Source organism: Cryobacterium lactosi (genome assembly GCF_004403945.1).
GTDB classification, from domain to species: Bacteria; Actinomycetota; Actinomycetes; order Actinomycetales; family Microbacteriaceae; genus Cryobacterium; species Cryobacterium lactosi.
Genome location: NZ_SOHM01000047.1, coordinates 1 through 57,671, shown reverse-complemented (window position 1 = coordinate 57,671; position 57,671 = coordinate 1). Strand labels below are relative to the sequence as shown.

The window sequence follows — 57,671 nt, the reverse complement described above, 5'->3', positions numbered from 1 at the left end:
CCCGGTCAGCGCGGCGACACCAAGGGCCAGCCCTTCCACCCCAACCTGCGCCTGCGCTGGCTCGAGAACTTCTCCATGATCGTCAACGTGCTCACCCGGGTGATGTTCTTCATCCTGCTGTTCGCGTCGCTGTCGATCGGCGCGTTCGTGTTCAGTCCGATCTGGCTGGTCCCGCCCGTCGTGGCGCTGCTGCTGAACCTGCGCACGGCGCTGTCGATGAAGAATCGCAACGGTAAGGACATCTTCTTCGCCATCGGGTTCTTCCCCGCCGAGATCTACATGTGGGTGCGCATCGGCCACTTCGTGCGGGCCTGGACCAAATTCGCCAGCAACAAGCAGGTCGACAACTGGGCGGAGCAGGCCAAGGCGGAGCGCGGCTCAGGCAACGCCTACCTGGTGCCCCTCCTAGTGGGACTCGCCGCCGCGGCGGCAATGGTGTTCATCTGGATGCAGCTGCCCATCGTGATCCAGTCCACCATCCTGTGGATCGGATGGCCGATCCTTGGAGTGACCACAGTGCTGCAGACCCTGACCATGTTCTTCACCCTGATCAAGCGCCACCGCGGCTACAAGGTTTGAGCGCCCACATCGAAGCCACTGCTCTGCGCGCGCTACTGACCCAGGTAGGCGGCGATCGTGACTTGCAGCGCCGTTTTGTGCACGACTTCGTGCATCTCTGGCACAGCCGGTCCCAGCGCCTGGCCGCGGCTTTGGGCGCGCAGTATCCGGATGCCGAAGAAGCTCACGTGGTATTGCTGAGCATCCGCTCGAGCAGCACCATGGTGGGGGCGATCACGGTGGAGGCCACCGCCGCCATGATGCACGACGCCCTGCGCGACGGCGACATCCCCGGCTCGATGCGTCACATCACCCGCCTCAACGAGGTCGGCGAGCAGGCCTGCGCCGACCTCGCCACCATGTTCGCGCTGCAGCGCTGACGCACCCGCTCATCAAGCGGATGGCCCGAGCTAGAACGTGTCGCGCCCAGCCTCATCCGACGCCGCGAGCCGGTAGCCCACGCCGCGCACGGTCTCGAGCCAGCGCGGCGAGGTGAGGCTGTCACCGAGCTTGCGGCGCAGGTTGCTCAGGTGCGCCTCGACAGCTCGCTTGTCGGCCTCGTTCACGTAGTACGACGTCACGTAGCTCTCGCCGCGCAGCAGCAGCGCGAGGTCGGCCTTGCTGCGCACCCGCCGTTTCGATTCGAGCAGCGCGGCCAGCAGGTCGAACTCGGTGCGGGTGAGGTCCAGCTCCACGGTGCCGAGCATGGCCAGGCGCATGTCGTTGCTGAGCCGCAGGCCGTTGTGCTCCAGCCAGTCGTCCGCCCGCTCGTCGCTGCTGGCGGATGCGGGGGAGGTCGCCTGCGCCACCGGTGCTGCCTGCGCGCCCGTGTACGTGCCCGGAACCGGGGCCAGGCTCGGCGGCAGGTCAGCTGCCGGGGGAGTGGGCGCCGTGACCGGCGGTTCGTAGGCGGGGGTGAACGCGGGCTCGGCGGCCACCGGCGCGGGCTGGGTGTACGCGACGGGCACAGCCGGAGCGACAGGGGCGACGGGCGCGGCCGGCTGCGGCTCGACGCCGTCCGGCGGCAGCGTCAGGCGGGGCCGGCGCAGCATGGCGTCGATGCGGGCGCGCAGTTCACGCGGCCGGAACGGCTTGGTCAGGTAGTCGTCGGCGCCGGCCTCGAGGCCCTGCAGCGTGTCGATCTCTTCGTCGCGGGCGGTGAGCATCACAAGATAGGTGGTGCTGAACGCGCGAATCCGCTTGGCGGTCTCGAAGCCGTCCATGCCGGGCATGCTCACGTCGAGTGTGGTGACGATCGGGTCGTAGGCGCGAACCGCGCGTACCCCGTCGAGGCCGTTGCTCGTGGCGATGGCGTCGAATCCGGCCTGCGTGAGTACGGCTTCAAGCAGATGGCGGATATCGGCGTCGTCCTCGATAATCACCGCTACCCTGCGAATTTCCCCGGCTGACGACATACCTGAGTATATTACGTGGTCTGAGCATCCATCACCTCGACTCAGGTGACCCGTGGGGCCCGCTACCAGCCGGCAGCGGCCGCGAGTTCGAGGGCCCGCTCGTTCCACCATTCGCCAGCGGCCGGCCCGTTGTTGCAGGTGCCGTCGCTCTCGCCGGGCTCCTTCACCCACAGGTTCGCGTCGCGCAGGCCACCGTCAGTGGTCGCCTCCGGGGTGGTGCCCAGCGCCCGGCCGGTGGGGTTGCACCACTCGCCGTTGCCGCCGCGGCCGTTGCGCGAGGTGTCGACGATGAAGTGGGCGCCATTCGTCAGGGCGGACACCGCTTCGCCGAAGGCCTGCTCCGCGGCCGAGTCGTTGTAGTTGGAGACGTTCGTCGCGAACCCGCGTACGTTCTGCACGCCGGCCCGGTTGAGCAAGTCCGCGGCGGTGGCCGGGTCGAGCCAGTCGGAGTGGCCCGCGTCGAGGTAGACCGTGGCGAGCGTGGGCGCGAAGGTGGTGATGCCCTGCTGGATCTGCTGCACCCGCTGGTCGACGTTGCCGCACTCGGTGGCCAGTGACAGGGCATCCGGTTCGAGAATCACCACGGATGGTGTGAGCGTGAGCGCCGTCGCAATCGAGGCAACCCAGGTCGGGTAGTCGGTCTCCGAGAGCCCGCCGGCCGAGAAGTTGCCGCAGTCGCGGTCGGGGATGCCGTAGATGACGAAGACCGGCGTCTGCCCGGCGGCGACGGCGGCATCCGCGATGGCGGCGACATCGGCCTGCACGGTGTCCATCGGGTACTTCTCCGGCAGCAGCCAGATCGCGGAGGGCTGCTCCGCCATCCGGGCCAGGGTGGCGGCCTCGGCGGAGTCCGGGTCGGCGGTCGCGGCGTCGGCGGCGGCCAGATTCGCGGTCGAATCAGGGTTGTTATAAAAGGAGAGCCCGGCGAGCGGGTTGCTGTGGGCGGCGCTGGTGACCGGGGCGGCAAAGGTCCCGATGAACAGGCCCAGGGCCACGATGGGCGCGGCGAGGGCGATGATGCCCAGGGAGATGCCCAGACGGCTACCGGTGGAGTCCATTCGGCAATCCTACGGGCCACCCCGATGGGTCACCCCTGTGGGTCACCCCGACACGGCGCCGCGGATGCTCGTCCGCGGCACCCCGGTCGGCCGCCGCGCCCGCGATGGCGCCCCGCCGGAGCCGCCCGCGCGCCGGGTTAGAGTAAGAAGGTGAATTCAGAAAAGGTCGATGTCGCCCTGATTGGCGGGGGAATCATGAGCGCCACCCTGGCCACCCTGCTCGCCGAACTGCAGCCCGACTGGAACATCCAGGTCTACGAGCGCCTTGGCGAGCTTGCCCAGGAGAGCTCGAACCCGTGGAACAACGCCGGCACCGGGCACGCGGCGCTCTGCGAGCTCAACTACATGCCCCAGGCCGCCGACGGCTCCGTCACCGCCGAGAAGGCCGTGGCTATCAACGAGCAGTTCCAGATCAGCCGCCAGCTCTGGGCGCACCTGGTTGAAACCGGCGTGCTGCCCGAGCCCGAGAAGTTCATCAACTCCACGCCGCACATGACGTTCGTGCACGGCGCCGACAACGTGGACTACCTGCGCAAGCGCCGCGACGTGCTCGCCGACCAGCCGCTGTTCGCCGGCCTCGAGTACAGCGAAGATCCCGCCGTCATCGGCGAGTGGACCCCGCTGCTCACCAAGAAGCGCGACGCGAAGCAGAAGATCGCCGCGACCCGCATCGAGTCCGGCACCGACGTGGACTTCGGCGCCGTCACCCGCTACCTCTTCGACTCGCTCAAGGAGCGCGGCGTGAAGGTGCACCTCAACCAGCAGGTCACGAGCCTCAAGCAGCAGGACGACGGCTCCTGGAAGCTCAAACTGCTCAGCCTGGTGGGCCGGTACACGAACACCGTCGAGGCCAAGTTCGTCTTCGTCGGCGCCGGCGGCGGCGCCCTCGCGCTGCTGCAGAAGAGCGGCATCCCCGAGATCAAGGGTTTCGGCGGCTTCCCCATCAGCGGCCAGTTCCTGCGCACCTCCAACCCGGCCATCGTGGCTCAGCACCAGGCCAAGGTCTACGGCAAGGCCGCCGTGGGGGCCCCGCCGATGTCGGTGCCGCACCTCGACACCCGGGTGGTGGATGGCGAGACCTCGCTGCTCTTCGGCCCGTTCGCCGGCTTCAGCCCCAAGTTCCTCAAGACCAGCACCTGGTTCGACCTGCCGTTCTCGGTGCGCGCGCACAACCTCGTGCCGATGCTCGCCGTGGCCAAGAACAACTTCGGCCTGATGAAGTACCTGGTCGGTGAGGTCTTCGCCTCCCGCAAGGCGAAGCTGGGCGCGTTGCAGGAGTTCATGCCCACGGCCAAGGCCGAGGACTGGGAGCTGATCACCGCTGGTCAGCGCGTGCAGGTGATGAAGAAGGACGCCAAGCTGGGCGGCATCCTGCAGTTCGGCACCGAGGTCATCACCTCCGCCGACGGCAGCATCGCGGGTCTGCTCGGCGCCTCGCCCGGAGCCTCCACCGCGGCCCCGATCATGGTCGACCTGCTCAAGCGTTGCTTCCCCGGCGAGTACTCCCGTTGGGAGCCGCAGCTGCGCGAAATGGTCCCGAGCCTGGGCACCAAGCTCTCCGACGACCCCGCCGCCGCGGCCGCCAGTCTGGCCGCCACCGCGGCAACCCTGCACCTCACTGCGTAGGAGCCGGCCGCGCCGGCCTGCATCTCCCCGAGTAATCCCCCCTGCTTCGGCCTTGGCGGGCCCCGCTCGGCACTAAAGGCGGAGAAATTCGCGACACGCCGCATCCGCCGCCCGACCCGCCGGCGTGTCCCGAACATCTCCGCCTTTACTCACCCGGATGCGCCCCATCCCGCTGGTCGAGCCTGTCGATCAACGGATGACCCCACCACCTTGCATCGCACTCGAACATGTGTTCGACTGGATGCATGCGCTGGAGTGGACAGGAACTGACGACCGAGCAGGCCGGCGCGCTGCCCGGCCTCGCCCGGCTGAACAACCTGGTGCGCAGCGTCCGCACCCCCGAATTCGACGGCATCACCTTCCACGAGGTGCTCGCCAAGTCCGCGCTCAACCGCGTGCCCGGCCAAAGCGCCATGCCGTTCGGCTGGACCATCAACCCCTACCGGGGCTGCTCTCATGCGTGCTCCTACTGCTTTGCCCGCCCCACCCACAATTACCTCGACCTCGACGCCGGCAAGGACTTCGACAACGAGATCATCGTGAAGGTCAACGTGGCCGAGGTGCTCCGCAAAGAACTCACCAAACCCACCTGGGGCAAGCATCCGGTGGCCCTGGGCACCAACACCGACCCCTACCAGCGCGCCGAGGGCCGCTATCGGCTGATGCCCGGCATCATCGCCGCGCTCGCCGACTCCGGCACCCCGTTCTCGATCCTCACCAAGGGCACCCTGCTGCGCCGCGACCTCGACCTGCTGCAGGAGGCCAGCCAGCGGGTACCGGTAGACCTCGCCCTGTCGATCGCGATCTACGACGACGCCCTGCAGCAGTCGGTCGAACCGGGCACCCCCAGCACCAAGGCTCGGCTGGCCACGGTCAGCGCCATCCGCGACAAGGGCATGGATTGCTCGGTGTTCATGATGCCGATCCTGCCGTTCCTCACCGACACCAAGGCGCACCTCGACGAGGCGATGCGCCAGGCCAAGGCCGCCGGCGCCACCGGCGTGCTCTACAGCGCCCTGTATCTCAAGCCGGGCGTCAAGGAGTGGTACTTCCACTGGCTCGAGCAGGACCATCCCGAGCTGATGCCCCAGTACCGGGAGCTCTACAAGCGCGGCGCCTACGCACCCAAGGAGTACCGCCAGTGGCTGGCCGAGCGCATCCACCCTTTGCTGCGCGCGCACGGCCTCGAGCGGCGCCGCGAAGACCCCGCCACCGGCGGCATCCTCTCCAAAGCGCTCACCGGCCCGGCCGCCGCCGGCCCGGCAACGGATGCGGGGCCCGTCGGCTCGCTGATCTCAGCCGAGCTTCCGCCCGACCTCTCGCCCACCCTCTTCTGAGCACCTAATATGCGTTATCTGCGGCGCTGGCGGCCCCTGAACCTCGCCGCCGCTGTGGATCCAGCGTGGGGACCTTGCGTCGGGAATCGCCACACTGATCGGCGGTCTTGCCCCCCAAAAGGGACACTCTTCATCACTGCCATACTCAAGGCATGACAACATCTGAACCGCTGGGGGACGGCTCACGCGAGCCCCGACCTGACGCATCGCATCCCCCTACCGCGCCCGCCTACGGACCTTCCACAGTCACAATGCCTCCGCAGCGGCCGCCCGGTCCGGCGAGGGGCCTCGCACTGGCAGCCCTGATCGTTGGTATCGGTGCGTTCCTCTTCGGGCTCATTCCAGTCTTCGGTGCGCTCGTGGGAATTGTCGCGGTCGTGCTCGGCATTCTCGCGCTTCGCAAGCACCAGTCCAAGGGGATGGCACTGACCGGAGTTATTCTCGGTGGTATTGCCGTTGTGTCTTCGATCGTGGTGACGATCGGCGCTTTTGCGCTCGTCGGCACAACCGGCGACGCTGTTGCAGAGATCGTCGCGTCGGCCACGGCGCAGCCTCTTGAGCAGTCTGAACCGGTCGAGCCGGCTGAAGCGGCGGAGGAGACCGTAGCCCCCGAACCCGAGGCGGCAGCTGTCCCGGCGGAATACAAGTCAGCGCTGACCTCAGCCGGCACGTACGCAAGCATGATGGACATGAGCAAGGCCGGCATCTTCGCTCAGCTCACGTCGGAATACGGCGGCCAATTCACGGTCGAAGCAGCGCAGTATGCCGTCGACAACGTGGACGCGGACTGGTCGGCGAACGCGCTGGCCAGCGCGAAGACCTACCAAGAGCAGATGGCCATGTCCCCCGCAGCGATCCACGATCAACTGGTCAGCGAGTACGGGGCACAGTTCACCGTGGAAGAAGCTGACTACGCCATTCTGCACCTGAACGACTGACCCGCAGCAGCACGGCAGCTGCGGTCAGGCCCGTCGGCCCGCTCATCGCGGCGTGCGTGCGTGCGGCCTCGGCCGTCGCTGCGCCTCTTCTGGCTGGATGAGCCCCCTATAGCGGGCGCATCCAGCCACACGGGGTGCAGCGGATGCGGCAGGACCGGCCGCGTCCGAGCCCCCCCCCCGCCCACGCCAAAGGGGCGCGGCCACAGTGTGACCGCGCCTCTCCCTGGCAAAAGCCGCTTAGCCCGCGGCGACCGCCAGCTCGTTGGGCGTGATGTCGAGCGTGCCGGTGGACACGACCTCGCCGGTGGTCAGGTCGACCGCGTGGATGCTGTTCGCGGCCGGCTCGGTGACGTAGGCGATGGTGCCGGAGACGACGATCGCGGGATGGGCATCCTGCCACTCAACCGGGCTCTCCCACGCCTCGATCACGGGGAACGAGTCGGTGATCGACCCGGTCTCGGGGTCGAGCACGTGGATCGCGCCGTCCGAGCCGATGATGTACGCCAGGTCGTCCGGGCCGCGGGCGACGCCGCGGAAGGTGTACCCGACGCCCTCGGGAAGGTCCACGACCTCCGAGGTCATGGCCGCGGTGTCGATGAGGTTCACGGCCTGCAGGAAGTAGCCCTCAGCATCCGGGTCGCTCTTGTAATCGCCCACGATGATCGGGCTGGTCTCGCTCACATAGGCGTTGCCCATGCGTCCGTAGGGCTGGTCGCGGGCGTCGAGCTTGGTGATCACGCCGTCCTTGTAGACCAACGCACCGTTCTCGCAGCCGAACACCACGGCCTCATCGGATGCCGTGCCCTCACCGTGCACACCGGGGCACTGGTCGCTCGTGGCGACGACCGTGCCGTCGGCGTCGCGCACCTCGATGCCGTTGCGGCCGTCGGCGTTGCCGACGGTGGTGAGGAAGGTGCCGTCTTCGAGCAGGACCGACACCCCGTGGTGCGCCTCGACGCCGGGGATGGTCTCGACCTCGGGCAGACCGTCGATCGCGGCGAGGTCCGCCGTGTCGAACACCGTGGTGTCGCTGGTGCCGTCGGCGTAGAGGATCGTCTTGCCCGCGTGCCGCACCACGTGGCCGGCGGTGTCGGCGGAGAAGATGCGGTCGGTGAGCTCGGCGTCATCGGCCGTGCCGGCCGCGGTGTCGAGCACTTGGAAGCCCTCGCTCATCGTGACCATGACGTGCCGGCCGTCGCCGGCGGGATTGAGCCGGGTGAATTCCTCGGCGTCGAAGTCCGCGACGGGCTCGAGGGTGTCGCCGTCGAGCACGAGGATGCCGCCGGGGTAGGAGACGGCGACCCGGGCGCCGGCATCCGCGGCGGGCGAGGAGGTGGTGTCGCCCGGTGTTGTGCCGGTCGAGCAGGCGGCGAGGGATGCGGCCAGTCCGAGGGTGAGCGCCGTGGCGCCGACTCGGCGGAGATAAGGGGTACGCATGGGTGGTTCCTTTTCTATGGGGTGGTTGGTGCTGTGATCTGTGAAGCGGATGGCGGCGCTCACGAGGAGAGCCCGGTGGTGATGCGCTCGGTGTTGACGCGCATCATGGTGAGGTAATCGGGTGCGCCGCCCGCCGGATCGGTCAGGGACTCGGTGAACAGCTCGACCACCCGCACGTGCACGTCGGCCTCGCTGGCGAGGGCCTGCACGAGGCGATCGGGCGAGGAGGACTCCGCGAAGATCGTGGGCACCCCCGTCTCCTCCACGGCGGTGACGAGGTCGGCCAGGTCGGAGGCGGAGGGCGCGGCGAGGGTCGTGCCACCGGGAATGACGGCCCCGACAACGTCGAAGTCGAAGCGTTGGGCGAGGTAGCCGAACACGTGGTGGTTGGTCACGAGCGCGCGCCGCTCCGCCGGGATGCCGGCGAAGGCGTCCGTCATCTCGTCGTCGAGTCGTTCCAGCTCGGCGCGATACTCGCCGGTATGTGTGGTCACCTCGGCCGGGTCGACACCGGGCAGGGCGCCGAGGACCGGTTCGAGAGCGTCGACGACATCGAGCATCCGGCCAGGATCGGTCCAGAAATGCGAGTCGGGCATGCCGGCGGCGTCGCCCGCCCGGTAATCCAACACGTCGATGGCGTCCCCGGCGACGAACAGGCGCACACCGGCAGCCGAGGCCGCGTCCAGGTGCTGCTGGAGTCCCTCCTCCAGGCCCAGCCCGTTGGAGACGACGAGGTCGGCCGAACGCAGGCGGGCCGCCGCCTGGGCGGAGATCTCGAACGAGTGCGGATCGGCATTGGGCTTCATCAGCGTCACCACCTCCGCCTGGTCGCCGACAAGCTCGCCCACCACGTCGCCGAGGATGTTGGTGGAGACGATGACAACAGGGCGATCGTCGGCGGCGGGGCTGCACCCGGTCAGCATGCAGACCGCGGTCAGGGCGAGCGCTGCGAGCGCCGCACGGGTTCGTCTCACGGTCAGCGTCCCGTCTCTGCCACGAAGGCGGGTTCGGTTGTCGAGTCGAAGGTGCGGGCCAGCCGGGCGCCGTCGGCGAAGTCGATCTCGTAGAGCAGTCGCTCGGTCGGGGCGCTGAGGTAGGCGCGTTGCTGGTCGGCGATCAGAACGGGGGTCTCGCCGGCAGCCAGGGAATCCGCCACGAGCGGTGCCGTCTCGGCGATCGTCGACCCATCCGCGCCGTTCAGCACAAGCAGGCGGCCGTCAGCGGTGAGGGCCAGGAGGTGCTGGTCGGCGTCGTCGACGGCGGTCACCTGCACGAGCGGGGCGGGAGCGGCCAGGAGTGTCCATGCTCGTGCGCGGGTGTCGAGCAGCCAGATGCCCTCGGTGCCGGCCAGGGCGGCAACGGTTGGCCGGCCCTCCCGGTTGTGGAACGACGTCGCCGCCGGCGCGTCGACCGGGTAGGGGATCCTTTCGACGGTGAGCTCGTCGTCCTGCACCGAGGCGAGCAGCGCGCCGTCCGCGCATCCGATCACCGCGCCCACCCGGGTGGTGACGGTCCCGGCCGGCTGCACGCAGGGTTCGTCCAGCCCGGTCGGCTCGCCGTCCGCGGTGTAGCCCAGAACGGATGCCGCGGCGCCGTCGGCGACGAGCGCGAAGGAGCCCACGGGCACAACCAGGCCGGCGCCCGGGGCGGTGCTCAGCCGGAACCTCTCGGTGATCTCGCCCTTGGACAGCGCCTCGGTGTCAACCAGAACGGCCTCGCCGGACTCGGCAAAGAACATCCCGGTGCTGCCCGTGGTGGACAGATTCGTCGTGGCGATCGTGGCCACGCCCGCCCCCGCGACGGTGCCCAGTATGCGGGGGTCGGCCTGGTAGTAGTGGAAGTGGTCGACGTGGTCCCAGGTCCAGACACCGCTGTCGACGATCTCCACGCCGGCGGGCGTCTGGGCGAACAGGTACCGTCCGTCGGTGCTCAGCGCGGTCGGCTCGCCCACGGTGCCGAGATCACTGACACTCTCATCGAGCAGGTCCAGGTGTGAGATCGCGCCGCTCTGGTCGATCGTCGTGAGGCCGAGCCGCGGCTCGGCTAGCTCTACGGCGCCCGCCACGCTGCCGTGGCCGTCGGCGGTCGAGTCGGTGTCGGCAGCCGGTGCCGGAGCGCCGGAGCAGGCCGTGAGGGTGAGTACGCCGGCGAGGGCGAACGGGGTGAGGCGAGAGCGCACGGAGTCCTTTCGGGACACGGGTCGGGGTGATAGGCGAGTTGGCGGATGTGACGGGCGGGCTTAGTGCCGGGCGACGCGGGGGTCATCGGGCTGTGGTGAGCCTCGTCCTGGTCGATCGGGCCGTGGTGTCTCTCGACGTGGTCGCTCGGGCGCAGGCCATCCTCGACGGGGTCGATCGCCACCCGATGACGGCCGTGTGCAGCATCCACGACAGACAGGCGATCCCGATCGCGGTCACGGCGACCGAGGCGCCCGCCGCGGTGGCGGCGAACCACGACACGAGCAGGCCGATGAGCACCGCGGCGATGCCCAGCACCGCGGCGAGCGCCATCCGGGTGGGGATGCGGGTGGTCCAGTGGGCCGCGGCCACCGCGGGGGCGAGCAGCAACCCGACAACGAGGAGGGAGCCGACGGCCTGGTAGGAGGCGACGACGGCAAGCGAGACCAACCCCACCAGGGCGGCCTGCGCCGATCTGGGACCCAGTCCGAGGGTGGCGGCGACCCGGGCATCCAGCGCCAGAGCGACCAGCGGGCGGTGCGCGGCGGCGGCGACGACCAGACCGACCCCGGCGGCGATCGCCAGGAAGACCAGATCGGCGGGTGCGATGGCGAGGATGTCGCCGAACAGGATCGAGGTGGCATCGGTGGCGAAGCTGCCGGAGTGGGAGATGATGACCACGCCGAGTGCGAGCATCGAGACGAACAGCATCCCGATGCTCGTGTCGTACGACAATCTGCCGCGGCGTTGCAGCATCCCGATGCCCAGGCTCATGGCCACGGCGCTCGCCGCGCCACCCACCAGCACGGGGATGCCGAGGAGGGTGGCCAGGGCCACGCCGGGCAGCATCCCGTGGGCCAGTGCCTCGCCGAGAAAGGCCATGCCGCGGATGACAACCCACGTGCCGACCACCCCGCACAGGATCGCGACGAGACCGCCGCCGACGAGGGCGCGCTGAAAGAAGTCGAGCGTGAACGGCTCGAGAAGTGCAGCGGTGGGGGAGGGCATGGTGGTTGACCGTACTCTAAATGAGAACGCTTCTCAACTGTGTAGACTGTGCGGGTGAGCCAGACCCGTGACACCGCCCCCGCGGCCAGCCTCCGTGGGGTGACGGTCGACTTCGCCGGTCGCGACGCCCTCCGGGGTATCGACCTCGATGTGCTGCCGGGATGCCTCACCGTGCTGGCCGGCCCAAATGGCGCGGGCAAGACCACCCTGCTGGAGGTTCTCGCCGGCACCCGTCCGCCGACGGAGGGAACCCGCTCCGTGACGGGCGCCGTGGCCCTCGTGCCGCAACGCACCGCCGAGACGGACCGCCTGCCGGTGACGGTGCGCGACGTGGTGACGGTGGGCGTGTGGGGCCGGCTCGGCCGCTGGCGCCGGCTCGACGCTGCCGCCCGCACCGCCATCGACGACGCCCTCGAACGGCTGCAGATCCAGGATCTCGCCAGGCTGCCCTTCGCCACCCTCTCCGGCGGACAACGCCAGCGCACCCTGCTGGCGCAGGGACTCGCCCGCGCCGCCGCAGTCCTCCTCCTCGACGAGCCCACGACCGGCCTGGACAGCGACAGTGCCCAGCGGATCCGCCAGATCATGCGCGCAGAAGCCGAGAGCGGCGTGGCCGTGGTCTGCGTGTCCCACGACCCCGAGGTGCTCTCCTCCGCCGATCGAACAGTGCACCTGGCCGACGGCGCGATCGCCCGCTGATGCGCCGGCCACCCGAGCGGCACCCCGCCCCGCCAGCCACGGTCCCGCCCGAGCTGCGCGGGTCAGGCGCCGTTATGCGGGTGGCACGCCTGGCGCGTAGCGGCGCCTACCCCGCATAACTCCCCAACGCGGATGCGTACCCGAACGCTGCCATCTGCCGCGCACTCTCTCCGTGGCCCGTGCTTCCCGGCCGAGGTGCATGGCATCCGCGGCTCCACTCGAGGTATGCGGGTCAGGCGCCGCTACGCGGGTGGCGCGCCTGGCGCATAGCGGCGCCTACCCCGCGTAGTGCCCAGACAGGCTCAACCGGCGAGCGGATGCGCCTGCGCGACGGCTCCCCGGATCCCGACAGGCGCGATCGACGGAACAACCCGTTCGATCAACGGACCTCACCCGCACTCCTGAGATAATCAAACGCGGAGCCGTCACGGACAGAGAGGGCGCAATGTCACTAGGTCTACCCGACCACCTGGTCAAGGCCACGCTGAGTCGTGCCCTCGCCCGTGCGTCGCACTGGTTCGGCCTCATCTGCCTGGCCGGCGCCCTGCTCTCGGTGCTGGCGCTGAGCGTGTTCCCGCCCACCGACCGGCTGCAGGTCACCGTCGCCGCGATCCTCGGCATGGGCGCGCTGCTGGCCCTGCTCGCCCGCTGGCGCACCGTGCCGCTCACCATCGCCTACCTGCTGCTCGGCGCCGTGTGCACCTACCTGTTCACCAGCGCGGTGCTGGGCATGCCCGGCGTCTTCCCCTCCTCGGACATGTTCCTCATCTCGCTGCCCAAAATGGCCCTGATCATGGTCGGCGGCGCCGGCTCCGGCGCGCTGATCGGCGTGCTGTGGAGCACGGTCGGTTTCCTCCTCGCCGAGGTCGCCGCCACCCTCGCCGTGTCGCAAACCCCGGTGCCCGACCGCCCCGACGTGTTCACCATCGTCACCTACCTGTTCCTGGTCGGCGTGATGCTGCTCGACGGCCTCGCCCGCCGCACCGGACGCACCGCCCAGCCCGCCATCCACCGCGCCGTGCAAGACGACGAGTCCCGCATCCTGCGCCACGACTTCGACGTTCGCGCCATCGCCCTCATGCACGACACCACCCTCAACCAGCTGGTTTCGGTGGCCCGAGCCAAACCCGGCCCCATGACCCGCGGCCTCGAGGCGGGCCTCCGCGAGACCCTGCAGACCCTCGCCGACCGTGACTGGCTCACCCACGTCGACGAACGCACCGCCACGTCCGCCGGCAATGACGGATGGCTGTCCAGCGCCGTGTTCCGCGCCATCGACCGCATGCGTGACCGCGGCCTGGTCGTGGACATCACCGGCGACAAGGAGTCCCTCGCCCGGCTCGACCCGCAGAGCGACCGGGAGCTGGGCCTGGCGGTGCAGCAATGCCTGGTGAACGTGCTGCTGCACGCCGGTATCGTCACCGCCGAGGTGGTCATCGACGCCGACGACCAGAACGTCTCGGTGATGGTGCTCGACGCCGGCCGCGGCTTCATGGAGGCCGAAACCGGCAGCGACCGGCTGGGCCTGCGCCAGTCGGTGCGCAAACGCATCGAACGGCTCGGCGGCTCCGTGCAGATCTGGTCCCGGCCCGGCGCTGGCACCTCGGTGCTGCTCACCCTGCCCGCCCCGCCCGTCGTGGCGAGCACCATCGCGGCCGCGGCCGCAGAAGAAGCCGCCGAGGCCGCAGAAACGGATGCCCCCACTCCGGTCATCCCCGCGAACTCCTCCGACTTGCCCCCCTCCGGACGAGTTGCCCCTGCACGCCGGAGCACCTCGTCCGCAGCAGGGCAACCCGCGAATGCCCCCACCCCCGCGAACACCCCCACCCCCACCGACGGGCCCACCCCGTGACCCGCCGCCGCTCCACCCAGCAGCGCCTCGACCCGCTGGGCACCCTCGCCGCCTGGCCGCTGGCGCCCCTCATCGCCTCGATCGTGCTCTGCTACTCGGTGATCGCCACGGTCCTGCAACAGAGCCAAATCCAGAACCCGCTCTTCGCCACCCTCGCCGTACTCGCCATGGGCGCCGCCGCCGGCACCCTGGTGATCGCCGCCCAACCGGCCAACGCCCCGTTCAACGGCCGCATGCACCTGGTCATGGCCGCCCTGGCCCTCGCCGGCTACCTCTTCGAACAGTTCAGCCGTTGGGGCTCCAACCTGCTCGTGCAAGACGACTTCGGCCCGGTCTGCATCGGTTTCCTGCTCCTGGCGCTGGCCCCCTATCGGCCCTGGCGGCAGATCGCCCTCTCCGGCGCCGTCGCCAGCGTCGTCGCGGTCGCGGTCACCCTGCCGCAGGCCGACTCGTTCGAGGTCACCGTGCCCGTCGCCGTGTACGCGATCGTCTCGGCCACCCAGATCCTCGCCCCCACCGCCGCCGGCGCCGCGTACTCCCGCCGTATCGTGCGCTCCATCCTGGCCTGGCAGACGGATGCCCGCCGCGCCATCGTCGCCCGCACCGAGGAAGCCCGCGGCCAGATGGCCCGGGCCGTGGTGGAGCAGCAGGTCGCCGCCCTGAAATCCGGCGTCATCCCGTTCCTCGCCGACCTCCTCGAACGCGGCACCGTCACCGCCCTGGACATCGCCCAGGCCGGCCAGCTCGCCGCCGATGTGCGCCGCACCCTGGTCGCCGAGATCGACCGCACCTGGCTGGACACCGTGGCCACCCGGGAACGCGCGGCCCTGACCGAGCGCGGCACCCCCGGGCTGCTCGTCGTGGCCGACCCCGAGCACCGCGCCACCGCGTTCCGCGCCGACCAGCGCGCCGCCACCGCCGCCCTGATCGGTGCCCTCTGCGCTGCGCCCGGCTTCGACCCGCACAGCCTCGTCGTGCAGATCACCGGCACCGCCCCGCCGGTCAAGCCCGCCCCGAGCAAGGCCAGACCGGCGCAACCACTGCCCACCACGGCCCAGGACACCGCATCCGTGCCCCGCCTGCCCCGGTCGTCCGCGGCCAAGCCCGCGCCCGCCGCCCCGGCACCGGCCCAGCTGGACACCATCACCATCCAGGCCGCCCTCGACCTGCCGCCGCGCAAAGTAAAAGCCCTGCTCCGCCCCTACCTGGGCGTCATCCGGGTGGTCTTCGACAACGTGCGGGTCACCGTGAGGCGGCCCTCGCTCACGATCGAGTACGACAGCGTCCGCGACCCGAACGACGCATCCGCTGCCCCACAGGCACCGGCCACCCCGGCCACCCCCGCAGGGGTGCGCGCGCAGAAAGCGCCCCGCCAAGTACGCTGAAACCTCAACGTACAAAAGGGCGGTACCGGCGGTTATGGCGAAACTGTATTTCCGATACGGGGCGATGAACAGCGGCAAGAGCACCTCGATGCTCCAAGCTGCCTACAACTATGAGGAGCGCGGCCACCAGGTGTTGCTGGCCAAACCGTCGATCGACACCAAGGGCGACCGCGGCATCCTCTCCCGGCTGGGCGTCACCCGCGGCGTCGACTTCCTGCTCACACCCGAGACGGATGCGTACGCCCTGTTCCAGCAACACCGGCAAGATGCCATCGGCACCACCGGTGTCGACGTCTCTGCCCTGCTCGTCGACGAGGCCCAGTTCCTCACCGAAACCCAGGTCGACGACCTGCTGCGCATCGCGATCATCGAGAACATCCCGGTGCTGGCCTACGGCATCCGCACCGACTTCCAGACCGTCGCATTCCCGGGCAGCCGTCGGCTGCTCGAGGTCTCGCACAGCCTCGAAGAGCTCAAGACCATCTGCCGGTGCGGCCGCAAGGCCGTGTTCAACGGGCGCAAGGTCGACGGGGTCTTCGTCTTCGACGGCGACCAGGTGGCCATCGACGGCGTCGAGGTCACCTACGAGTCGCTCTGCGGCTCCTGCTACCTCGAGGAGAGCCACGGCGTGCTCAACAACCGCCGCCGCGAACCGGTGAGCCACGACGAGGGCCAGGTGCCGGGGCGCTCAACCGATGCGGATGCGCAGAATGCGAATCATCCCATCGAGAGCGCCCCAGCGAGCCCCCCGGCTCGTTCCCCTTCACTACCCTAAGCACGCGGCCTCGCACGCAAAAGCCGTTACTTATAGGGGCACCCGTTTTCAGGTCGGCACGAGAGGCACACAATGAACCGGTACCGGGTCGCGCTGATCGACGACCATGAGATCGTGGTGCGCGGCTTCGCCAGCCTGTTCGCCACCCTCCCCGAGATCGAGGTGGTGGCCACCGTCGCCACGGTCACCGAACTGCTCAACCAGGTGGGGGAGACCCACATCGACCTGGTGATCCTCGACCTGCGTCTGGCCGACGGCTCCACCGTCACCGGCAACGTCGACCGGCTGCGGGCCACCGGCGCGGCCGTGCTCGCGTTCACCGGCGGCGACGACGCGCAGCTCATGCGCGCCGCCGCCCGCAGCGGGGTGCTCGGTGTGGTGCGCAAATCCGAACCCACCGGCGTGCTGCTCGACGCGGTCACCCGCGCTGCGGCCGGCGACACCATCGCGTCCACCGAGTGGGCGGCGGCGCTGGATGGCGACCCCGACCTCTCCGACGCCGGCCTGAGCCCGCGCGAACGCGAGGTGCTCTCGCTCTACGCCGCCGGCGCCAAGGCGCCGCTGGTGGCCTCGCACACCGGGCTGTCCGAGCTCACCGTGGTGGACTACATCCGTCGGGTGCGCTCCAAGTACGAACGCGTCGGCCGCCCCGCGAACACCAAGATCGACCTGTACAAGCGCGCCCTGGAAGACGGCATCCTGCCCGTTCCCGGCCGCTCATGACCACCCCCGACCCCCACCCGCTCGCCGTCGCCCTTCCGCCGGTCGAGCCCTCTCCGTTGGTCGAGCCTGTCGAGACCTCCCCCAATCCGCTGGTCGAGCGTGTCGAGACCGCCCCCAATTCGCTGGTCGAGCCTGTCGAGACCCCGCCAGTCGACCCCGCAGCCATCCCCACCCACACCGCCACCGCCAACCTCACCCGACTCGTCTGCATCGCCGTGGCCGCCGCGGCCGGCATCTTCGGCATCCTGGCGATCCCCCCGTTCCTGGCCCAGGCCGGCAACCCGAGCGCGCCGGCGGCCGCGATCGGCTTCGCGGTGTCGTTCGGGCTGCCCGTCGCTCTCGGCGTCAGCGTGCGGTGGGCCACTCGGCGCATGTTGCAGGGCATCGTCGCCGCGATGGCGCTCTGCTTCGTCCTGATTCTGGGTCTCCGGTTCCTCCTCACCGCCGAACCGATGCCCGCCGGCGCCGACATCCCCTGGGTGATCACCTTCACCGGGGTGCCCTGTGTGGCCGTGGCCATCTTTGCCCGCGTGAGCGTGGCCTGGGGGTTCACGCTGCTGGCCTGCACCCTCAGCGGGATCGTGCGGTTCCGCACCTCGGCCGAGGCCCACCCGGCCCTCGTCGGCCTCGCCGACGGGCTCTACTCCCTGCTGCTGGTGAGCGTGTTCGTCGCCTTCACCCTCGCCGCCCGCCGGTCCGCGACCCGCGTCGACAACGCCGCCCTCCTCACCCGGCAGGCCGAAGCGCACCGGGCCGCGCAGGTGGCCGGCCGGCAGGAGCGGTTGACCATCGACGCGCTCGTACACGACAGCGTCATCTCCACCCTCCTGATGGCGGGCCTGGACCGCACCCCGCCAGAGGTGGTCTCCGAGCACGCGTCGAAAACCCTCCACCAGCTCGACGCGCTGCGCACCCCGCCGGTGGAGCCGGTGGTGTTGGTCTCCGAGGCCGCCCGCCGCATCGGCCGGCTGGTTCAGCAGATCGCTCCGGATGCCGCGGTGCGGGTCGACAACCCGTCTCGCGCCGGCCAGGACGCCAACATCGAGCGCACCGTGCCGTCGGCGGCGGTGGCAGCCATCCTCGGTGCTGTCGGCGAAGCCCTGCGCAACTCCGTCGCGTCCGCCGCCGGGCACGACCCGATCCGCACGGTGCACCGCGCGGTCGCCATCCTCTCCACCACCGACGGATTCCAAGTGACCATCAGTGATGACGGAGTGGGCTTCGACCCCGCCGGGGTGCCGCCGGAGCGCCTCGGCATTGCGGAGTCCATCCTGGGCCGCATGGCTCGGCTGCCCGACTGCGCCGCCCACGTGCGCTCCGCCCCCGGCCGCGGCACCGACGTAGTCGTAGCCTGGGCCCCCGACCGCCGGTCCCTCGACGCCACCGAGCCGTCTCCGCTGGTCGAGCCGAACCCGCTGGTCAAGCCGAACCCGCGGGTCGAACTTGTCGAGACCCGCCGCCACGACCGTCGGGCCACCGAACGCCGCCCCGAGCCCGTCCCGCAGCCCGACTCCACCCCGCTGGTCGAGCCTGTCGAGACCCCGCCCGAAACCAACCCCGCCGCCCTGGCCCGCACCCTCGACCTCACCACCCCCATGGCCAGGCTCATCCTGGCCCTGTTCGTCCTCGTTCACGGCCTCCTCGCTCTCATCGACATCGTTCCCGGCCGCCCCCTCGCGCTCATGTTCGGCGCGCTGCTCGCCATCGTGTTCTCCGGCATCACCCTGATGCGCCCGATGTCCCAGCCTTTCCCGCGCGCCCAGGTAGCGCTGGCCCTCGCCCTCAGCGGGGTGGGTGCCGTGCTCATGTTCGTCTACCTGCCCGCCCACAACGGCGTGCCGTTCGCGCACTGGCACCTCGGTGCGATCACCCTGATCCTGGTGGTGCTCGCAGCCCGAGGCCAGATCCGGTCCGCCTGGGTCGGCTACGCGGTGCTCACCCTGCTGGCCGTGGCCTGGGCCGTCGCGACCGGCCAGTCCGGCCTGCTCGGCGTCGAACTGGTCAGCCGGCACGCCGGAACCCTGCTCGCCGGCACCCTCTTCGTGGTGGGGCTCAGCCGCACCGAACGCCACCTCCAGGTGCTCAACCAACTCGACCTCGACCGCGCCCGCCAAGACGCCACCACCGTCGCGGCCATCCGGGAACGCAAGGCCCAGCTCCGCCGGGTCAACGCCCTCGCCCGGCCCACCCTGCTACGCCTGGCCGAGCCGCACGCCCTCACCGCCGCCGAGCGCGCCCAGTGCCTCCTCGTCGAGGCCAGCCTGCGGGACGCCATCCGCGGCCGCGCCCTGTTCCTGCCCCCGGTCATCGACGCCGTCCAGGCGGCCCGGCAGCGCGGCGTGGAGGTCACCGTGCTCGACGACAGCGCCGACACCCCGCCCGAGCAACTCGACACCCTCGCCCGCACCGTCGCCGACGTGCTCGACAGCATCGAGCACGGCCGCGTCACCGTACGCCTGCTGCCGGCCGGCCGGGCGGATGTGGCCACCCTTGTGATCGAGTCCGGCACCCCCCGCATCCTGTCCGTCGGCCCCGAAGGAGCCCTGCGTACCCCCTAGGGCGCACTCAGCCGAGCAGCGCCGGCACCACCACGAGCGCGTTGAAGGTGACATGGGCCACAATCGCCCCGCCCAGCCGGCCGGTCATCACGGTCAGCGCCCCCGCGCCGAGGCCGAACAGGAACGTGGACACCCCGATCACCACTGTCGCGGTCACCGATCCAGTGTCGATCACATGCACCAGCGCAAAGACCGCCGCGCTCACCACCACGGCGGTACCCGCAGCGACCGCAGGCGAAACAGCCCGGCCGGATGCCGCGCCCCGCACTGACCGGAGCACCAACCCGCGAAAGAACATCTCCTCTATAAAGGGGGACAGGACCACGGGGGCCAGAAGCACCACGAAAAGCCACCACAGATCGCGCACAGGCTCACCCAGAGTCGCGCCCGCCGACCCCATCCGCCCATACCCGGCGATCTCCACGATCGTGGCCAGTACCCGGGCGACGACACCCACAGTGAGCCCCCACAGCACGTCGAGCGGACGGAAAAGCAGTCCGATGTCACGCACCAACGATCGCGTGCCGAACCCGAAACAGAAAATTAACACGGCGCCGAGAAGCGGCACCCACGCCACAAGGTAGCTGAGCAATGTACCCAGCTGCTGATCGAGAACGATGCCTCGGGAGAACAGGCTATTCAGCCCCACCACCAGCAGAACAGCCGCGACCACGCCCAACGCGGCGATCTCCACCCCGAAGCGCGGGCGGGATTCACGGTGGATTGATGGAGTCATGAAGCCCAAACTAGTGGTTCGTGGGGTTGCGGTTCGCGTCCATCGGTGGATGGACAGCGGCTCAGGTGTGGCACCATAACAGGGGGGTGAAGTATTCCGGCCTCGCACCAACATGGCAAAGCACCAAGGAAAGGCCGCTGAGTGGAACTTCGCGACTACATTCGTATCCTCCGCAAGAGCTGGGTGCTGATCGTTCTACTCACCCTCGTCGGAGTCGGTGCCGCCGCGGCATTCTCCCTTGTGCAGACACCCAAATACAGCGCAACGGCAAAGGTCTTCGTTTCCACGCAGTCGGGGGGAACGACGAGCGAGCTGGCGCAGGGCAACACGTTTACAGTCCAGAGGGTAAAGACCTACTCCGACCTGGCGACGACGCCCATCGTGCTCCTGCCGGTGATCGGCACCCTTGAGCTCGGTATCCCCGCGGACGAGCTTGCGGAGCGAGTGGCCGCCGCGGCTCCACTCGATACGTCGATAATTGACATCACGGTCACCGACACGGACCCCGTTCGCGCAGCCGATACGGCGAACGCAATCTCCCAGAGCCTCACTGCAGTAGTTGAGGAGATCGAAACTCCCGAAGCCAGTGACGCAATCTCACCGGTCAAGCTCACGCGTGCCCAGGAAGCAACTGTGCCATCGGCGCCGGTTAGTCCCAATGTTCCCCTCAACGTCGCCCTGGGCGGGTTGGTCGGACTTGCAGTAGGCCTAGGGCTTGCCATTCTTCGGGAAACCCTGGAGACACGTATCCGCAATGAACACGACGTGGAGGGCGTCACGGACGTCGCGATCCTTGGAGGCATCGTCTTCGACCCCAAAGCGCAGGACCGCCCGCTTATCGTGCACGTCGACCCGCGCAGTCCCAGGGCCGAGTCGTTCCGCACCCTGCGAACGAATCTGCAGTTTCTCGACGTAGGTCGCACCGACCGCAGCTTCGTAATCACCTCGTCAATCGAGAGTGAAGGCAAGAGCACCACTGGAGCAAATTTGGCCATCGCCTTGGCAGACGCCGGGTCCAGAGTTCTGCTCATAGACGCCGATCTGCGCCGCCCTAAAGTCGCGGACTACATGGGTGTTGAGGGAGCCGTCGGTCTGACGGATGTGCTGATCGGTCGAGCTGAACTTGACGACGTCATTCAGCCGTGGGGTCGAGCTCAGCTCTTCGTCTTGCCCGCTGGCCAGGTACCGCCCAATCCGAGCGAGTTGCTTGGGTCGGCGCGAATGACCCATTTCATCGGTGAGTTCAACCGCATGTTTGATGTGGTTATCTATGACACGCCTCCGCTTCTGCCAGTCACCGACGCGGCGATTCTGGCTAAGAACGTAGGAGGCGCCATCATCGTGGTTGCTGCGGGTCGTACCCAGAAGAACCAGCTAAAGGGCGCAATCTCGTCGCTCACAAATGTTGGCGCTCCCATCTCAGGCCTGGTTCTCACGATGCTGCCGACGAAGGGCCCCGATGCTTATGGTTACAACCGCTACGGCTACGGCTACGGGTACGGCTATGGCGATGAGGTCACAACTGACGAGCCCACGCGCCGTGAGCGCGCCCAGCAGGCCAAGCGTGCCAGGATCAAAAAGGCAAAGGAGTGAACGTGCAGAGCCCCGCAATATTCAAGGTGCTCGTGGTCTGCACCGGAAACATCTGCCGATCGCCGGTGGCTGAGCGGCTTCTGCACGCGCAACTCGAGGCTGCCGGAATTCCGGCACTAATTGTTAGCGCCGGTACCCAGTCCATGGTCGGGTACGGTATGACCCCCGAGGCGGCCCAGCTCGCGCAGCGCTACGGTGCCGAGCAGAGTGGGCACCGGTCCCAGCAACTCACCGAACAGCACATAGCCGACTCCGACTTGGTTCTTACCGCAACCCGAGACCACCGGAGTGCTGTCGTCTCGCTCCACCCCAGGGCCTCCCGCTACACTTACACCCTCAACCAGCTGGCCCGTCTGCTACCTGCAGTCCTCGAACCGGGTGCGCAGTATCAGCAACTAGAGACTGACGAGACTCGGCGGCCAGATACAGCCGAAACTCTCCGCGCCCTATTGGCCGAGGTCTCCACCACGCGAGGCTACTCCCCACCTCCTGCCCACCCCGACGACGACGACATCGAAGACCCTTATCGACAGTCTGTCGACGTGTATGCGCGCGTTGGTGATGTTCTCAACGCATCAGTCACGACCATCACCAGTGCCTTCGTCGCAGCGGTCGGCCGCAGCTAGACCATGCCCCGCCCACCCCGCAGCAGGCCCAGAGATTCGTCACGTCGTGGCGTCTGGATGTACCTAGGTGTCACGGCCTTCCTTGTTGCTGACGTAATTCTGGTTGGTTGGGCTCTGGGAGCGGGAGATGGAGGCGCGCCGTCCTCGTCCCCGAGGCCCCTTCCGACCTTCACGCCCAGCCAGACAACAAACACGCCGACCTCGTCTGTGCCAGCGACCGTCGTGATTCCCTCGACTCGTCTGCTCTCTGCTTTGGACGGTACCACCGCGTGGCGAGCCATAACGGGGGAGTGCCCGACTGCTGCCGCTGCTCCTGAACTTTCTACTGATTCGGGTGCTACGTGGCAGAGTAGGGATGCCACAAGCGACGTTCGGGTCACAGCCCTGCAGACCCTGGACGTCGTCTCTAGCTCGTTGGTTGAAATGATTGGTCTCTCAGCCGATGGCTGCGTCCCGCAATTTGTCAAGTCTTTCGTCGCCGGCAGCGATTTCTCCGACTATCCGGACCAGCTCATTGGTGAGTGGTACGTCGATCCGGCGGATCGTTCCGTCATCCACACGCCTGGCAATGCCGTAGTGGCTCCGTGCACGTCGGTCGTCGCTTTGGCACCGCGCTCTGACGTTGAAGACGGCGCCGCGGTTCTCTGTAGCGATGCCCAGATATTCACTACCGAAGACGCTGCGGCAACCTGGAGTAGTCCGGTGCAGGTCCCGGGCGCAGTTAATCTGGCCGTAACCACAATGGGGTACGTTATAGCAACGGTCGGTCTCCCGGAATGTGCGGGAGTGCAGCTGACCTACCTGTCGGTGGAACCGCTCATAGCGACCCCAACAGGCTGTCTCCCGGTGGCCATACCAGCGGAGACCATGCATGGCAATGTAGCTATTTCGGAAGCAACCGGTTCCTTGTGGGTGTGGGCCGGCGACACCGTCAAGCGATCCATCGACCAGGGAATATCGTGGCAGTAGCCACGTGTCACGCGGGGGAACATGAGCAAGACGACAACGGGCGAGGTTTCCGTTAACGCTCGGTCTGAGGGCCGCAACTGGCGTGATATCTACGCATCTCGGTTAGTGCTGACCGACCTTCTAGTTCTCGTTTGGGTTGTTTTCGGTGTTCAAATTCTCTGGTTCGGTGTCGCCGCTGCAGACGTGCGTTTTGGGGGCAACCTCACTGAGGTGGCAGTCAGCTACACGGCGATTTCCGTTGCCATCATTACGGCCTGGATGCTCATGCTCGGCATCTTCGGCAGTCGTGGATACAGGGTGCTCGGCACTGGTACACAGGAGTATCGGATGGTGGCCGACGGTACCTTCCGGCTGTTCGGACTCGTAGCAATCGTTTCGTTTCTTTTCCAGATCGAGTTCGCTCGGGGTTACATTCTCATCGCATTCCCGCTTGGGCTGGCCGTTCTTGTGTTTTCGCGGTGGATATGGCGGCTTTGGTTGGGCGCGAAACGGCTCGACGGAGAGTTTTCTTCTAGGGTTCTTCTCGTTGGCTCGCGTGCCTCTGCGGAGCACCTGGCGCGTGAACTCGCCCGCCACCCCGAGGCGGGGTACATGGTCGTCGGCGCATGTATCCCCGGTGATTCTGGAACCTACTCACTGCCGGATTCGAGCATTCCTGTGTTCGTGGACATTGACAGGGTGCAGGAAGCCATGGCGACCGTCGGCGCGGACACGGTTGTGGTCAGCAGTAGCGACGAACTCCCTCCACAACGAATGCGAGAGCTGAGTTGGGGACTCGAGCCAGGTCGTCAGCACCTAGTCGTGGCTCCCAGCCTCACAGACATCGGCGGACCGCGCATTCACACAAGGCCGGTTGCCGGACTGCCCCTCATCCACGTAGAGACTCCGCGCTACGAGGGAATCAAGCTCTACGCTAAGCGAGGGTTCGATCTTTTGGGCAGTGCGCTTTTAGTCTTCTTTCTTTCGCCTTTGCTGGCAGCAATCGCGGTGGCAATACGCCTTAGCACCCCCGGACCGGTTCTATTTCGTCAGAACCGTGTGGGCATCAACGGCAATCATTTCAAGATGCTGAAATTCCGTTCTATGAATACGGGCGCCGAGGCCCAGTTGTCGACACTGCAGGAACAATCCGAGGGGAACTCGGTCATGTTCAAAATGAAAGACGATCCTCGCGTCACTCCGATCGGCAAATTCCTGCGTCGGTTTAGCCTCGATGAGCTACCCCAGCTATTCAACGTCCTCGGTGGCTCTATGTCTCTGGTCGGTCCTCGCCCCCCACTGGAACGCGAAGTTTCTGAATACGAGCATCACGTTCATAGGAGGTTCCTTGTCAAACCAGGGATAACTGGCCTATGGCAAGTCAGCGGTCGTTCAAACCTTTCGTGGGAGGACACCGTGCGGCTGGACCTCTACTACGTTGAAAACTGGTCAATTGTCGGCGACGTCGGGATCCTTTGGCGAACTGTTAAGACAGTTCTAAGTCGCGAAGGAGCGTACTAGTGGCTGCCAAGGTGGGAGATGTCTGAGAGTCTCACATTCTGGCCGACGCTGACAGTGTTTGTCGGGCTGACCGCCTGGCTGCTAACAACCCGCTTTCGCCAAGGACGACTTGTGTCGCCATTCTCGGTATCGATGCTGATGTTGGTAGCCATCTTCGGTGCCAGACCGCTATTGATGCTGTCTACCTCGACCTACGATTTCTACGGGTTTGACGTGGTTTCCGGGTTTGAGGACGCTGCGATTATCGGGTTCGTGGCAGTAGTGTGCCTCGCCGCGGGCAATCTATTTGGGGCGATAATGGGTCGTCAACGCGCCGGCGTGGCAAGAACAAACCCGAATCGTTTGAATCAACCATCGGAATTCGAAAAGCCGCAGCCGCGCTTGTTGCCGGCTGTCTCAGCTATTGCAGCGGTGAGCGTACTCGGAATCTGGATTATCGCGATGATCGTGCTGGGAGGCGGAGTCGCCTACATCGCAGTCCTATTTGCCGGGCGCTCGCAGGCCGCCGGGGAGACGCTTCTTAACGTTCCCGCGCTCGTGCCTGCCCTGCCTGTCATCGCGGCACTCGTTGTGGCACTTACTCGGTTTCGGTTCGAACGGTTCATTCCGTACACCGCGCGCCAATCCGCGGTCTACTGGATCGTAGTTGCCCTTTGCATCATCCCCCCGTCAGCTTTGGGGACGCGCCGGTTTCTGATTCCCTCAATCGTCGCCGCGTTGCTCGGGGCTTGCGGGCCAGGGTGGACGAGAACCCTGAGATTGAGATGGTTGATTGGAGCGGCAGCCGCATTTATCGCTTTGGCGATATTCCCGTTCGTCAGAAGCGCCGGATCCAGAACGGGCGACACAAGTCTTGTTGGGGCAATGGGTGAGTACTTCAGTTCCGAAGGTATTCAAGGAGTTCTCAATAGCTTCTTTTTGTCATATGACACGGAGATGTTCAATTATGTGGCCTACCTCGCGCCACGGCTGGGAGATTCGCTACCGTATGGGTTCGGCCGTGGAACTCTGGGGGAAGCGCTTCTGGCTCCAATTCCGGCTAACATTCTGCCTTTTCAGACTTGGAGCAACGAATTGCTGCTGCAAGCGTTCGGGGGAACCTGCGCGCAGGCAGTTTGCCCAGTCCCAAGCGTTGTCGGCACCCTCTATTACGATCTCGCATTCCCGGGTGTCGTCATTGGCATGCTTGTTCTGGGGCTGCTCTGCGCTGGCTTCGAATCCCGGCTCTGGGCATCCCAGGGGAAGATGACAGGATTACTGCTCCTTCTCGCCGGGTTCGCTACCGTCATCGTTCGTGGAAACCCCATTTCCCAGCTCTGGATAGCTGCTCAGTGTTGGATAGTGCTACTCATCGTGGACTGGGCCGTTCGGCGTCTGGCCGCTGCGGGTAGCAGCCCGCCAGTCACACAAGGCGTGAGGACACCACATGCCAGTGCCGTACGGCTGGACGTAGGAACAAAGGTTGAGTGAGCAGCACAAAGCGCAAAATCGACCGCCAACGACTCTGAACGGAATCACCATGATCTCGCAGTTTGTTTGGGTCGCGGCTGGCCGGATAGCGGCTGCGTTGATCCAAGCCCTAACGTTCGTGCTCCTAGCGCGAGCGCTAGCACCCGAAGACTTCGGAATGTTCTCGGCGGTTCTGGGCGTCGCCACGTTAGCTCAAACTGTGTTCGATTTAGGCATCTCTACCTATGTGGTGAGGGAACGTTCGCGGCACCGCGACAGTGGTTTTATCGCGCCGGCTCTCAAAGTGAACAACGGGTTGTCGCTTGTGCTCGCGGCAATTACAGCTAGCTGCCTTATTGTTCTGGCCTTGGCTGGAGACTCCCGGTTTTGGGAGATTCTCCCTCTGGCTATATGGGTGGCCAGCGAACGCAATGCCGACGTCTGGCTAGGCGTAATTCTTGCAGATGGTGATGCACGGGTGAATACGGGCAACTTGGTCATGCGACGTGCCAGTGCCCTTGCGCTCTTTGTCGGCATGTGGACTGCAGGCATGCCGCCGATCCTCGCTTTTTCAGTTGCGTCAGCAGTATCGGCGGTCGGATCCTCGATATTCGCGCACTCATTCGTCGTGCGGCGCTTGGCTCCTTCAGTTCGAATCTCCGTTCGCGAACTCTTGATACAGACGTGGCCGTATTGGATGAATTCTGTCGCAACGCAGGCCCGGAATCTCGATGTCACCGTCGTCACCTTTTTCGCCGGTGCGCATCAGGCGGGGTTCTACGCTGCCGCAAGCCGCATAACGGGTCCACTACGCATACTCCCCACGTCCCTCGCAACTGTACTTCTGCCCCAGGCCTCTCGGCGTAACCACTCGAACCTTTTTGGCTTGGTCAAACTTGTGGTTGCATGCTTGGCAGGTCTGGCGCTTTTGTACGTAGCCATCGCTTTCGCTGTACCGTACTTCGTTCCTTTTGCCCTGGGCGAGGCCTACAAAGGTGCGGTTCCAGCAATTCAGATCGCAACTTCCGGCCTTGTCTTTGCAGCAGCGGCTTCCCTGCTGGGAGCTTTGCTCCAGGGAGTCGGCCTAAAACACTTTGTTGCCAAGACGTCCCTGGTGATGACAATCGTGTGCCTGGTTGGATGCGCCCTAGGCGCGTCCTTTAGCGGGGCCTACGGCGCAGCTTGGGCGCTCGCGTTGGCCTTTGTCGTGCAGGCGGTCCTACTCCTGAGCCGTGTGACGATCTTCATCGCTCGCAAGGAACCGAACCAATGAGACAAGCCGAAGTTGAAAGTGAGCCAATGCGTCGCCGCATTCTTTTCTGCAGTGTCAGTGCCCAGTGGGACAACCTGGGCGACATCGAAATTCGTCAGACTCTCGTTGATTGGGTGTCAGAAGGAGAACGGTCAGTCACCGTTTTCGTCGGTACCATGCCTCAGTCCTACATTGACGCTTTCGCATTCTCGTCGAACGTGCGGGTGGTTCGTTCGCCGATTAAGTTCCAGGTCCTGCTGCTAAGGGCTATCTTGGCGCGACGTGCTTCCATTGCCTTCGCGCCCGGGCCACAACTTCTCGGCACCCAGCCCAAAATACTAGCTAAAACTCTCGCCAATTTTGCAAACGTGACGTTGGTAAGGCTCTCTGGCGGGCATGCGATCGCGGTCGGACGAGCGTTGAGAGGATCGGGCCGTCTCGCGAAAGCAATCGAACGAGCCCTGGTGAACAAGTTCGCCATATATACCGTGCGGGACAATGCATCGTCATCGGCGCTAGGAAGCGCCCTGGAAATGCAACCGGACTTGGCCTTTGCCCATTCTGGGTTCGCAAGTGCACGAAAGGGGTTGGCACTGATATCGCTCCGCGGGGACAGAAAAGTCGACCGCGAAATGGTCAAGACTGCGGTTGAGGTCCTCAAGGGCGCTGGCTACGACGTGAAGTTCGTTACCCAGGTTAAACGAGACGACAATCAGCACAGTGAGCTCGCATACGAGTTCGGGCTCGACGCCATTCTCTGGGGCTCAAAGTCCCACCTTGACCAGTTCGATACGATTCGAGCTGCCTACGCCGAAGCAGACATCGTGATCAGCAATAGGCTTCACGCGCTGATTCTGGGAATTCAGCATGGAGCGTTCCCAGTCGCCGTCGTCGAACCATCCGCCGACAAGCTCCCCACTACTCTCTCACCCTGGATTCAATTGGTTTCGGTACCGTCGGTAGGTTCGTCCGCGCCTGTCTTGGAAACACTCCTGGCGAGCGGCTTCCAAGCGCGGAAGCAGACTTTGAGTCTGGACGTCGATGCGGCTAGGAGCCGACTTCATGTCTTGAAGAGCAGAGTCCAGGAGTTCTTGTAACTCCGGTGCCAGCGTGACTGGAGTCAGCGCATCTCACAGATCCTTACGCGAAAGGGAACGTTATGACCACTAGCAGTCAGGGTCCTCCGCCGTTTGTCCTATACCTGGCGGTGCTTCCCTTCTACCGACAGAAGTGCATTGAGTCCCTCGCAGAGACGGAGAACCTCAATGTGGGCCTCTATGCGGGGTCCAGACACATCGATCCGACGATTCGAACTGGCATAGACAGTTCTCTCTATCAACTCGTGACGAACACAGTTATCGCTGGACGCGGGCTCATTCAAACGGGACACTGGGGTGCGGCCCTTCGCGCTCAGACGACGATTCTCGACCTTAACCCCAGGAGCGCGACTGCCTGGGTGCTTCTCATCCTCCGTCGCGTAGGCCGCAGGAGAACTCTCCTTTGGGGCCATCTGCATCCGCGAGCGGGGGGTGAGAGCAAAACAGCTTCACTGAGACGGCTGATGAGGAGGCTGGCTCAAGGCACGGTCTTATACGGTTACGACAGCGTCCTGCCCGCGCGCGCAGAACTCCCAAATTCGCCGGTCTGGGTAGCTCCGAACTCTCTATATCGGGCGAACGAGATGGGTGCATCTAGTACCAACGACTCCTACTCCCACGTGCTTTATGTCGGGCGGCTGGTTGCGGACAAGAAGGTCGAGGTACTCATCCGGGGCTTCCTGCAGAGTGAGCTCCGGAAGTCCGGTGCGAGACTCCTCATCGCGGGACAGGGGGAAGAGCTAGTGAGGCTACAACAGCTAGTGACTTCTCTCGGTGGATCCAAAGACGAGGTGAGTTTCCTCGGGCAAGTTGCGGAGGTTAGTGAACTGCAGGCGTTGTATGCAGGTGCCGTTTGTTCCGTTTCCCCTGGCTACGTTGGGTTGAGTTTGACACAGAGTCTGGGTTTTGGAGTGCCCATGGCAATTTCGCGGGACGAACCGCACGCCCCTGAAATCGAACTTGCAAGGTTCGGTGGGGTGGCGTTCTTCGACACAGACGACCCGGCGTCGCTCGCGCGCACCTTGGATTCATTCCCGAGACAAGGGGCAGGAGCCGAGCGTTCTGCACTCGCAGACTCTGTCCGTCAGGCATATTCTGCGGAGGCGATGGCGTCGGGTATAAAGCATGCCCTGCGCAATGACGATCAAAGATTGGGGGCAGACGGATGGCCGAGAATTCAATGATTAGGGTTCCGGAGAACCGAAGCAGAATCCCGGCGCCACTGGAACGAATAGTGCGAGGTGTGATGAGGCGGATCGCCGTGCACGGCAAAGTTACACACGGTCTCAATCTGAGGTTGGGCCGCGGTAGTTCCATTAATTCTTTGCACGGGCTGATTGTCGGCGACAATGTGTCGCTCGGTCAACGCTCGGTGATCGAGGTGGACGGAACGATAGGCGACTACTGCCTCATCGGCCGGGGCGTGCAAATCGTTGGGCGGGCGGATCACGACACGGATCAAGTTGGCATGCCCATGGCCTTTTCAACTTGGGTGGGCGATCGCGAGAACATTCCGCTCGACTCTGTACAGATTGGCCGCGACGTGTGGATAGGCGGCGGAGTCATCGTTCTGGGCGGAGTTCAAATCGGGGATGGAGCCATCATCGGCGCCGGAGCCGTGGTCACAAAGGATGTCGAGTCATACGGCATCGCCGTCGGCAATCCAGCGAGGGTCGTAAAGCACAGGTTCAATTCCGCTGAAGAGCGGGAGTCGCACTCAGCCGCGCTACGGGGCAGGACAGGCTAGGCGGCGGTGGGAAATCTCGTACCCAATGGACGTGCGGGATTTCCCCCAACAATTGTGTTCGGGGCCACATCTTCGGAGACCAATGACATCGGCTTGACTAGAGCAGAGGTCCCAACGGTGACTCCGCCCAGGACCATGCAGCGTGAAGTAATCCAAACTCCAGATTCGATCAGAATCGGCCGGGTGAGTAGAGACATGTCCCTTCGGTAGGCGTGAGTGCCAGTGGTGAGGAATGTCTCTTGAGAAATAACGACATCGCTTCCGATGTGGATGTGGTCCTGATTGTGAAACCAAACGCCCTCACCAATCCAGGCCCGGTCGCCGATGTGCAACTTCCACGGGAATTTCACTCGTGTGCGGGGCCGGAAGATGACTCCGTCGCCGATCTCCGCGCCGAAAAGGCGAAGGGCGCGGATTCGCAGGGTAGAACTGACTTGCCATGCGTTGGTGATGAGAAGCAGTTCGACGATCGCCCAAAGGTAGACCTGTGCTTTCGGCCTGTCCCATGCGGTTTTCTCGCCTGGCGCGTCAGCCAAGTCGATTACGCGCACGTTGCTTGGCTGATTCGGTTCCCTGAATCCCATGGAGTCCTCCCAAAATTGCCCGTCCCCATATTGTCTCGCCTCTGCACCCCGTCCAGGGCGCGCGGGTGGGTGTGTGCTGAATTGTAACGTGTCCGAAACTCGCAATTTACCCTGTCGACGTCCCCGCATTTGGGGGCCGGGGTGCTGTCGTGGTTAGGCTGGGATTCCACACCGTGATTGACACCCGGATGGGGGCGACCACATTGGGCGCAGCGATTGGGAACATCGATCCACTTGGGGGGATTCTCGTGAGAAGAAATGAAGCTGGGTTGGCACACTTCGCGGTGCTCGGACCTGCGACAGAGGAAGTAGCTCCATTGTGACGCGTCTAGACGTCCCGCTGCCCACGGCGAGTGGGTCCGAGGGATCCTCCCCAAGAGTTCTCATTATCGGACTCAACTATGCGCCGGAGACCACCGGAATATCACCGTACACCAGCGCTTTAGCACGTGGATTGGCGGAGCGCGGTGTTGCGGTGAGCGCGCTAACTGCCCACCCGCATTACCCCGAATGGGAGATCCACGACGGTTACGGCCGCTGGAGGAGCACTGAGGTCATTGATGGGGTAACGGTCACCCGATTGCGGCACTACGTACCTGCCAAGCCCGGCGGCCTGAATCGGCTCGTTTCGGAGCTCACCTTCGGATTGCGCCTGGTGTTCGCCCGCTGGGGCAACCCCGATGTCATCGTGATGGTGTCACCCGCGCTGTTTTCCACGGCGCTCGCCATGGCACGCGCGCGACTGAGCCCAACGCGGCCGCTCGTGAATGTCTGGGTGCAAGACATCTACAGCCTCGGAATCACCGAAACCGGAATGGGCGTTGGCCCGGTTGCGAAGCTCATCACGTGGGTGGAGAAGACCACCCTCAGGGCAGCTTCGGGTGTCGTCGTGATTCACGACAGATTCGGCGAGCATCTCAGCCGACGGCTCGGTGTCGCCGCCGAGCGGATTGAAGTTGTGCGCAACTGGACACACCTCGACCCTGCCGCGCCGACTGACGTTGTTGCCACAAGGGCCCGTCACGGCTGGGCGGACGGTGAGACCATCGTGCTGCATGCGGGCAATATGGGCGTAAAACAGGGCCTCGAGAATGTCGTGCATGCGGCCGGTCTTGCAGACGAGCAGGAGCGTCCGGTGCGATTCGTGTTGTTAGGCAACGGCAGCCAACGCGACGAGCTCCAGGCCCTCGGCGCGAGCGTCACACGCTTGCAGTTCATCGGGTCGTTGGACGATGCCGGCTTCCAAGACGCGCTTGCGTCAGCGGACGTGCTGCTCGTCAATGAAAAGCCGGGTGTGTCCGAGATGGCAGTGCCCAGCAAGCTCACCTCCTACTTCAACGCGGCCCGCCCCGTCATCGGCGCTACCGATCCCGATGGGCTCACCGCCAGCGAGATCGAAGCAGCCAACGCTGGCCGGATCGTCTCGGCCGGCGACCCGCAGGCGCTCCTAGACGCCGCCCTTGCGCTCGGTTCTGACGCTGTTCTTGCCCGCAGCTTGGGCGAAAACGGGTTCCGCTACCGCACGGACGTGCTGGGCGAGGGAGCGGCCATCGACAAGTTCGCAAGGTGGCTACACAGGATTGTGACCCGTGCCGGCACTCGCCGATGACACACTCGGGTACCCCCCGTTTGCGTCCCTGCATTCGAATCCATATGCTCAGCCTTGAAGCGAAACAGCCCGGCATTGACGACGGACGTCATGTCCGATTGTTGTTGCCCGACACCCCTGGGGGATCAATTGACTAAGCGCGCGTTCATTACCGGTATCACTGGCCAGGATGGTTCCTACCTGGCCGAGCTTCTGCTCGCCAAGGGTTACGAGGTGCACGGCTTGATCCGTCGCGCGTCGACCTTCAACACCTCGCGGATTGATCACCTCTACGTGGACCCGCATGACCCGTCGGCGAAGCTGTTCCTGCACTACGGCGACCTTTCCGACGGGTCCCGTCTGGTGACGCTCCTGGCCGAGATTCAGCCGGACGAGGTCTACAATCTGGCCGCGCAGTCGCACGTGCGGGTGTCTTTCGATGAGCCTGAGCACACCGGTGACACGACCGGGATGGGCACCATTCGTTTGCTGGAAGCGGTGCGGATGGCGGGTATTCACCCGCGGTTCTACCAGGCGTCGAGTTCGGAGATGTTCGGTGCGACGCCGCCGCCGCAGAACGAGGACACCCCGTTCTACCCGCGTTCCCCGTATGGTGCCGCGAAGGTGTATTCGTACTGGGTGACGAAGAACTACCGGGAGGCGTACGACATGTTCGCCGTGAACGGGATCTTGTTCAACCACGAGTCCCCGCGCCGTGGTGAAACGTTCGTGACGCGCAAGATCACCCGTGCCGTCGCGGCGATCAAGGCCGGCACCCAGGATCACGTCTACCTGGGCAACCTGGACTCGATCCGCGACTGGGGCTACGCCGCGGAATACGTTGAGGGTATGTGGCGGATGCTGCAGGCCGACGAGCCGGACGACTTCGTCCTGGCCACCGGCGGTAACTTCACGGTGCGTGACTTCGTGGAAACCTCGTTCAGCCACGCCGGCTTGAACTGGGAAGAGCACGTCCGCTTCGACGAACGCTACCTGCGCCCCACCGAGGTCGACGCCCTCGTCGGCGACGCGTCCAAGGCCCAGGACAAGCTCGGCTGGAAGGCCGAAGTCGATACCGCTGAGCTGGCCCGCATCATGGTCGACGCCGACATCGCCGCGCTGTCGCACTCCGGTCGGCCGTGGATCGATGAGGTCAAGCTGACGAGCTGGGGAACGAAGTAACCATGACTGACACGGCGACGGACACCCGCGACCAGGTCGACTTCACCCCGGCGGCCCTGGACCGGGATGCCCGGTTCTATGTGGCCGGGCATCGCGGCCTGGTCGGCTCCGCGATCTGGCGGCACTTGGAAGCGGAAGGCTTCACCGACCTCGTCGGCCGCAGCTCGGCTGAGCTGGACCTGAAAGACCGGGACGCGGTGTTCGCGTTCTTCGCCGAGACTACGCCCCGGTACGTGGTGTTGGCTGCGGCGAAGGTCGGCGGGATCCTGGCCAACAGCACCTACCCGGTGGATTTTCTTAGCGACAACCTGCGCATCCAGGTCAACGTCCTCGACGCTGCCCTCAAGTACGGTGTCGAACGCCTGTTGTTTCTGGGTTCGTCGTGCATTTACCCGCGTCTGGCGCCGCAGCCGATCCGGGAAGACACCCTTCTCACCGGGCACCTCGAGCCCACGAACGACGCGTACGCGATCGCGAAGATCGCCGGGATCCTGCAGATCCAGGCGATCCGCCGGCAGTACGGCCTGCCGTGGATCTCGGCGATGCCGACCAACCTCTACGGGCCCGGTGATAACTTCTCGCCCAAGGGCTCGCATGTGCTTCCGGCCCTGATCCGCCGGTATGACGAAGCCGCCCAGTCGGGTGCGACCAGTGTTACCAACTGGGGCACTGGCACGCCGCGGCGGGAGTTCCTGCACGTGGACGACATGGCCGAAGCCTGCCTGCACCTGCTCGAGCACTACGACGGGCCCGACCAGGTCAACGTCGGCACCGGCAGCGACGTCACCATCCGGGAGATCGCCGAAACCATCGCCCGCGTCGTCGGCTTCACCGGCACCACCGAGTGGGACACCGACAAGCCCGACGGCACCCCCCAGAAACTGCTCGATGTCAGCAAACTCGCCCAGGCCGGCTGGACCGCTAAAATCGGCCTCGAAGACGGACTCCGCTCAACCGTCGGCTGGTACCGGGCCCACTCCGACACGCTGCGCGAGTAGGTGGTGGAGTCTCTCTCCTCGACTCGGCCGCGCCGACGCGATCGGAGGCGTGCCAAGCGCGGTCGCAAGAAGGCGGCTTTGTTGGTTTTGCTTGCGGTGGTTATCGTCCTTCTCGGGTCGGTAGCGTGGGTAGGCGTTCGCGCTGTCCTCGCTCGGGGAGAGCTTGAGGGTGCGATTCCGCTGGCCAGCACCATGCAACGCCAGGTTGTGGACGGTGACGGTGACGGGGCTCGGCTTACTGGTGAGGAGTTGACCCAGCGCGCTGCCTCGGCGGCCGCTCTCACCAGTGATCCCGTGTGGCGTGCATTCGAGGGAATCCCAGCGCTTGGGCCCAACCTCGCCGTCGTTCGACAGCTGGCGGCAGTTGTCGACGATCTGGCCAAGAACGGGATCGCTCCGCTCGCCGAAGTAGCGGGCGGCATCTCGGTCAACGACTTCCGCCCCGTTGATGGCGCGATCGACGTGCAACCGCTCATCGATGCACAGCCAGCTATAAGTTCGGCCGCGACAGCGATAGTCGCAGCGCAGACACAGGCTAGTGCGCTCGACACGAACGGTACCCTCGACGAGGTATCCGGCGCGGCGGGAAGGCTGAGCGCAGCAGTCGACGAGGCTGCCGTTTCCATTAGCGCCGTCGACAGAGCAGTTCGGATTATTCCAGCCATGCTGGGTGCCAACGGCCCGCGAAACTACGCGGTACTTTTCCAGAATCCTGCCGAACTTCGCTCCACGGGTGGCATTGTTGGTGCTGTTGCATTGATCCACACCGAGAATGGGGCAATTCAACTCACTCAGCAGGCACCCGGTGCAAGCTTCCCCCGTCACGCTGAATCGGTGCTTGATCTTCCCCCCGACACCGGCAACCTCTACAGCCAGAGAACCGGTCAGTACATGCTGAATGTCGGCCTTACGCCCAGTTTTCCCCTCTCGGCCAAACTGGCGCAGGAGATGTGGCGTCTGGAATATGGCGTCCAGGTCGACGGTGTACTGTCCATCGATCCGGTAGCGCTGGGATACATCCTCGCCGCTACCGGCCCCATCACGCTCCCAACGGGAGACGTGCTTAGTTCGGAAAACGCCGTCAGTCTTCTACTCACCGATGTGTACGCGCGCTACGCAGAGCCGTCCGACCAGGACGCCTTCTTCGCAGCAGCGGCGGCCTCAGTGTTTTCGGCCGTCGCCGGCGGTGACGTCGATCCGGTCAAACTGATTACTGCTCTGGGTAAGGCCGGGGCTGAGCATCGCGTGCTGGTGTGGAGCTCCTCTGAGGGTGAGCAAGCGATTCTGGCGGACACCAGTTTGGCCGGATCGCTGCCCATAAGCGACGATGCGACGCAGAGATTCGGGCTGTATCTCAACGATGCGACCGGCGCCAAGATGGGAACCTATCTCGACGTGAACTCGAGTATTGGGCAAGTCACCTGCCGTAACGATAGGCGGCCCAATTACACGGTGGAGGTCACGCTCACGAACACGGCGCCGGCCGACGCCGCGACAGTCCTGCCCCGTTACGTCACGGGTGGAGGGGTGTTCGGTGTTGCGCCCGGAAATGTGAAGACTATTGTCTCCGTCTACGCAGCGCCTGATATGCAGAACCTGGGCTTATCGCAGGACGGCCAACCGGTCCCCTACCTTCCCGCAAGCGACGACGGCTATCAGGTGAGCGCGATCGCTATCGAACTTTCGCCCGGGCAGAGCACGGTCCTGCGCTATAACTGGCTCGGTCCACAGCAGTTCGCCGGAGAAAATGAGTTGCAAATGACACCCGTAATTCACAGAAATGAAACAAAGAAACTGGATATCGGCTGTTAACATCCCCTAGTGTTGGGGGTATCCCCTCCTCGGGGGACAGCTTCAATCGAAGCACCGCCAGTGTCGGCACATTCATTGCACATCAGCAGGGGGTACCTCCATGTTCAAAAAGTCCTTAGCGGCAGCCGCACTCGCGGTTCTCGCAGTTTTCGCAGTTCCGGCCGCAGCTAACGCAGCGGGCTATGTACCGGAGAGCAACGTCGTTGTCTCCGGCACCGTCGCACCCGGGGCAACGGTCGCCGTTGCCTTCACCGACGGATCCTTCACCGCCGGCGAATCGGTTTCGTTCGCCGTAACCGGGTCTGGTACCGCCACACTCTCTGTCGTCAAGGCCGCCACGGTCTCGCTGACCAAGTCGGCAACGTCCGCTGGTGCTGCCAGCGTCAACGTTGCACTTCCGGCTGACGCGACCGGCACCTACACCACCACAGCCACCGGCCTCACCTCCGGCACCGTGGGCACCGCCTCGATCACCGTTCCTGCCGCTGACGCGGGCGCTGGCGCTACCTCGACCGATGGCGGCCTTGCCAGCACCGGTTACGACGCTCCGATGCTCGCGATCTGGGCGGCTGCTGGCGCCCTGCTGCTTGGCGTTGCACTGATGGTTGCTCTGACCGTTGTGCGTCGCCAGCGCTCCAACGCGTAGTCAAACTCGGTAAGGCTGGAGGCACCACCTTCCGACACTGCGTGAGGTAGCTAGCCATGCATCACAGAGGGCCCCGAACATACTGTTCGGGGCCTTCTTTTTGAGAAGCGCCGTCTACGCTTCTAGTCGCTCGTCGCCCCCGGGCACCTCAGGTGCTGCCGGTAGGCTCTGTCACATGGGGATAAAAGCATGAGAATTTCTGTTATCGGTTGTGGTTATCTCGGCGCTGTGCACGCTTCGGCTATGGCCGAGCTCGGGCATGAGGTCGTCGGTATCGACGTCGACGCGGCCAAAATCGCGGCTCTGAGCGAGGGGCGCACCCCGTTCTTCGAACCGGGGCTACCCGAAGTGCTGACGTCCGCCATGGCCTCAGGTCGGCTGCGTTTCAGTACGGAGATCGCCGACGCAGCCGGCGCTGAGGTGCACTTCGTTGCTGTGGGAACCCCGCAGAAAAAGGGAAGCTATGCCGCCGACCTGACCTATGTCAACGCGGCAGTAGAGGCGCTCTTGCCGCACCTTAAGGCAGGCGACCTCGTGGTCGGCAAGAGCACGGTGCCGGTGGGCACCGCCGCCCGTCTCGCGCTGGTCGTCGAGGCTTCCGGGGCAGGCGCGGCGCTCGCTTGGAACCCCGAGTTCCTGCGCGAAGGATTTGCAGTGCAGGACACAATTGCACCAGACCGACTCGTCTATGGGGTGCCTCAGGGACCGAGCGGGGATCGAGCGGTCGCTCAGCTCAACGAGGTCTACGCTTCCGCCGTGGGTGCTAAGACCCCGCTGGTAGTTACCGACTATGCCACTGCCGAGCTTGTCAAGGTCGCCGCGAACGCATTCCTGGCGACCAAGATTAGTTTCATCAACGCCATGGCCGAAATCGCCGAGGTCTCCGGCGCCGATGTCACCCAGCTGGCCGACGCCATCGGCTACGACACGCGTATTGGGCGCCGTTTCTTAAATGCCGGTGTTGGTTTTGGTGGCGGATGCCTGCCCAAGGATATCCGCGCATTTACTGCACGGGCCGAAGAACTTGGGCGCGGCGAATCCGTCGCCTTCCTCAAGGAGGTTGATGCCATCAACCTCCGCCGACGCCAGCGCGTTGTCGACCTCGCGGTATCGGCCCTCGACCGCCCGGTCTACAACGCCAAGGTCGCTGTCCTCGGGCTAAGTTTCAAGCCTCACTCCGACGACGTGCGTGACTCGCCCGCCCTCGACGTTGCCGTGCAATTGCGAGGACTGGGCGCCGACGTGGTCGCCACCGACCCGCAAGCCATCGAGAACTCACGGTCACGTCACCCCCAGATCACCTACGCCACGGATCTCGAAGAGACCCTTCGCGGCGCAGACGCTGTCGTGCTGGTCACCGAGTGGCCAGAATTCAAGTCGATCGACCCGGAATGGGCCGCTGGTCTTGTGAACACCCGAACAATTGTCGACGGTCGGAACACCCTCGATGCAGCAGCTTGGCGAGCCGCCGGCTGGACCTACTACGGATTGGGCCGTCCCTAAATGGCATTGCAGAACCCTCGTTTGGTCGCCTTCGACCTGGACGACACCCTCGCGCCGTCTAAGTCACCGATCGATCCGCGTATGGCGGCACTTCTCGTGCGGCTGTTGGACGTAGCGGAAGTGTGCGTGATCTCGGGCGGCCAATTCGCTCAGTTCACCATGCAGGTCGTGGATAACCTGGCTGATGTGGACGAGTCCGCGCTTGCGCGTCTGCACCTCATGCCTACCTGCGGCACTCAGTATTACCGCCACAGTGCGGGGGAGTGGCAGCAGGTCTATGCCGAGAATTTGACCGATGATCAGAAGTGGCGCGCCTTGGCCGCTGTGGAAGCGATCGCCCGCGAGCTCGGTTACTGGGAGAGCGAGACCTGGGGTCCGATTCTTGAGGACCGCGGTTCGCAGATCACCTTCTCCGCCCTCGGGCAAGCGGCGCCGGTGGCAGCGAAGACCCAGTGGGACACAGATGGTGCAAAGAAGACGGCGCTTCGCGAGTCCGTTCAGGCGTTGCTGCCCGACCTTGAAGTGCGCTCGGGAGGCTCCACCTCCGTAGACATTACCCGGCGGGGCATTGACAAGGCGTACGGCATGAATCGGCTCGCCGAACTCACCGGCATTCCCCTCGACGAGATGCTATTTGTGGGGGACAGACTGGATGAGAATGGGAATGATTACCCGGTGAAGGCTCTGGGCGTTGACTGCGTCGCCGTCGAGAACTGGAACGACACCGCGGCATTCCTTGATGAGCTCATTCCGACCTTGGCGATAGTGCGCCCTTAGAGGAGTTCGGCGGCGGTGCCTGGTCGGCTGAAGCGTCGAGCAGATGTTCGTCGATGCGGCCGTACATCGCGGTGAGTGGCGCTGTGATTTCGCGCTCGAACCACCGACGAAGGCCAAAACGGGTTGACGGCATAGGTGCATCCTCTTCGGGGAGCATGTGCTTGCCGCGCCGGCGGGCCCGGCGCGTGAAAGAAGCGGGGTAAGCGCCGCGATCGGTGTCAAGATACCCCGGTGCCGCCGAAAGGGCGACCCTCAGCCGGACGGACTCGATGGCGCTAGCACCGGAGCTTCACTCTGTGAGGTCGGCTGCGACGCGTCCGCTCTGATCCGGGCAGCTCTTAGCTGCGGACTGTTCTAGCACGCGGTGGGCGAGTTCCACTCGAGACTCCTCGGAGAGACCCTCGGTGGCGTAGGTGGCCAGCACCTTGTCGACGGCGTAGTTGAGGTCGAGGTCGGGGTGATCAGCAAGGTTGGTGCAGACCACCTGGCTGTAGAGGTTCACCATGGTCTTGGTCTGCTTGTCGAGGAGCTGCGGTTCGGTCAGCGTCGTAGGCGCAGGGGTGGCGGTTGCCGTCCTCGACGGAACCGCAATGGTTGGTGTGTCGGCGCTGGCGCAGCTAGAGAGCAAAAGGACGCTGCACATGAGTATTGCCGGAGCTAGTAGACGCATTGGGAGAGCCTACCGAATGGGCCCAGCGAAACGTCGATACTCAACGCCTGACTCAAAACGCCATGAGAGATTTCGACGGCAACAATCGGCACTTGAGAAGCGGAGAACGCGGAGTCCTGCGTTTAGGGGTCTAATAGTCGGTGCAAATCCCGTATGCGAAGTACCAAAGGGAACGACGGTCGGGAATATATTGGCGATGCAACCAGAGGAGAAGGATATGTTCCTCGTCGTCTCGCAACTGGCGCTCCGATAGGCTAAGCCCATGGCATGGGGGAATCGACGAGGTCGCAGGAATCTCCGCGAATCTACGAGCATGCGCTCTTTCAAAATTGGAGGGCTTGGTCTAATCGCTGTAGCCGTGGTGGCACTCACTACATTCGCATTGGGTAGCGCGCAATCGAATGCTGATCCGACCGCGACAGCCGGCCCAATCCCTACATATGGAACCGCCCGGGTGGCGCCGCCCGCCGTGAAATTCTTTGGCGATTCCTACACGGGCGGTTCCGAAATGGGAGGAGTCGATGACGTTGGCTGGCCGGCCATTGCCTGTGTGGAACTGGGTTGCACAGCCTCAGTTGAGTCGAGTAGTGGCGCAGGCTACATCAATGGTGAGGCTGACGGTCGAGGTCTGAATGCAGCCTTGGACTCTACTCGCCCCGGCTCACTCGCGAATGTAATCGTGCTGGCAGCGGGCGCGAATGACTATCGCGCGACGCCGGCCGAGAATGCCCTGGCTGCAGACGCGTTCATTGCTCGTCTCCAAGGTCGCTGGCCCGACGCAAACCTGGTTATTCTCGGCCCTTTTTGGCGGGACGACCAGCCGTCCGAGGTGCTTCTGCAGTTGGACGCGCATTTGGAAGCCAGGGCAGCAGCGATTGGTGCGAACTTCGCCTCACCGATCCGGCTTGGCTGGCTCACCGGTGAAAATGGACGCTTCATTGGGAGCGACAACGTGCACCCTGACGACGAAGGGCACGCTTTCATCGCGACCCAAGTAATCCCGTTGCTTGATGCCGCGGGCGCGCGGCGGGAACCGTAGCCTAAAGCTAAACGCTTTTGCGGAGACCTCATTTCCCGGGCATCTGATAACGCGAGCTGCTCGACGACGAATCTTCTCGCCGTAAGCGGACCTGACGGCAGGGCGGGAGCCTCTAAGAGGCTCACTGACTGGGCCTCCGCAACCGCCAAGAATGCCTCACTGGCACATCTAGCCGACGCTCGCCAACAGAACGGGATTTCTGGGGGCCGAATGTAAATGGCGTCTACTGCAGTCGGGGATATGTGAAGCGGTGATGAGGCGTTACATGGCGATGAGAGCGATTGTTAGTGCTGTGCAAGCGGCCAGCGCAATGAGAATCACACGGGCGGCAAGCATCCCGCTGCTCTGTTCGTGTCGTCGGTACCAACGGCGAATCCGACGAGTTCGTCGTCGGATTCCCATGCAGCGACTCTAATGGGGGAGCGGGGGATTTGCACCCCAAATGGGTGACCCCCAATTCGGGTGTCGGCACAATGGAGGACACTATCCGGGCCTGAATCGGCGGTCTATGGTGTGCGCACCGCACCCCTACCGGTCCGCAGGAGGCAACCCGATGCCCGAAGTGCAGAACGCGCCAACGCGCCATCAGACTCGGCCTGCGCGCGGCAGCCGGGCCTGGCGGATTGTCTTTGTTGTGTTCAGTGCTTTCGCGATTGTGGTGCTGGGGGCGGCCGCGGTGACGGTGTGGAACCTCTCGAGGAGCTTCGAGTCGGTGGAGAAGATTCCCGCGGCGTTCCCGGCCGACGAGTCGGTGCGGCCGCCGGTGGCGACCGGCGCGGCGGCATCCGCGCTGAATTTTCTGTTGCTGGGCTCGGACAGCCGGGGCGCCAGCACCGGGTCGATCGCCAACCTCAGCGGGCAACGCTCCGACACCATCGTGATCGTGCACGTGCCGGCCGATCGCAAGTCGCTGTCGGTGATGTCGATCCCGCGCGACACCTGGCTGGAGATCCCCGGCCACGGCGAGGCGAAGATCAACGCGGCGCTGTCCTACGGCGGGGTGCCGCTGGCGGTTCAGACGGTGGAGGGGCTGCTGGGCTCGCGCATCGACCATGTGGCGGTGGTGGACTTCGCCGGGTTCGCCGCGCTGACGGATGCGCTCGGCGGCGTGGACATCGACAACCCCATCGCCTTCGATTCGTACCATCTGGCTGGGCACACGTTCCCGCAGGGGGCGCAGCACCTCACCGGCACCGAGGCGCTGGCCTTCGCCCGGGAGCGCTACGCGTTCACCGACGGGGACTTCCAGCGGGTGCGCAACCAGCAACTGCTGATCCGGGCGCTGCTCAGCGGGCTGATGCAGAAGTCGGTGCTGGCGAGTCCGGCCACGATGGGCGGGGTGGTGGAGGCGGTCAGCCCCAACCTGGCGATCGACGCGGAGCTCTCGGCCACCGACCTGGTGAGCCTGGGCGTGGAACTGCGGGAGGTGCGGGAGGGCGACGTGAGCTTCTTCACCATCCCCACCACGGGTACCGGCACGTCTGCCGACGGGCAGTCGATCGTGAACCTGGACTGGGAGGCGCTGCCGGCCCTGCAGGAGGCCTACCGCTCCGACACCGTGGCGGCGGTGGTAGGGCCGCTGCAGGCGGCTGGGTAGGCGGGCTGCGGGGGTCTCTACAAGCTCGACCAGCGAGAACGGCTACGCCAGCTGCCGGGGGACGGCGGGGGAGCGGGCGGTGACGGCGGCCAGCAGGGCCAGCGCGAGCAGGGCGCCGAGGGCGGCGCCGGCGGTGTTGGCGAGCACGTCCATGACGGTGGCGTACCGGGCCGGCAGGAAGATCAGCTGGCCGAGTTCGATCAGGCTGCTGGCGGTGAAACCGGCCAGGATCGCCAGCCACCAGCGGGCGGAGCCGAGCAGAAGCACGCCCAGCAGCCCCACAGGCAGGAACAGGGCGATGTTCGCGGTGAATTCGACCAGGGTGTAGTTGAGCCAGGTCGGCACGCCCTGGGCGTGCAGGCGGTCAAGCACCCGCACGATGGTGCCGTGAGCGCCGCGGTCGACCGGGGTGGGCCAGAACGCGATCAGCGTGAGGGTGAGCAGGTACGCGGCGGCAAGCCAGCGGGCGACCGTGCGGAGAGTGGCGTGCCGGCGCCTAGCTAAAGCGTTCACGAGACCTCCCACGGGCTGCGGGTCACGGCCTCCGGCAGGGTGCATCGCGGGAGGACATCACCGTCAACGGACCAAGCTCCCAGCGTAGCCAGGCCCGGCTGGGAGCAACAGGTGTGGCTCAGCGCCCGCCGGGAACCTCGACGCGCTTGGGCAGCAGGAACACCAGCAGCAGGGCGACCACGCTCAGGGCGGCGCTGACGGCCATGGCCAGGGTGGCGCTGTCGGTGAAGCCGGTGGCCACAGCATCCGCGCCGGGGCCGGCCACCACGAGGGTGCCGAAGAAGACGCTGCCCACCACGGCGATACCCGCGGCGCTGCCCACCCGCTGCATCACGCCGACAACGCCGCTGGCCGCGCCGGCCTCGGCGCGGTCGACGGTGGCGACGATGAACGACACGTTCGGGGCGATGAACGCGCCGCTGCCCAGGCCCGCGATGAACAGCGGCGGCAGCAGGAGCCAGTTGGTGAGGTCGGCCGGGGCGGTGAGAAGCAGCACCAGCCACACCCAGACCAGGCCGATGGTCACCAGGCCCACGCCGAGCACGAGCACGGTGCGACCCAAGCGCAGGGTGAGCCGGTTGCTCTGCGACGATGCGACGATCGAGCCGATCGCGAACGGGATGGACACCAGGCCGGACTCGAGCGCGGTGTGGCCGAGGCCCGCCTGCCAGAGGATCGAGATGGTGAAGAAGATGCTGGTGAAGGCCGCGAAGTACACCAGGGCCAGGATCACACCGCCGGTGAAGGCGGGGTGAGAGAACAGGTGCGGCGGCACGAGCGGGCTCTGCCCACGCTTGCTCACCCGCACCTCCCAGGCGCCGAACGCCACGATGAGCAGGGCGCCGGCGGCGAGCACCAGGTAGGTCCAGAGCGGCCAGCCGCGGTCCTGGCCTTCGATCAGCGGCACCAGCAGCGCCACCAGGCCGGCCGACACGAGCAGTAGACCCACCCAGTCGATGCGGGATGCCTGTGCGCCTGCGGTGGCCTTGGTGCCGGTGCCTGAGGGCAGCAGCACCGCCGCGGCGATGAGGGCGACCACGCCGATGGGCAGGTTCACCCAGAACACCAGGCGCCAGCCGTTCTCCACGCCGAAGGCCTCGATGATCAGGCCGCCCACGATGGGGCCGAGCGCGGTGGAGACGCCGATGACCGAGCCCATGATGGCGAACGCCTTGCCGCGGAATCGCGGCGGGAACATCAGCTGGATGACGGCGGTCACGGCGGGCACGAACATGCCGCCGGCCAGTCCCTGCAGCACCCGGGCCACGATGAGCTGGAGTTGGTCCTGCGCCAGGCCGCAGGCCAGGCTCGCCACGGTGAAGAGCGCCAGCCCGGTGAAGAACACCCACTTGTGACCGATCCGGTCGCCGATGCGGCCGGCCGGGATGAGCGCGAGGCCGAATGCGAGGGCGTAGCCGGAGATGATCCACGACAGCGTCGCCTCGGAGGCGTTCAGGCTGGTCTGGATGCTCGGCAACGCCACGTTCACGATCGTGGTGTCCAGCAGCGCCATGAACATCCCCGCGAGCAGCACGATGAGGGCCTGCCAGGCGCGGCGGGTGACCACCGGGGCCGAATCGGTGCGGGGGGAGTCAGTCATGGCGGGCCTTTCCGGGCGCGAAGGAACAGAAAAACCCCCACTCGCAACGAGTGGGGGTTTGTTTCTGTCGGGGTAACAGGATTTGAACCTGCGACCTCGTCGTCCCGAACGACGCGCGCTACCAAGCTGCGCCATACCCCGATGGCCCTGTGGACCTCGACAAGTATAACCCCATCGGGTCCCGGGGTTTCGACCAGCGGATTTCGCCGGTCTCGACAAGGGCTACGGGATCTTGCCGACGACCACGATCACGGTGCCGCCCGGGATGACCGGGCTGCCCGCGGCGGGGGCCTGGGACAGCACCTTGCCGTTCTGGCCCGGGTCGGTCACCGCCTGCTCGTTGGCCACCACGCCGAAACCGCTCAGCGTGCCCTTAGCCTGGTCGACGGTCTGCCCCACCACATTGGGCAGCAAGATCTGCGACCCGTTGCTGGAGTACACCGTGACGGCGGCGCCGGTGCTGGTGGTCGCGCCGCCGGCGGGGTCGCTGCGCGCCACGGTGCCGGCGGGCAGCTCGGAGTCGGTCTGCCCGCCGTCGAGGAAGCCGAAGCCGGCGCCCTCGATGGTGTTGCGGGCCTGATCCACGCTCTGGCCGCGCACATCGGGCACGGTGACCTGCACACCGCGAATGAGGTTGTTCGCGGCCTCGTCGAACTCGTCGCCGCCGTACTTGGCGTTGGCGACGCTCATGATGTCGGGCCATATCCGGTGCCGGGCCGTGGCTGCGGAACCGCTGTCGAACCTGAGGCTGCGCTGGTTGTTCTCTTTTCCGGTGACGCTGACCACTCCCACGACGGTGGCGACCTCGGTGCTCGCGCCGCTCATCCAGGTGTCGTTGGAGCCGTCGGTGGTTCCGGTCTTACCGATCATGTCCAGCCGCGGCGATGTGTTGCGGTACGACTCCCCGGCGGAACCCTGGGTCATCACCCGTTCCATGGCGTACGCCATACCGGCGGCCACTTCGGGCTTCACGGACTCCGTGCAGGTGGACACCGGCGCGGGAATCTCCACGCCGTCCGCACCGATGATGCGGTCGATCACGATGGGGGAGCAGGTGGTGCCCTTGTTGGCGATGCCGGCGAAGGCCACCGCCATGCTCAGCGGCGCGACCTCGTTGGTGCCGAGCACCGACGAGGCGCCCTTCTGCAGTGGGTCGCCATCCGCCCGGTGCACCCCGAAGGATGTGGCGGTGTCGCGGATCTTGCACAGGTCCAGTCGCTTGGCCATGCCGAGGAAGCCGGTGTTGATCGAGTCGATGGTCGACTCCAGCGCCGAATAGTTGCGGCCGGACTCGTTGGAGTCGTTGCGGGGGTTGTACCCCGGGAAGCTCTGGGCGCCGTCGCAGTAGTCCTGGAAGGTGCCCCAGTTGGCCTTGCGCGCGGAGTCGACCCGCTCGCCGAGCGGGTGGCCCTCCTTGAGCCACTCGGCCAGGGTGAACACCTTGTAGGTGGAGCCGGGCTGGAAGCCCAGCGAGCCGCCCTGGGTGAAGTCGGTGTTGTAGTTGATGCCGGTGTACTCCGGGCCCGGAGCGACCTCCAGCTGGGTGTACAGCTTGTTCTGCGCCATCGTGAGCACCCGGCCGGTGCCCACCTCCACGCTGGTTGCCACGGCTCCCACGTCCCAGCTGTCGGTCATCGGCACGTTCTCGGCGATGGCCGCCTCGCTGGCCATCTGCAGTTCGATGTCAAGGGTGGTGTAGATCTGGTAGCCGCCGCGACGGAAGTTGGTGATGCGGCTGTCTTCGTTCTCGCCGAAGGTGGGGTCGGTCTTGAGCTGGTAGGTGACGTAATCGCAGAAATACGCGGCGCCGCCGGCGGTTTGGCAGCCGGTGCTGGGCTCGGTGATGGCCGGCTCGATCGCGCTGGCGACGGCGGCGTCGTAGTCAGCCTGGTTGATCTTCTTGTGCTTGAGCATCTCGCGCAGGATGTAGTCGCGCCGGTCTTTATTGGCGGCGTACCCGTTCGCGGCGCCGTTGGTTTCGCTTTCGGGCTCGTCCAGGCGGAACTTCTCCGGGTTGTTCACGATCGCGACCAGACTGGCCGCCTGCGGCAGGGTGAGCGTGGCGGCGCTGGCGGAGAAGTAGTACTCGGCCGCGGCCTGGATGCCGTAGACGGTGCCGCCGAAGCCGGTGATGTTCAGGTAGCCCTGCAGGATCTCGTCCTTGCTGTACTCCTTCTCCACCCCGATGGCCAGCCGCATCTCCTTGAGCTTGCGTTCCTCGGTGGGGTCGGTGGCCTCCTCGAAACAGGCCTGGAGCTCGTCCGGATCGGGCATGACCTCGCACTTTTGCACCAGCACGTTCTTGACGTACTGCTGGGTCACCGAGGACCCACCCGAGGTGGGTCCGCCGGTGAACTTGGCCAGCGCCGCGCGCAGGGTGCCCTGCAGGTCCACGCCGCCGTGCTCGCGGAACCGGGGGTCCTCACCGGCGACGACGGCATCCTGCACGAAGAGGTTCATGGCCTCGAGCGGCACTTCGACCCGGTTCTGGTCGTAGAACGACGCGAGCTCGTAGGGCTGACCGTTGGGGTCGATGGCGTAGATGGTGCTCACCTGCGACAGCTCGTCGATCTTCAGGTAGTTCGGCAGGTTCTCGAAGGCGTTGATCGTGGTGCTTGTGGCCAGACTCGAGATCGCGAGGGCCGGCGTGATCCCGACCGCGATCAGCACACCGGCGACGGCGCTCATGGCCACGAATCCGACGAGTCCCCCGACGACGCCGGAAAAAGTTCTTTTGTATTCCCCCATAATCGTGAGCTTAGAGGATCAACGGTGGGGGAAAGCGGTGATGGTCACCCCAGGACGAGGGGTCCCGGCGTCAGCTACGCGGCGGTGAGGGTCAGCAGCGTCGCCTCGGGCGGGCAGGCGAAGCGCACTGGCGCGTAGATGGATGTGCCCAGTCCCGCGGAGACATTGAGGTACGAGGTGCGCAGCCCCACGCTCCAGAGGCTGAGGCCCTTCACCTGTCGGCGGGGAATATCACAATTGGTTACCAATGCGCCGAACTTGGGCACGCAGACCTGGCCGCCGTGGGTGTGGCCGGCCAGGATCAGCTGGGCGCCGTGGTTCACGAACGAGTTGAGCACCCGCTGGTAGGGCGCGTGCACGACGCCCACGGTGAGGGTGGAGCGCCGGCCGGTCGGTTCTTCGGGGTCCGGCCAGGTCTCCTCGGTGAGCGGGTCGTTGCCGCGCATCTCGTCGATGGCGCCGGTGATCAGGTCCAGCCGGTCGCGGCGGATGTGCGGATCGTCCACCCCGAACATCTCCAGGTGGGTGCCGTTGATGTCCAGTGCCTCGGCGGCGTTGTTCAGGTCGGTCCAGCCGAGGTCGGCGAACACCCGGTGCAGGTCGTCGGTGTCGAGCTCTGCGTGCCGGGTGCGCAGCATCGACGGGCCGCCGAAGTACTTCAGCGGGTTCTTCGGCTGTGGGCCGAAGAAGTCGTTCGAGCCGTTCACGAAGATGCCCGGGATGCCCTTGAACGGTTCGAGGGCGTACTCCACACCCGCGATGCCGTCTTCGTGACCCAGGTTGTCGCCCGTGTTCACGACCAGGTCGGGGTTCAACGCGGCCAGGCCGCGCACCCAGTCCTGCTTGTCGCGCTGCCACGGCGCCATGTGCAGATCGGACAGGTGCAGCACCTTGATCGGGTCGGAGCCCGGCGCGAGCACCGGAACCGTGATCTCACGCAGGGTGAACCGGCGGCGCTCGATGAGCGAGCCCCAGGCGAACGCGGCCAGCCCGGCCGCCGCTACGGCTGACGCCGAGGCGACGACGGTGCGTGCGGCGCTCAACCTGCCGCTCCCTGCTGTTTGCCGACCACCAGGGTGACGCTGCTGCCCTTGGTGGCGGCCGTGCCGGCCGCCGGGCTCATCGAGATCACCTTGTTGTTCTGGCCGGGGTCGTTGACGGCCTGGTCGGTCACCACGACGTTGAAGCCGGCGAGCGTGGCCCTGGCCTGTTCGAGGGTCTGCCCGGCGACATCCGGCAGCAGCCCCTGGGCGCCGTTGCTGGAATACACCGTGATGGTCGCGCCGCTGCTGGCCTGGGATCCCCCGGCCGGGTCGGTGCGGGCCACCGTGCCTGCGGGCAGCTCTGAATCGGTTACGCCGCCGTCGGCGAATTCGAAGCCGGCGCCCTCGAGAGCGCTCTTGGCGTCTTCCATGGACTGACCACGCACGTCGGGAACGGCGACCTGGGCACCCTGAATGACGTTGGTGGACGCCTCGTCGAACTCGTCTCCGCCGTACTTGGCGTTGGCGACGCTCATGATCTCCGGCCACATCCGGTGCCGGGCGGTGGCGGCGGAACCGCTGTCGAAGGCGTACTTGCTGGAGCGCTGGTTGGCATCGCCGGTGACGCTGACGACACCCACGACGGTGGCGACCTTGGAGCTCGCGCCGCTCATCCAGGTGTCCTTGGCGCCGTCGGTGGTTCCGGTCTTACCGATCATCGGCACCCGGGGGGAGGTGTTGCCGTAGGACTGGGCGGCGGAGCCCTCGGTGAGCACCCGCTTCATGGCGTACGCCATGCCGGCGGCGACAGACGGGTCGACCGACTGGGTGCAGGTAGAGGCGGGCGGGGCGATCTCGGTGTCGTCAGGGCCCACGATGCGGTCGATGACAATCGCCGAGCAGGTGTTGCCCTTGTTGGCGATGCCGGCGAAGGCCACCGCCATGCTCAGCGGAGCCACCTCGTTGGTGCCGAGCACCGAGGAGGCACCCTTCTCCAGCGGGTCGCCATCCGCCCGGTGCACGCCGAACGATTCGGCGGTGTCGCGGATCTTGCAGAGGTCGAGCTTCTTGGCCATGCCTAGGAAGCCGGTGTTGATGGAGTCGATGGTCGACTGCAGGGCGCTGTAGTTGGTGCCGGGCTCGTTCGCGTCGTTCTTCGGGTTGTAGCCCGGGAAGGTTTGCGGGCCGCTGCAGTAGTCCTGGAAGGTGCCCCAGTCGGACTTGCGGGCCGAGTCGACCCGCTCGTTGAGCGCGTGACCCTCCTTCAGCCATTCGGCGAGAGTGAAGACCTTGTAGGTCGAGCCGGGCTGGAAGCCGCGCGAACCGCCCTGGTTGAAGTCGGTGTTGTAGTTGATGCCGGAGTACTGGGCGCCGAGGGCCTGCACTTCGGGGTCCTGGCTGTAGGTCTTGTTCTGCGCCATCGTGAGCACCCGGCCGGTGCCCACCTCCACGCTGGTGGCCACGGCGCCCACGTCCCAGCCGTCGAAGGTCTGGGGCACGTTCTCGGCCATGGTGGTCTCTGTTTCCAGCTGCAGGTCCAGGTCGAGGGTGGTGTAGATGTCGTAGCCGCCGCGACGGAAGTTCATCATGCGGGTGTCTTCATCTTCACCGAAGGTGGGGTCGCTCTTGAGCACGTGGGTGACGTAGTCACAGAAGTAGGCGCTGCCGCCAGCGGTCTGGCATCCGGTGCTCGGCTCGGTGATGGTGGGCTCGATCGGCGAGGCGATGGCGGCGTCGTAGTCCTCCTGGCTCACCTTCTTGTACTGGAGCATCTCGCCGAGGATGTAGTCGCGGCGTTCCTTGTTGGCGGCGTACCCGTTGGCGGCACCGTTGGCTTCGCTGTCCGGCCTGTCGAGGCGGAATTTCTCCGGGTTGTTCACGATCGCGATGAGGCTGGCCGACTGCGACGCGTTGAGGTTCGCCGCGGTGGTGTTGAAGTAGTACCCGGCGGCGGCTTCGATGCCGTACACGCTGCCACCGAACAGGGTGATGTTCAGGTAGCCCTGCAAAATCTCGAGCTTGCTGTATTCCTTCTCGACGCCGATGGCCAGGCGCATCTCCTTGAGCTTGCGCTCCGGGGAGGTCTCGGTGGCATCGTCGTAACAGGCGTCGAGCTCGTCCTGATCGGTGAGAACCTCACACTTCTGCACGAGAACGTTCTTGACGTACTGCTGGGTGATGGATGAACCACCCTGGGTGCCGCCGCCGGTGACGGTGGAGAGGGCGCCGCGGATGGTGCCCTGCAGGTCAACGCCGCCGTGATCGTAGAAGCGGGGGTCCTCGCCGGCAACCGCGGCATCCTGCACGAACTGGCTCATGCTGTCGATCGGCACCTCGACCCGGTTCTGGTCGTAGAACGAGGCCAGCGCGTACGGGGCGCCGTTGCCGTCGAGGGCGTAGATGGTGCTCTTCTGGGAGAGCTGATCCACCTTGAGATAGTTGGGCAGGTTCTCGAACACGTTGATCGTGTTCGTGGCCGTCATGCCTGAAACGGCGAGAGCGGGGGTGACGGCGACCGTGACGAGGACACCGGCTACGGCGCTCATCCCGATAAAGCCCAGGAGGCCGCCGAGGGCTCCACTAACCGTACGATTTTTGGCAGACATACAATTGAGCGTAAGGGACAAAGCCTGAAAAACCGCCTGAATCGGAGCCTTATGACTGCCTGGGAGTACCTCACCACCCCGCTGATGATCCACAACACAGCCGCCATCCTCAACAACTGGGGGTCGGAAGGCTGGGAACTCGTGCAGGTCGTCACCGGCCCCGAGGGTGGACTCGTCGCCTATCTCAAGCGTCCGGTCGCCGGCGCGGAAGGAGCATGACCATGTCACAGATCGAGGCTCGTCTGGCCGAACTGGGCATCGATCTGCCGTCGGTCGTGCCGCCGGTGGCCTCGTACGTGCCCGCCGTTGTGAGCGGGTCGCTGGTCTACACCTCCGGCCAGCTGCCGATGGTGTCGGGTGCGCTGCCCGCAACGGGCAAGGTCGGTGACGGCCACGGCCTGGTGCCGGCCGCCGACGCGCGCGAGTACGCCCGGCAGTGCGCGCTGAACGCGCTCGCCGCCATCCAGAGCGTGATTGGGTCGCTGGACCGGATCACCCAGGTGGTCAAGGTCACCGGCTTCGTCGCATCCGCCCCCGACTTCACCGGCCAGCCCGGTGTGGTCAACGGCGCCTCCGAGGTGCTCGGCGAGATCTTCGGCACCATCGGCGTGCACGCCCGCTCCGCCGTGGGCGTGGCCGTGCTGCCGCTGGACTCGCCCGTCGAGGTGGAGCTCATCGTCTCCTTCGCCTAAGCCTCATCTCGCGAACTGTGAGTTAAGCCCCAGAATCTTCGGATTTCTGGGGCTTTTCTCACAGTTCGCGAGCGTTCTACGCCGAGGGTGCCCCCTCCGGCCGCGGATGCCCGGCCGAGAACGCGGCCCCGACCCGGCCGGCCAGCGTCTGCGCGGGCCGCTCCACCCAGCGGTACATCAGCTGGGCCAGCACGAGGCTCAGCGGCACCGAGATCAGTGCGCCCCACCACCAGTGCTCCGGCCCGAACATCTGCCCGAAGGTCACCACGACGGGGAAGTGCACGAGGTACAGGCTGAAGCTGATCGTGCCGAGCCAGGCGAGAAGGCGGCCGCTGAGCATCCGCTGCACCGGCGGCCAGAGCGCCACGGATGCCACGATCAGCGCCGCGCCCGGCACCCGCAGGGCCAGCGCCACATCGTTCCACGGCTCGGTGAGAGCCGGCCGCAGCAGCCAGTAGCCGATGAGCAGCACCGGCCCGAGAACCGTGAGCGCGGCGCAGACCAGGGTGCCGCCGCGGCGCCGGGCCAGCCGGGTGGTGCGGGCCAGGAGAGCACCGTGGTTGGCGGCGAGCAGCGCGCCCAGGCCGAACGCGGGCAGGTACATCAGCGGTTCGATGCCGAGCAGGTACCCCGCGGTGGACACGGCCAGCAGCACCGCCACCCAGGCCAGGGTCCACCGGCGGGTGGCCACGGCCAGGATCACGCCGACCGGCAGCAGCAGGGAGAACCACATCTCCCACGCCAGTGACCAGAGCGGCGGGTTGACGTCGGGGCGGCCGGTGAAGCCCACGATGCTGGCCTCGCGCAGCAGGTTGCCGAGGCCGAGGTCGGGGCTGCCCTGCTTCGCCATCCACGCCCCGCCGTCGCCGTTCACGGTGCGCGGCACGATCAGGATCCACAGCGCGGCCAGGACCACCGACACGAACACGGGGATCGCCAGCCGCACGATGCGGCGCGGGTAGTAGGCCAGCCAGTCGTAGCCCGCGGCCGGGGCCTCCGCGGCGGCCGGATGCGCGGAAGCTGAGGCGGCGGCTGCGGGGGAGGCGGCTCCGACCGGGCCTCCGGCGGCGGCGGGCGCGGGCCGGCGCACCCACGGGAAGCGGCGCAGCGGGCTGAGCACGAGCACGAATCCGCTGAGCACGAAGAACACCAGCACGAACTCCGGGCCGGCGAAGAGGATCTTCAGCGGCGACAGGGTGACCCACCAGGCGGGGGAGAACACCGCCACGTTCGCGCTCGAGGAGTACGCGGCCGAGATGGACGGGGCGGTCATCGACACGTGGTGCACGAGCACGATCACGGCGGCAACCCCGCGCAGGGCGTCGAGCCCGACCATGCGGTCGCGGGAGATATCTCGAGACATTCCGCCCACCGTAGGTGCCGTTCGTGAACGTTTCCTCCGAGCGCCCCCGCATCCGCGAACTGTGAGCTGAGCACTTATCCGGGCCTCCGGAAGGTGCTTAACTCACAGTTCGCGAGAGGGTGTTAGCGCATGCTCGCCGAGATGATCTGCATGATCGAGGTGTCGGCGAGGGTGGTGGTGTCGCCGATCTCGCGGCCCTCCGCAACGTCCCGCAGCAAGCGCCGCATGATCTTGCCCGAGCGGGTCTTGGGCAGCTCGGTCACGATGTGGATCTCCCGCGGCCGGGCGATCGCCCCGATCTGCAACGTCACGTGGGCACGCAGCACGGCGCTGATGTCGGCGTGGCTCGCCGCATCCGTCTGGCTGTACTTGATGATCACGAACGCCACGACGGCCTGCCCGGTGGTGTCGTCGTGCGCGCCCACCACCGCGGCCTCGGCGACCACGCCGTGCGCCACCAGCGACGATTCGATCTCGGCCGTGGACAGCCGGTGCCCGGACACGTTCATCACGTCGTCCACCCGGCCGAGCAGCCAGATGTCGCCGTCACGGTCGAGCCGGGCGCCGTCGCCGGCGAAGTACAGCGGACCGTTCGGGGCATCCTGGAATTTCTCCCAGTAGGTCTCGATGTACCGCTCCGGGTCGCCCCAGATGCCGCGCAGCATCGACGGCCAGGGTTCGGTCACCACGAGTAGGCCGCCGTTGCCGTGCCCCACGTGTTCGCCGTCCTCGCCGATCACGTCGATGGAGACACCCGGGATGGCGACCTGGGCCGCGCCCGGCTTGGCCTCGGTGAGGCCGGGCAGCGCCGAGATCATGATCGCGCCGGTCTCCGTCTGCCACCAGGTGTCCACCACCGGGGTGAGCTGGTTGCCGATCACCTCGCGGTACCACATCCAGGCCTCAGGGTTGATCGGCTCGCCCACCGAACCGAGCAGGCGCAGGCTGGTCAGGTCGAACTTCTGCGGCTCCTGGCGGCCGATCTTCATGAACGTGCGGATGGCGGTGGGCGCCGTGTAGAGGATGCTCACCTTGTACTTCTCGATGATTTCCCACCACCGGCCGGGGTGCGGGGTGTCGGGGGTGCCTTCGTAGAGCACCTGGGTGGCGCCGTTGGCCAGCGGCCCGTAGACCACGTAGCTGTGCCCGGTGATCCAGCCCACGTCGGCGGTGCACCAGAAGACGTCCTTCTCGGGCTTGAGGTCGAAGACGTTCTTGTGCGTGAACGCCACCTGGGTGAGGTAGCCGCCGCTGGTGTGCAGGATCCCCTTGGGCTTACCGGTGGTGCCGGAGGTGTAGAGGATGAACAGTGGGTTCTCGGCCGGGAACGGCTGGGCTTCGTGCTCGTCCGAGACGCCGGCGAGTTCCTCGTGCCACCACTTGTCGCGTTCGTTCCACTCGACGTCGCCGCCGGTGCGTTCCACGACGAGCACGGTGTGCACGCTCGAGTCGCCGCTGGCCAGGGCGGCGTCGACCGCGGGCTTGAGCGGGGTGGCGCGGCCCTTGCGGTAGCCGCCGTCGGCGGTGATCACGACTACAGCTTCGGCGTCGTCGATGCGGGAGCGCAGGCTCTCGGCGCTGAAGCCGCCGAAGATCACCGAGTGCACGGCGCCGATCCGGGCGACGGCGAGCATGGCCACGACCGCCTCGGGGATCATCGGCAGGTAGATGGCGACCCGGTCGCCGGCCCGCACGCCGAGGCCGAGGAGCACGTTCGCGGCCCGCTTGACCTCGGTGGTGAGCTGCGCGTAGCTGATCGCGCGGGAGTCGCCCGGCTCGCCCTCCCAGTGCAGCGCGATGCGGTCGCCGTTGCCGGCGAGCACGTGCCGGTCGAGGCAGTTGTACGCCACGTTGAGCTCGCCGTCGTCGAACCATTTCGCGAAGGGAGGATTGGTCCAGTCCAGCGTGCGGGTGAACGGCTTGTGCCAGTGCAGCAGGTCGCGAGCCTGCTCGGCCCAGAAACCAAGGCGATCTGCTGCGGCATCCGTGTACAGCGACTCGGTGGCCACCGAAGACGCGGCGAACTCTGGGGAGGGCGGGAATCGGCGGGATTCGTGGAGAAGATGGTCGATTTGCACGCTCATGATGGTTCGCTCCTTTGCGAGTTCAGGCGGTGTGGGGCGCCGCGGCGGCCCCGTCCCTGAACCCTACACGGCACACCCAGCCGTTTCGAGGGCAATTGCTCACGGAAGAAACAACGAATTTCTGCCCGGGATATTTTCGAAAAACGGTTCTCACGGGGGCTTCTTTTTATGTCCTCATTTAGGGGGACCCAGAGGACTTGCACATCTGATTTTCCCAAGTATGCTTATCAATGTCTGAACGAAAGTTTTGACCTGTGGTGCGTTGGTTCCCCCCAATCAATGCACTGCCGAGGCGGCACCTGTTCCCCCCAATAGGTGCCGCCCCCCTTCTTTTAACGGCACGTCCGGTGTCTCTCAACGGCACCCGTGCTTTCCCCGCGCGGCTCTCGCATCCCCCATGCGAACCGGGCACCTGTGTGACCAGCTGTACCGCATCACCGCTGTATGAGCCCTCCAGGCAAACTGTTGCCCGTTCGGACATCTGCGCCCCGCATACCGGGCGCAGAAGTCCGGTCGGGCAACAGTTGTATCGGGCTCCGGGCTCCGCTGTGGGTGCTTCGTGGTGCTGAGGCGACCATACGACCGCCTCCTCGGGTGAATGAGAGCAGCTGGCTGAGAACACGACGCTGTAGCCGCTCCTCCACAGCCGCCCGGCGAGGGCGACACCGCACCAAAACGGATGCCGCCCGCACCCCAGTGCGCCCGACGGTAGCGTGCCCGCATGCCAGAGCCCTACGTCGCGGTGCCATCCTTCCTCAACCGGCCCAGCACCCTCATCGTCAGCACCGATCCGCATCCGGACCCGCTCCGCGGCACCGACCTCGGCCGTGCGCGTGGCCCCGACCTCGACCGTGCGCGCGACCTCGACATCCGCGACCCCGCCCCGGGCCACGCTCGGCCTCCGGTCGCGCCCTCGCGTACCGACCTCTCGCTGCTCGGCCCGCTCAGCCGATTCGCCCGCGACCCCGCCGTCACCGACCTCTTCGTCAACGGCGATGCCGGCCTCTGGCTGGACGCCGGTCACGGATTGGTGCCCGCGCCGGACTGGCGCAGCGACGAGCGCGGCATCCGGGACCTGGCGGTTCGGCTGATCGCCCTTGGCGGCCGGCACATCGACGAAGCCAGCCCCTGCGTCGACGTGCGGCTGGCCGACGGCATCCGGGTGCACGCCGTGCTGCCGCCGGTGTCGAGCACGGGCACGCTGCTGTCGATCCGGTTGCCGCGGGCCGAACGCCTCAGCCTCGACGCGCTCGCGGCCGGCGGCCTGTTCGGCCAGGGGGAGGCCCGGTCCGCCCAACTCGGCCGGCTGCGCGCGGCGGTGCACAACCGGGAGAACGTGCTGGTCACCGGCGCCGCCGGCAGCGGCAAGACCACCCTGCTCGCCGCGCTGCTGGGCGAGGCGCCCGCGGCCGAGCGCATCGTGGCCATCGAGGACGTCGCGGAGCTGCGCATCGCGCACCCGCACGTCGTGGCCCTGGAATCCCGCCAGGCCAATCTTGAGGGCGCCGGCCGTATCGGCCTGGACAGCCTGCTGCGTGAGGCCCTGCGGATGCGCCCGGACCGGCTGGTGCTCGGCGAGTGCCGGGGTGTGGAGATCCGCGAGCTGCTGGCCGCGCTGAACACCGGCCACGACGGCGGGGCCGGCACCCTGCACGCCAACTCGCTGGCCGACGTGCCCGCCCGGCTCGAGGCGCTCGGTGCCCTCGCCGGTATGAGCCCAGCGGCGGTCGCTCGGCAGACCGTGAGTGCGATCAATCTGGTGCTGCACCTGGAACGGCGCGGGGGACTGCGGCGGCTCGCGCAGGTGGGCCGGTTCGTGCTCGACTCGGCCGACCGGCTCAGCACGGTGCCCGCATGAGCCGTCCGCCACAGATCTTGCCGATCGAGGAGGTGGCCCGGGTGGCCGAGCGGCTCGCGGTGCTGCTGGCCGCCGGGGTGTCGCCGGTGTCGGTGTGGGACTACCTGCTGCCGGCCGGGCCGTCGGCTGCACCCGAGCGGGCATCGCCAACCGCCGACGCCTGGCCGCCACGGACCGAGCCGGCCGCCGGGGCGGAGCCCTCGCATCGGGCGACGCCGGTCGAGGCAGCCCGGTCGCGGCTGTCCCGCCGAGCGCGGGCTCAGGCCGAGACCGAGCGGGCGCAGCACAGCATCCTGGCCGCCGCGGGCCGCGC

At 66.1% G+C, this 57,671-nt stretch carries 48 protein-coding genes, 1 tRNA gene and 1 pseudogene (1 of these 50 running past the window's edge); 33 read left to right on the top strand and 17 right to left on the bottom strand.

The genetic code is table 11. The features are described from left to right. Positions 1–579: the 3' end of a glycosyltransferase family 2 protein gene (locus tag E3T61_RS20470; protein ID WP_241992721.1), read on the top strand. Its footprint begins 867 nt before the window's first position; 579 of the gene's 1,446 nt are visible here — the last part of the coding sequence; its start codon lies beyond the left edge, outside the window; it ends in the stop codon at positions 577–579. Next, the gene (locus tag E3T61_RS20465) at positions 576–938 is read left to right on the top strand and encodes a hypothetical protein (RefSeq protein WP_134642681.1); all 363 of its coding nucleotides are present in this window, start codon (positions 576–578) and stop codon (positions 936–938) included. The genes E3T61_RS20470 and E3T61_RS20465 overlap by 4 nt, the downstream gene beginning before the upstream one ends. A 30-nt stretch (positions 939–968) precedes the next feature. On the opposite strand, the gene E3T61_RS20460 is transcribed toward E3T61_RS20465, so the two are convergent. Next, on the bottom strand, positions 969–1,940 hold the full coding sequence (locus E3T61_RS20460; RefSeq protein ID WP_338145552.1) for a response regulator transcription factor: 972 nt from the start codon (positions 1,938–1,940) through the stop codon (positions 969–971). Between the two features lie 95 nt (positions 1,941–2,035). Then, entirely contained in the window at positions 2,036–3,031 is a 996-nt protein-coding gene (locus E3T61_RS20455) for a glycoside hydrolase family 6 protein (protein WP_134642680.1), read from the bottom strand. Between the two features lie 150 nt (positions 3,032–3,181). Between E3T61_RS20455 and E3T61_RS20450 the strand changes: the two genes are divergently transcribed. The 3 genes from E3T61_RS20450 (at position 3,182) to E3T61_RS20440 (ending at position 6,932) form a co-directional block, all read left to right on the top strand. Next, positions 3,182–4,657 (top strand): malate:quinone oxidoreductase, encoded by a 1,476-nt coding sequence (locus tag E3T61_RS20450; RefSeq protein ID WP_134642679.1) that lies wholly within the window; start codon positions 3,182–3,184, stop codon positions 4,655–4,657. 245 nt (positions 4,658–4,902) lie between these two features. After that, on the top strand, positions 4,903–5,994 hold the full coding sequence (locus tag E3T61_RS20445; RefSeq protein WP_134642678.1) for an Rv2578c family radical SAM protein: 1,092 nt from the start codon (positions 4,903–4,905) through the stop codon (positions 5,992–5,994). Positions 5,995–6,245: 251 nt separating this feature from the next. Continuing rightward, positions 6,246–6,932 carry an Ltp family lipoprotein gene (locus tag E3T61_RS20440; protein ID WP_198418738.1) on the top strand — a complete coding sequence of 229 codons (687 nt, stop codon included), beginning with the start codon at positions 6,246–6,248 and terminating at the stop codon, positions 6,930–6,932. Between the two features lie 237 nt (positions 6,933–7,169). Here E3T61_RS20440 and aztD read toward each other — a convergent pair whose 3' ends face one another. The 4 genes from aztD to aztB form a co-directional block, all read right to left on the bottom strand. Further along, positions 7,170–8,369 carry a zinc metallochaperone AztD gene (gene aztD / locus E3T61_RS20435; protein WP_134642677.1) on the bottom strand — a complete coding sequence of 400 codons (1,200 nt, stop codon included), beginning with the start codon at positions 8,367–8,369 and terminating at the stop codon, positions 7,170–7,172. A 59-nt stretch (positions 8,370–8,428) separates the two neighbouring features. Then, positions 8,429–9,292, bottom strand: a complete 864-nt coding sequence (gene aztC, locus E3T61_RS20430) for a zinc ABC transporter substrate-binding protein AztC (RefSeq protein WP_134642696.1) — start codon at positions 9,290–9,292, stop codon at positions 8,429–8,431. A 53-nt stretch (positions 9,293–9,345) separates the two neighbouring features. Next, positions 9,346–10,566: an ABC transporter gene (locus tag E3T61_RS20425; protein ID WP_241992720.1), complete on the bottom strand. Its 1,221-nt coding sequence runs from the start codon at positions 10,564–10,566 to the stop codon at positions 9,346–9,348. A gap of 64 nt (positions 10,567–10,630) precedes the next feature. Next, positions 10,631–11,554: a zinc ABC transporter permease AztB gene (aztB, locus tag E3T61_RS20420; protein ID WP_134642676.1), complete on the bottom strand. Its 924-nt coding sequence runs from the start codon at positions 11,552–11,554 to the stop codon at positions 10,631–10,633. Positions 11,555–11,608: 54 nt separating this feature from the next. Between aztB and aztA the strand changes: the two genes are divergently transcribed. The 6 genes from aztA (at position 11,609) to E3T61_RS20390 (ending at position 19,546) form a co-directional block, all read left to right on the top strand. Next, entirely contained in the window at positions 11,609–12,253 is a 645-nt protein-coding gene (aztA, locus tag E3T61_RS20415) for a zinc ABC transporter ATP-binding protein AztA (protein WP_134642675.1), read from the top strand. Between the two features lie 445 nt (positions 12,254–12,698). Beyond that, entirely contained in the window at positions 12,699–14,105 is a 1,407-nt protein-coding gene (locus tag E3T61_RS20410) for a sensor histidine kinase (protein WP_134642674.1), read from the top strand. Then, positions 14,102–15,490, top strand: coding sequence for a hypothetical protein (locus E3T61_RS20405; protein ID WP_134642673.1), 1,389 nt, complete (start codon positions 14,102–14,104; stop codon positions 15,488–15,490). The genes E3T61_RS20410 and E3T61_RS20405 overlap by 4 nt, the downstream gene beginning before the upstream one ends. A gap of 34 nt (positions 15,491–15,524) precedes the next feature. Continuing rightward, on the top strand, positions 15,525–16,265 hold the full coding sequence (locus tag E3T61_RS20400; RefSeq protein ID WP_134642672.1) for a thymidine kinase: 741 nt from the start codon (positions 15,525–15,527) through the stop codon (positions 16,263–16,265). 72 nt (positions 16,266–16,337) lie between these two features. Beyond that, positions 16,338–16,988 (top strand): response regulator transcription factor, encoded by a 651-nt coding sequence (locus E3T61_RS20395; protein ID WP_134642671.1) that lies wholly within the window; start codon positions 16,338–16,340, stop codon positions 16,986–16,988. Further along, positions 16,985–19,546 carry an ATP-binding protein gene (locus E3T61_RS20390; RefSeq protein WP_134642670.1) on the top strand — a complete coding sequence of 854 codons (2,562 nt, stop codon included), beginning with the start codon at positions 16,985–16,987 and terminating at the stop codon, positions 19,544–19,546. The genes E3T61_RS20395 and E3T61_RS20390 overlap by 4 nt, the downstream gene beginning before the upstream one ends. 7 nt (positions 19,547–19,553) lie before the next feature. Here the strand turns inward: E3T61_RS20390 and E3T61_RS20385 are convergent, their stop codons facing one another. Then, positions 19,554–20,282, bottom strand: a complete 729-nt coding sequence (locus tag E3T61_RS20385) for a CPBP family intramembrane glutamic endopeptidase (RefSeq protein ID WP_166793339.1) — start codon at positions 20,280–20,282, stop codon at positions 19,554–19,556. Between the two features lie 141 nt (positions 20,283–20,423). On the opposite strand from E3T61_RS20385, the gene E3T61_RS20380 reads away from it, so the two are divergent. The 9 genes from E3T61_RS20380 to E3T61_RS20340 all read left to right on the top strand — a co-directional run bounded on the left by E3T61_RS20380 (position 20,424) and on the right by E3T61_RS20340 (position 30,515). Next, entirely contained in the window at positions 20,424–21,875 is a 1,452-nt protein-coding gene (locus E3T61_RS20380; protein WP_134642668.1) for a tyrosine-protein kinase domain-containing protein, read from the top strand. Between the two features lie 2 nt (positions 21,876–21,877). Next, positions 21,878–22,501 carry an arsenate reductase/protein-tyrosine-phosphatase family protein gene (locus tag E3T61_RS20375; protein WP_166793338.1) on the top strand — a complete coding sequence of 208 codons (624 nt, stop codon included), beginning with the start codon at positions 21,878–21,880 and terminating at the stop codon, positions 22,499–22,501. A 414-nt stretch (positions 22,502–22,915) separates the two neighbouring features. Beyond that, on the top strand, positions 22,916–23,470 hold the full coding sequence (locus E3T61_RS20370) for a hypothetical protein (protein WP_134642666.1): 555 nt from the start codon (positions 22,916–22,918) through the stop codon (positions 23,468–23,470). 21 nt (positions 23,471–23,491) lie between these two features. After that, positions 23,492–24,970, top strand: coding sequence for a sugar transferase (locus tag E3T61_RS20365; protein ID WP_134642665.1), 1,479 nt, complete (start codon positions 23,492–23,494; stop codon positions 24,968–24,970). Positions 24,971–24,988: 18 nt separating this feature from the next. Further along, positions 24,989–26,440, top strand: coding sequence for an O-antigen polymerase (locus tag E3T61_RS20360; RefSeq protein WP_134642664.1), 1,452 nt, complete (start codon positions 24,989–24,991; stop codon positions 26,438–26,440). After that, entirely contained in the window at positions 26,433–27,692 is a 1,260-nt protein-coding gene (locus E3T61_RS20355) for an oligosaccharide flippase family protein (protein ID WP_134642663.1), read from the top strand. Before E3T61_RS20360 ends, E3T61_RS20355 begins: the two co-directional genes overlap by 8 nt. After that, the gene (locus E3T61_RS20350) at positions 27,689–28,768 is read left to right on the top strand and encodes a polysaccharide pyruvyl transferase family protein (RefSeq protein WP_134642662.1); all 1,080 of its coding nucleotides are present in this window, start codon (positions 27,689–27,691) and stop codon (positions 28,766–28,768) included. The genes E3T61_RS20355 and E3T61_RS20350 overlap by 4 nt, the downstream gene beginning before the upstream one ends. Before the next feature lie 62 nt (positions 28,769–28,830). Further along, entirely contained in the window at positions 28,831–29,952 is a 1,122-nt protein-coding gene (locus E3T61_RS20345; protein ID WP_134642661.1) for a glycosyltransferase, read from the top strand. A gap of 62 nt (positions 29,953–30,014) precedes the next feature. Further along, complete coding sequence (locus tag E3T61_RS20340; RefSeq protein ID WP_194114252.1) at positions 30,015–30,515, top strand: DapH/DapD/GlmU-related protein; 501 nt, start codon at positions 30,015–30,017, stop codon at positions 30,513–30,515. Here the strand turns inward: E3T61_RS20340 and E3T61_RS20335 are convergent. Then, complete coding sequence (locus tag E3T61_RS20335) at positions 30,512–31,066, bottom strand: LbetaH domain-containing protein (RefSeq protein WP_338145551.1); 555 nt, start codon at positions 31,064–31,066, stop codon at positions 30,512–30,514. The genes E3T61_RS20340 and E3T61_RS20335 overlap by 4 nt on opposite strands. A 352-nt stretch (positions 31,067–31,418) precedes the next feature. Here E3T61_RS20335 and E3T61_RS20330 point away from each other — a divergent pair, with 352 nt between their 5' ends. The 7 genes from E3T61_RS20330 to E3T61_RS20300 all read left to right on the top strand — a co-directional run bounded on the left by E3T61_RS20330 (position 31,419) and on the right by E3T61_RS20300 (position 39,605). Continuing rightward, entirely contained in the window at positions 31,419–32,708 is a 1,290-nt protein-coding gene (locus tag E3T61_RS20330; protein WP_255455719.1) for a glycosyltransferase, read from the top strand. A 129-nt stretch (positions 32,709–32,837) separates the two neighbouring features. After that, complete coding sequence (gene gmd / locus E3T61_RS20325; protein ID WP_134642658.1) at positions 32,838–33,869, top strand: GDP-mannose 4,6-dehydratase; 1,032 nt, start codon at positions 32,838–32,840, stop codon at positions 33,867–33,869. A 2-nt stretch (positions 33,870–33,871) separates the two neighbouring features. Further along, a complete protein-coding gene (locus tag E3T61_RS20320) occupies positions 33,872–34,867 on the top strand; it encodes a GDP-L-fucose synthase family protein (RefSeq protein ID WP_134642657.1) in 996 nt (331 codons plus the stop codon). A gap of 78 nt (positions 34,868–34,945) precedes the next feature. Next, positions 34,946–36,679 (top strand): DUF4012 domain-containing protein, encoded by a 1,734-nt coding sequence (locus E3T61_RS20315; protein ID WP_134642656.1) that lies wholly within the window; start codon positions 34,946–34,948, stop codon positions 36,677–36,679. A gap of 100 nt (positions 36,680–36,779) precedes the next feature. Then, positions 36,780–37,325 carry a sortase gene (locus E3T61_RS20310; protein WP_134642655.1) on the top strand — a complete coding sequence of 182 codons (546 nt, stop codon included), beginning with the start codon at positions 36,780–36,782 and terminating at the stop codon, positions 37,323–37,325. Between the two features lie 189 nt (positions 37,326–37,514). Then, positions 37,515–38,828 (top strand): UDP-glucose dehydrogenase family protein, encoded by a 1,314-nt coding sequence (locus tag E3T61_RS20305; RefSeq protein WP_134642654.1) that lies wholly within the window; start codon positions 37,515–37,517, stop codon positions 38,826–38,828. After that, positions 38,829–39,605 carry an HAD-IIB family hydrolase gene (locus E3T61_RS20300; RefSeq protein ID WP_174777056.1) on the top strand — a complete coding sequence of 259 codons (777 nt, stop codon included), beginning with the start codon at positions 38,829–38,831 and terminating at the stop codon, positions 39,603–39,605. Between the two features lie 289 nt (positions 39,606–39,894). Here E3T61_RS20300 and E3T61_RS20295 read toward each other — a convergent pair whose 3' ends face one another. Then, positions 39,895–40,110 (bottom strand): hypothetical protein, encoded by a 216-nt coding sequence (locus tag E3T61_RS20295; protein ID WP_134642653.1) that lies wholly within the window; start codon positions 40,108–40,110, stop codon positions 39,895–39,897. 619 nt (positions 40,111–40,729) lie between these two features. Between E3T61_RS20295 and E3T61_RS20290 the strand changes: the two genes are divergently transcribed. Further along, on the top strand, positions 40,730–41,314 hold the full coding sequence (locus E3T61_RS20290) for an SGNH/GDSL hydrolase family protein (RefSeq protein WP_166793336.1): 585 nt from the start codon (positions 40,730–40,732) through the stop codon (positions 41,312–41,314). A 634-nt stretch (positions 41,315–41,948) separates the two neighbouring features. Beyond that, complete coding sequence (locus tag E3T61_RS20285; RefSeq protein WP_166793335.1) at positions 41,949–42,911, top strand: LCP family protein; 963 nt, start codon at positions 41,949–41,951, stop codon at positions 42,909–42,911. A 42-nt stretch (positions 42,912–42,953) separates the two neighbouring features. Here the strand turns inward: E3T61_RS20285 and E3T61_RS20280 are convergent, their stop codons facing one another. From E3T61_RS20280 to E3T61_RS20255, 6 genes are all read right to left on the bottom strand, one after another. Further along, positions 42,954–43,424, bottom strand: coding sequence for a VanZ family protein (locus tag E3T61_RS20280; protein WP_241992718.1), 471 nt, complete (start codon positions 43,422–43,424; stop codon positions 42,954–42,956). Positions 43,425–43,542: 118 nt separating this feature from the next. After that, positions 43,543–45,024, bottom strand: a complete 1,482-nt coding sequence (locus E3T61_RS20275; protein ID WP_134642649.1) for a DHA2 family efflux MFS transporter permease subunit — start codon at positions 45,022–45,024, stop codon at positions 43,543–43,545. A gap of 67 nt (positions 45,025–45,091) precedes the next feature. After that, positions 45,092–45,165, bottom strand: a tRNA-Pro gene (locus tag E3T61_RS20270). Positions 45,166–45,246: 81 nt separating this feature from the next. After that, positions 45,247–47,772 (bottom strand): transglycosylase domain-containing protein, encoded by a 2,526-nt coding sequence (locus tag E3T61_RS20265; protein ID WP_134642648.1) that lies wholly within the window; start codon positions 47,770–47,772, stop codon positions 45,247–45,249. Positions 47,773–47,846: 74 nt separating this feature from the next. Beyond that, entirely contained in the window at positions 47,847–48,815 is a 969-nt protein-coding gene (locus E3T61_RS20260; RefSeq protein WP_134642647.1) for a metallophosphoesterase, read from the bottom strand. Then, positions 48,812–51,361: a transglycosylase domain-containing protein gene (locus E3T61_RS20255; protein WP_134642646.1), complete on the bottom strand. Its 2,550-nt coding sequence runs from the start codon at positions 51,359–51,361 to the stop codon at positions 48,812–48,814. The genes E3T61_RS20260 and E3T61_RS20255 overlap by 4 nt, the downstream gene beginning before the upstream one ends. Before the next feature lie 51 nt (positions 51,362–51,412). Here E3T61_RS20255 and E3T61_RS22005 point away from each other — a divergent pair, with 51 nt between their 5' ends. After that, the gene (locus E3T61_RS22005) at positions 51,413–51,580 is read left to right on the top strand and encodes a Sp36 family protein (protein WP_166793334.1); all 168 of its coding nucleotides are present in this window, start codon (positions 51,413–51,415) and stop codon (positions 51,578–51,580) included. Positions 51,581–51,582: 2 nt separating this feature from the next. Continuing rightward, positions 51,583–52,053: a RidA family protein gene (locus E3T61_RS20250; protein WP_134642645.1), complete on the top strand. Its 471-nt coding sequence runs from the start codon at positions 51,583–51,585 to the stop codon at positions 52,051–52,053. 76 nt (positions 52,054–52,129) lie between these two features. Here E3T61_RS20250 and E3T61_RS20245 read toward each other — a convergent pair whose 3' ends face one another. Further along, positions 52,130–53,416, bottom strand: a complete 1,287-nt coding sequence (locus E3T61_RS20245) for an acyltransferase family protein (RefSeq protein WP_134642644.1) — start codon at positions 53,414–53,416, stop codon at positions 52,130–52,132. Positions 53,417–53,538: 122 nt separating this feature from the next. Next, on the bottom strand, positions 53,539–55,500 hold the full coding sequence (gene acs, locus E3T61_RS20240) for an acetate--CoA ligase (protein WP_134642643.1): 1,962 nt from the start codon (positions 55,498–55,500) through the stop codon (positions 53,539–53,541). Positions 55,501–56,221: 721 nt separating this feature from the next. Here acs and E3T61_RS20235 point away from each other — a divergent pair. After that, positions 56,222–57,358 carry a TadA family conjugal transfer-associated ATPase gene (locus E3T61_RS20235; RefSeq protein ID WP_134642642.1) on the top strand — a complete coding sequence of 379 codons (1,137 nt, stop codon included), beginning with the start codon at positions 56,222–56,224 and terminating at the stop codon, positions 57,356–57,358. Then, positions 57,355–57,671: pseudogene (locus E3T61_RS20230) on the top strand (hypothetical protein); the annotation flags it as partial. The gene E3T61_RS20235 and the pseudogene E3T61_RS20230, both read left to right, overlap by 4 nt.

What these genes read in the sequence shown, in the direction of transcription:
- E3T61_RS20235 (WP_134642642.1), top strand. Translation starts at nt 56,222, where the DNA reads ATGCCAGAGCCCTACGTCGCGGTGCCATCCTTCCTCAACCGGCCCAGC.
- E3T61_RS20340 (WP_194114252.1), top strand. Translation starts at nt 30,015, where the DNA reads ATGAGGCGGATCGCCGTGCACGGCAAAGTTACACACGGTCTCAATCTG.
- E3T61_RS22005 (WP_166793334.1), top strand. Translation starts at nt 51,413, where the DNA reads ATGACTGCCTGGGAGTACCTCACCACCCCGCTGATGATCCACAACACA.
- E3T61_RS20445 (WP_134642678.1), top strand. Translation starts at nt 4,903, where the DNA reads ATGCGCTGGAGTGGACAGGAACTGACGACCGAGCAGGCCGGCGCGCTG.
- E3T61_RS20395 (WP_134642671.1), top strand. Translation starts at nt 16,338, where the DNA reads ATGAACCGGTACCGGGTCGCGCTGATCGACGACCATGAGATCGTGGTG.
- E3T61_RS20360 (WP_134642664.1), top strand. Translation starts at nt 24,989, where the DNA reads ATGTCTGAGAGTCTCACATTCTGGCCGACGCTGACAGTGTTTGTCGGG.
- E3T61_RS20365 (WP_134642665.1), top strand. Translation starts at nt 23,492, where the DNA reads ATGAGCAAGACGACAACGGGCGAGGTTTCCGTTAACGCTCGGTCTGAG.
- E3T61_RS20345 (WP_134642661.1), top strand. Translation starts at nt 28,831, where the DNA reads ATGACCACTAGCAGTCAGGGTCCTCCGCCGTTTGTCCTATACCTGGCG.
- E3T61_RS20410 (WP_134642674.1), top strand. Translation starts at nt 12,699, where the DNA reads ATGTCACTAGGTCTACCCGACCACCTGGTCAAGGCCACGCTGAGTCGT.
- E3T61_RS20390 (WP_134642670.1), top strand. Translation starts at nt 16,985, where the DNA reads ATGACCACCCCCGACCCCCACCCGCTCGCCGTCGCCCTTCCGCCGGTC.
- E3T61_RS20320 (WP_134642657.1), top strand. Translation starts at nt 33,872, where the DNA reads ATGACTGACACGGCGACGGACACCCGCGACCAGGTCGACTTCACCCCG.
- E3T61_RS20250 (WP_134642645.1), top strand. Translation starts at nt 51,583, where the DNA reads ATGTCACAGATCGAGGCTCGTCTGGCCGAACTGGGCATCGATCTGCCG.
- E3T61_RS20265 (WP_134642648.1), bottom strand. Translation starts at nt 47,772, where the DNA reads ATGGGGGAATACAAAAGAACTTTTTCCGGCGTCGTCGGGGGACTCGTC.
- aztD (WP_134642677.1), bottom strand. Translation starts at nt 8,369, where the DNA reads ATGCGTACCCCTTATCTCCGCCGAGTCGGCGCCACGGCGCTCACCCTC.
- E3T61_RS20310 (WP_134642655.1), top strand. Translation starts at nt 36,780, where the DNA reads ATGTTCAAAAAGTCCTTAGCGGCAGCCGCACTCGCGGTTCTCGCAGTT.
- E3T61_RS20305 (WP_134642654.1), top strand. Translation starts at nt 37,515, where the DNA reads ATGAGAATTTCTGTTATCGGTTGTGGTTATCTCGGCGCTGTGCACGCT.
- E3T61_RS20400 (WP_134642672.1), top strand. Translation starts at nt 15,525, where the DNA reads ATGGCGAAACTGTATTTCCGATACGGGGCGATGAACAGCGGCAAGAGC.
- E3T61_RS20275 (WP_134642649.1), bottom strand. Translation starts at nt 45,024, where the DNA reads ATGACTGACTCCCCCCGCACCGATTCGGCCCCGGTGGTCACCCGCCGC.
- E3T61_RS20440 (WP_198418738.1), top strand. Translation starts at nt 6,246, where the DNA reads ATGCCTCCGCAGCGGCCGCCCGGTCCGGCGAGGGGCCTCGCACTGGCA.
- aztB (WP_134642676.1), bottom strand. Translation starts at nt 11,554, where the DNA reads ATGCCCTCCCCCACCGCTGCACTTCTCGAGCCGTTCACGCTCGACTTC.
- E3T61_RS20455 (WP_134642680.1), bottom strand. Translation starts at nt 3,031, where the DNA reads ATGGACTCCACCGGTAGCCGTCTGGGCATCTCCCTGGGCATCATCGCC.
- E3T61_RS20350 (WP_134642662.1), top strand. Translation starts at nt 27,689, where the DNA reads ATGAGACAAGCCGAAGTTGAAAGTGAGCCAATGCGTCGCCGCATTCTT.
- E3T61_RS20300 (WP_174777056.1), top strand. Translation starts at nt 38,829, where the DNA reads ATGGCATTGCAGAACCCTCGTTTGGTCGCCTTCGACCTGGACGACACC.
- E3T61_RS20295 (WP_134642653.1), bottom strand. Translation starts at nt 40,110, where the DNA reads ATGGTGAACCTCTACAGCCAGGTGGTCTGCACCAACCTTGCTGATCAC.
- acs (WP_134642643.1), bottom strand. Translation starts at nt 55,500, where the DNA reads ATGAGCGTGCAAATCGACCATCTTCTCCACGAATCCCGCCGATTCCCG.
- E3T61_RS20255 (WP_134642646.1), bottom strand. Translation starts at nt 51,361, where the DNA reads ATGTCTGCCAAAAATCGTACGGTTAGTGGAGCCCTCGGCGGCCTCCTG.
- E3T61_RS20385 (WP_166793339.1), bottom strand. Translation starts at nt 20,282, where the DNA reads ATGACTCCATCAATCCACCGTGAATCCCGCCCGCGCTTCGGGGTGGAG.
- E3T61_RS20245 (WP_134642644.1), bottom strand. Translation starts at nt 53,416, where the DNA reads ATGTCTCGAGATATCTCCCGCGACCGCATGGTCGGGCTCGACGCCCTG.
- aztC (WP_134642696.1), bottom strand. Translation starts at nt 9,292, where the DNA reads ATGCTGACCGGGTGCAGCCCCGCCGCCGACGATCGCCCTGTTGTCATC.